Origin of the sequence: Rhizobium sp. YS-1r (genome assembly GCF_000757525.1) — a bacterium.
Classification (GTDB): Bacteria; Pseudomonadota; Alphaproteobacteria; order Rhizobiales; family Rhizobiaceae; genus Neorhizobium; species Neorhizobium petrolearium.
Window position 1 is genome coordinate 55,317 of sequence record NZ_JPYQ01000009.1, and the last position, 53,838, is coordinate 109,154.

Genomic DNA, 53,838 nt, shown 5'->3' on the forward strand with positions numbered 1-53,838 from the left:
TCATGGCGATATACATTTATCGGTCCTCACAATAAGTTTCATTTTCGGCTCAAGATATCTGCGGCCGGCGCTCTTGAAAAGCCGAAAAAACTTGCGTAGTCAACTCAAGTTATGTCGTCGAAGGCGTGGCGCCGGGTGGATTTTCGCAAGCCCGGGAATGGTACAATCAGGGTTGGCATTATGACATATTCTTCCGCCGTCTGCCGATTTTTCATGGTCGCATCTCTTGCAACGGGTCTTGCTGCCGGCCATGCCGCGGCGGCCGAAAAGGGCAATCCCGAGGCGAAGCGCATCGTTTCGGTCGGCGGCACGATCACGGAAATTCTCTACGCGCTTGGCGCCGAGGACCGCATCGTTGCGCGGGATTCCACCAGCTTCTATCCCGATGCTGCGAACAGCAAGCCGGATGTCGGTTACATGCGGGCGCTTTCGGCGGAAGGCGTTCTCGGTCAGAAGCCGGATCTGATCCTGATGGAAGAGGGGTCCGGCCCACCGCCCGTGCTTGAAATCCTGAAAGCCAGTGAAGTGCCGATGGTGGTGGTCCCGACGCCGCCCCAGGCCGACAAGATCGGTCAGAAAATCCGCGACGTGGGCGCCGCCGTAGGCCTTTCCGACAAGGCGGAGGCGCTGGCGGTCAAGACGGAAGCGCACCTCAAGAAGCTTGCCGAAGACGTTGCGAAGGTTCCCGGGCCGAGAAAGAAGGTGCTCTTCGTCCTGTCGCTCTCGAACGGCCGTGTGATGGCCGGCGGCGCAGACACGGAAGCCGGTGCGGTGATAGAAATGGCCGGCGGCATCAATGCCGCGCCGACGATCAACGGCTACAAGCCGCTCGCCGACGAGGCGGTGATCGCCGCCCAGCCGGACGTGATCCTTTCCATGTCGCGCGGCGATCACAAACTTACACCGGAACAGGTCTTCGCGGTTCCTTCCATGCAGACGACGCCGGCAGCCGCCAACAAGGCGCTCATCTCCATGGACGGCCTGCTGCTGCTCGGCTTCGGTCCGCGCACTCCGGAGGCCGCCCGCGCGCTTGCCGCGCAGATCTATCCGGGAGCGATCAACTGATGAAAGCGCTGGCGATGGCCTTTCGCCCGGCAAGCAGTGGCGACCGGACGCAGCAGGGTGTCCTGGTCCTCATCCTGCTTGCGGTGATCCTCTTCATCGCCTGCCTCATCTCGCTCGGCGTCGGTCCGACCGGCGTCGGCCTTCGCGATTTCTGGGCCTACGCGACCGGCAACGCTGCAAGCCTTTCGACGCAGGAGCGGGTAATCCTCGAGGCCGTGCGCCTGCCGCGCACGGCGCTCGGGCTGCTGGTGGGCGCGGGGCTCGCCGTTTCCGGCGCAATGATGCAGGGCCTCTTTCGCAATCCGCTCGCCGATCCCGGCATCGTCGGGGTGACGTCGGGCGCCGGGGTGGCGGCGGTCGCGGCGATCGTACTCGGCAATACAGTACTTGCGCCCGTCTCCATGCTGCTCGGCAACCAGTTCCTGCCGCTGATGGCGTTCTTCGGCGGCCTCTTCAACACCTGGATGCTCTATCTGATCGCCACCCGCGACGGCCGGACGTCGACCACTACGCTCATCCTTTCCGGCATCGCGATCGGCGCTCTTTCAGCGGCGATCATGGGCCTCATGATCGTCATGGCCGACGACCGGCAACTCCGTGACATCACCTTCTGGAGCCTCGGCTCGCTCGGTGGCGCCACCTTCGGTCGCGTGCTCTCGATCCTGCCGTTCATCGCCATCGTGCTCGCCATCATGCCCTTCGTGGCGCGAGGGCTCGACGCACTGATCCTGGGCGATGCTGCCGCCTTTCACATGGGCATCCCGGTGCAGAGGCTGAAGACGATTGTCATCGTGGCGGTGGCTGCCGCCTGCGGTTCGACGGTCGCGGTGGCGGGTTCCATCGGTTTCGTCGGCATCGTCGTGCCGCATCTCCTGCGTCTCGCCATGGGGCCGTCCCACCGTTTCCTGCTACCCGGTTCGGCCCTCGGAGGCGGGGCGCTGCTGCTCATCGCAGACAGCGTGGCGCGCACCGTCGCCGCGCCTGCGGAACTGCCGATCGGCGTCATCACGGCGCTCTTCGGTGCACCGGTCTTCCTCTTCCTGCTCATCGGGAAGAAGGGAGTGAGCATGCGGGACATGCCATGATTTCGGGCGAACACATCACCGTCGCCCGCTCGGGCCGCAAGCTTCTCGACAATGTCGGGATCGACCTCAGGCCTGGTCGGTTTACCGTGATCATCGGCCCGAATGGCGCCGGCAAATCGACGCTGATGAAGGCGGTATCCGGCGAGATGAAGCCGGATACGGGTTTCATCTCCTATTACGGAACGAGTATCGGTCTTTGCCAGCCGGCCGAGCTTGCCAAGCGTCGGGCCGTGCTGCCGCAGGCAACACAGCTTGCCTTCCCCTTCACGGCACTTGAAATCGCCCGCATGGGGGCGGTGGCGCAGGGAGCGCTGAACCCGACCGAGCAGGCGCGGCAGGCGCTCGCCAAAGTCGGATTGCGCGGTTTCGAAAGCCGGCCCTATCCGTCGCTCTCCGGCGGCGAACAGCAGCGGGTGCAGTTTGCCCGGGCGCTTGCCCAGGTACCACAGCCGATTGTCGATGGCATACCGCGGGCGCTCTTCCTTGATGAGCCGACTGCAAGCCTTGACCTCGGTCACCAGATTTCGGTGCTGGAGATCGCCCGCGATTTCGCGAGTGCCGGCGGAATCGTGCTCGCCATCCTGCACGACCTTAATCTCGCTGCGGAATTTGCCGATCAACTTGTGGTGCTGAATCACGGCAAGATCGTTGCGGAAGGCGCCTGTGCGGAGACCGTCAATGACGAAATCATCGCCAGCGTCTATGGGATTGCCGGCGCGGTCGGGCGGCTGCCGGCCGAACATATCCCATATGTGCTGCCGCAATCGCGGCATCGCTGACCTCAGGCACCGGGTCCCGGACGGGTGACGACGAAAATCGCCGGACCGATCATCAGGGCTGCGACCAAGGTCGCACGCCAGAAGGGCGGCGACGTCCCGAACCAGAAAATGGCATAGCTGAAGCTCATCATCACGACCGCGGCGATTTTCGCCTTCCGCGGGATCGCACCCTTTTCCCGCCAGTCCTTGAGCGGCGGGCCAAATTTCGGGTGTTCGAGCAGCCATGCTTCGAGCTTCGGCGAGGAGCGCGCAAAGCAGGCGACCGCAAGCAGCAGAAAGGGCGTCGTGGGCAGGACCGGCAGGAAAACGCCAATCACGCCGACAGCTACGAAGAACCAGCCGAGACTGAGAAGCAGGGGACGCATGAATGACCTACAATAAATCCTGAGCAGGATAGAGAAGTTTGAGGGCCGAGTCTCGACAAATTTGTGCAGTGCGATTGACCGCGCAGTCTGCCCTTCCCATTTGTTTCATGCCCGTTATAGTGCCCGCCGGTTTCAACAGCCTTCAGGAGACATGATGTCGAAGAAGAAAGTGCTCGTGGTCGGCGGAGCCGGCTATATCGGCTCCCACACGTGTCTGGTGCTGGCGGAGCGGGGCTACGAGCCCATCGTCTTCGACAATCTCTCCAATGGCCATGCGGAATTCGTCCGCTGGGGACCGCTGGAAGAGGGCGACATCCGCGATCGCCCGCGCCTCGACGAGGTTTTCGCAAAATATAAGCCGGATGCGGTTTTGCATTTCGCGGCGCTGATCGAGGTGGGGGAATCGGTCAAGAACCCGGTCGGTTTCTACGACAACAATGTCATCGGTGCGCTCACGCTGCTGTCGGCGGCGATGGATGCGGGCTTGAAGGCCTTCGTCTTCTCCTCGACCTGCGCCACCTATGGCCTGCCTGACCGGGTGCCGATGGATGAGACGCACAAGCAGGCGCCGATCAACCCTTACGGCCGCACCAAGTTCATCATCGAGCAGGCGCTCAAGGATTACGGCCAGTACAAGGACCTGAAGTCCGTCATGCTGCGTTATTTCAACGCCGCCGGCGCCGATTTCGAGGGCCGGATCGGCGAATGGCATACGCCGGAAACGCACGCCATCCCGCTGGCGATCGAGGCCGCACTCGGCCGCCGCCAGGGCTTCAAGGTGTTCGGTGACGATTACGACACCCGCGACGGCACCTGCGTGCGCGACTATATCCATGTGCTGGACCTTGCCGATGCGCATGTCCGCGCCGTCGACTATCTGCTCGCGGGCGGCGAGACGATGGAACTCAACCTCGGCACCGGCACGGGCACGACGGTGAAGGAACTGCTGGCGGCGATTTCCGAGGTGTCCGGGAAGCCCTTCCCGGTGGAATATGTCGGAAGGCGCGAGGGCGATTCCACCTCGCTCGTCGCCAATAACGACAAGGCGAAGGCTGTGCTCGGCTGGGAGCCGCAATATACGCTCGCAGACATCATCCGTTCCGCCTGGAATTGGCATTCGCGCAGCAATCACGTTCTGAAATAGGGAAGGCCGGTCATGGCAAAATTGGTCCACTCGATGATCCGGGTGCTGGACGAGGTGCGTTCGGTCGATTTCTATGAGAAGGCTTTCGGCCTCAAGATCGCCGAGCGGGTGCCGTTCGACGGATTTACACTGATCTACATGGCCAATCGGGAGACCGGGTTCGAGCTGGAACTGACGGTCAATGCCGGCCGGGAAGAGGCCTACGACCTCGGCAACGGTTATGGGCATCTCGCCGTCTCGGTCGAGGATATCGATCTGGAATACAGGCGCTTTGTCGATCTCGGGTTGCCGGTCGGCAAACTTGTGGACATGCAGCATAACGGCAAGCCGTTCGCGCGGTTCTTCTTCGTCACCGACCCCGATGGCTATAAGATCGAGGTCCTGCAGCGAGGCGGCCGGTTCCAATAGGAGAACAAGCGATGGCGGAGGGCGAGGTCAGGCTCGAGGAAAGCTGGAAACACGTGCTCGGGCCGGAATTCGAAAATCCTTACATGAGCGAACTGAGGCGTTTCCTCGTCGCCGAGAAGCAGGCGGGCAAGCGGATATTTCCCAAGGGCAGCGAATATTTCCGCGCCCTCGATCTCACCCCGCTCGAGCATGTGAAGGTCGTCATCCTCGGCCAGGACCCCTATCACGGCTACGGCCAGGCGCACGGGCTCTGCTTCAGCGTCAGGCCGGGCGTGCGCATCCCGCCCTCGCTCGTCAACATCTACAAGGAGATGGAAACCGATCTCGGTATCCGACCGGCCAATCACGGTTTCCTGGAGCATTGGGCAAGCCAGGGCGTGCTGCTCCTGAACAGCGTGCTGACGGTCGAGGAGGCGAGGGCGGCCTCGCACCAGGGGCGGGGATGGGAGCGCTTCACCGATGCCGTCATCCGCGCCGTCAACGAGGATTGCGACGGCGTCGTCTTCCTGCTCTGGGGCTCCTATGCCCAGAAGAAGGCGGCCTTCGTCGATACGAAAAAGCACCTTGTGCTCAAGGCCCCGCATCCTTCGCCGCTTTCGGCCCATAACGGGTTTTTCGGCTGCCGGCATTTTTCCAAGGCCAACGACTTCCTGATTTCGCGCGGCAAAGAACCGATCGACTGGCAATTGCCCGAGCGTGTAACTGTGAACAATTAACCGCTCGCAATCTTCGAAAAGTGAACAATGCGTTCGGATAGGGCAGTCTATCCAATCCGCACCCGATCGACCAAATAATGCCCCAGACAACGGCTCTCTGAGCCAGAAAGGGGTTTGAAATGCTCGACCAGATCAAGGGCCTCCACCACGTCACATCGATGGCTGCGAGCGCGGGCATCAACAACAGGTTCTTCACCGATACGCTTGGGCTCCGCCGGGTCAAGAAGACCGTCAATTTCGATGCGCCTGATGTCTACCATCTCTACTACGGCGACGAAGTGGGCACGCCCGGTTCGGTGATGACCTATTTCCCGTTCCCGCATATCGCCCGCGGCCGCCCCGGCACCGGCGAAGTGGGCACCACGCTCTTTTCTGTTCCGGAAGGTTCGTTCGGCTACTGGACCGACCGGCTGAGCAAAGCAGGCGTCGACAGTTTGAAGATCGACAGCGCCTTCGGCGAAAACCGCCTGCATTTCGCAGGCCCGGACGGCGATGGCTTCGCGCTCGTCGAAGTCAAGGACGATCCGCGTGCGCCCTGGACCGGTAACGGTGTCGGCGAAGACAATGCGATCCGCGGTTTCCATTCCGCTTCGCTGAGGCTTCGCGATGAGGGCGCCACCGGTGAACTGCTGAAATACATGGGCTACAGCCAGATCGATGCGAAGGACGGCGTTACGCGCTTCGGTATCCCTGGCGGCAACGGCGCCGACGTCATCGACATCGAAACCATGCCCAACATCGCCCATGCCCATCTCGGCGCCGGCTCGGTCCACCATATCGCCTTTGCGGTCGAAAACCGCGAGAAGCAGTTCGAAGTCCGCAAGGCGCTGATGGAAACCGGCTATCAGGTGACCCCGGTCATCGACCGCGATTACTTCTGGGCGATCTATTTCCGTACGCCGGGCGGCGTGCTGTTCGAAGTCGCCACAAACGAGCCCGGCTTCAACCGGGACGAGGATACGGCCCATCTCGGCGAAGCGCTGAAGCTGCCGAAACAGCATGCACATCTGAGAGAAACCCTCGAACAGCATCTCGAACCGATCGAGTAATCCGGCAAAGGCGGGCCGAAAAGCGCAAGGCGTTTTCGGCCCGCCGCCGGGATCAAGCAGATTTCAGGAGAATCCAATGAGTTACGACAGCTACGTGCACCGGGCAAAGGCCGGTGCGCCCGGATCGCCGATCCTGTTCGTCTTCCATGGCACCGGCGGCGACGAGAACCAGTTCTTCGATTTCGGCGGCAGGCTTTTGTCCGGCGCGACGGTGATCTCGCCGCGCGGCGACGTGTCCGAACACGGCGCGGCCCGCTTCTTCCGGCGCAAGGCGGAGGGGGTCTACGATTGCGACGACCTGGCGCGTGCAACCGAGCGGATGAGCGAGTTCGTGGCCGCCAACCGCGACCGCTACGAATCCTCGACCGTGCTCGGCCTCGGCTTCTCGAACGGTGCGAACATTCTCGCCAATATCATGATCGAGAAGCCCGGATTGTTCGAGGCCGGGGTCTTGATGCATCCGCTGATCCCGTTTTCGCCGAAGGACCGCAAGGCCGGTGAAGAAGCGCATGTGCTGATCACGGCCGGCGAGAACGACCCGATCTGCCCGGTGCCGCAAACGGTGGCGCTTGCCGACTATCTGAAGCGGCAGGGCGATACGGTGACGCTCGAATGGCATGGCGGCGGCCACGAAATCCGGCCGAACGAGATCGAAGCCATCAAGACGTTTTTCACGCCTTACGGGGCATAGGGTCTCAGGGGAAACTCCGGACTTGCGAGGGTTAGGGGCTTGGCCGATAGTGGCCATGCCGTTTCTCTGGCTGTCCGGAGGTCTTCCATGAGCAACCATCTGAAGTTCTTCATCGACGGGGCCTGGGTGAAGCCCGAAATCCCCGTCGCGCTCGATGTCATCGACCCTTCGACCGAAGAGGCCTATACGCAGATCGCGCTCGGTTCGACGGCGGATGTGGACAAGGCGGTCGCCGCCGCGAGAGCCGCGTTCGCCTCCTTTTCCCAATGGCCGAAGGGCGAACGGCTGGCGCTTCTGAAGCGCATCCTCGTGGAATATGAAAAGCGCTACGAAGACATAGCCCAGGCCGTCTCACGGGAGATGGGTGCGCCGCTCGGTTTTGCCCGCGAGGCGCAGGCAGCGGCCGGCAAGGGACATCTCGGCGCCACGATCGAGGCGCTGGAGAGATACGAATTCACCGAGAGGCGCGGCACGACGATGGTCGTCAAGGAGCCGATCGGCGTCTGTGCGCTGATCACGCCCTGGAACTGGCCGCTCAACCAGATCACCTGCAAGGTCGGACCTGCGATCGCAGCCGGCTGCACCTTGGTGCTCAAACCTTCCGAGATCGCGCCGATTTCCGGCGTCATCTTCGCCGAGGTGATGGAAGCCGCCGGCACGCCGAAGGGCGTCTTCAACCTCGTCAACGGCACGGGCCCGGACGTGGGACAGGTCATGGCCGGCCATCCGGATGTGGACATGGTCTCCTTCACCGGCTCGACCCGCGCCGGCATCATCGTCGCCAAGACCGCCGCCGATACGGTGAAGCGCGTCGCGCAGGAACTCGGCGGCAAATCGCCCAATATCATCCTGCCGGATGCGGATTTCGAAAAAGCTGTGGCGGAGGGCGTGACGGCCTGTTTCGGCAATTCCGGCCAGTCCTGCGATGCGCCGACCCGCATGCTCGTGCCGGCGACGCGCCATGACGAGGCGCTTGAGATTGCCAAGACGGCTGCGGAGAAGCTCAAGACCGGGGATCCGCGCGCCGACGGCACCGATCTCGGCCCGGTCGTCAGCCAGACGCAGTTCGACAAGATCCAGAGGCTGATCGAGGCCGGCATTTCCGAGGGCGCGACGCTCGTCACCGGCGGACCGGGCCGGCCAGACGGACTCAATCGCGGCTATTACGTGCGGCCGACCGTGTTCGGCCATGTCACCAACGACATGACCATTGCCCGCGAAGAGATCTTCGGGCCAGTGCTTTCCGTTCTTTCCTACGAGACGGAAGAGCAGGCGGTCGAGATCGCCAACGATACGCCCTACGGGCTTGCCGCCTATATTCAGGGTGAACTCGGACATGCCCGCAAGGTGGCGTCGCGCCTGCGGGCCGGTTCCGTCTACATCAATTATCCGGAATGGGACCTTTTCGCACCCTTCGGCGGTTACAAGCAGTCCGGCAACGGTCGCGAATATGCAGACTGGGGCATCCACGACTTCCTCGAAATCAAGGGGATCGTCGGCTACGGGGATTGAGCGGGCCGTTGTCAGATATGCGGCTCGGAAAAGGCGGTGCAGGCGCCGACATCCTTCCAGACCGGCTGCCTGCCGGCTTTCTTCGCCTTGCGGTCCGCGAACATGAGATAGAGATCGAGCTGGCGGTCGCGGATGCCCGGAATGAGGCTGGTGGGCGAGAAGGGCAGCGGCGTAAAGGGATTGGCGCGATGATAGGCGTGCAGTTCCACTCGGGTCGTATGCCTGTCGCTGACGGCACGCGAATGGAAGGCATAGGTATCGGCCACCACCAGCGTGTTGGCAGGTACCGCCACCTTCTGCGGCGCGAAGTCGCCAAGCTCCGACAGTTCCGCGGGCGTGATACGGAACGATCCGTCCGCATGGTGGGAGCGTTTGTCCGAATTGGCCAGCAGGCTTTGCCGGTATTCCCATTCCAGCCGCTTTTCGGTCAGCTTGTGGCTACCGGGCACGAATACGAATGGTCCGTCGTCCGGACCGACGTCCTGCAGAAACAGCCAGGCCTTGGATGTTGAATGGAACGTGTCCGCGTGCAGGGCGGTCTGCGGGTCCGCCTGCTTGACCGCCGGTTCGGCAATGACGGTCTGGATGAAATAGACCGGATCCCCTCCGGCGCCTCCCACATAACGAATGAGGCCGGCGATCGACGGATCATGGCTGAAGCGCGCCATTTCCGGCATCTTCGCCAGAAGCTGTGGATTGATGGGGATCATCCGCGTCACCGCCTGTCCCTGCCGCATCTCGCGTGCGGGCAGCGGCTCGTTCTGGAGAAAATCACGGATGCGCTGGAAGACGTCTGCGGGGAGGGCGTTCTCGCGGATGATGAAGCCGTCCTGATCGAAGGCTGCTCTTTCTTCGGCGCTCACTGATATGCCGAGCACTTTGCGACGGTAACTCGCCATGCGGGCGGCGAGGCGAACGCGCTCGCGGTGCAGGCCGAGTTCATTGAGGCGAGGATGTCCGAGCAGCGGATTCTTGCGAAAGGATTTCTCGCTCCCGAAAATGCCGAGGGCAAAAGCCGGATAACGCCACCATTGGGCGACAGCGCGCGACATGGATCTCCCCTCCTTTGTCCCTGCATAATCCCTGATGAAGGATAATCAGAAAGAGGGGCGAGGCAAGAGGCCCGGAAATCGCGTGCCCTCTTCAACGGCACCTCTGCAATGTTGCCGGCGTGGCGTAACACCACCGATGCCTTGAATCCGGTGGAGAGAATCGATTTGCTGGTTTACCGTCCGATGCATCCAGCACGAACCGAAGAGCTTGCCCCATGAATCGTGTTTTCAATCCTCCTTCCGTGCGCAAACCGTTCGGTGCTTACAATCATGGACTTCTGGTACCGCCGGGCGCGAGCCTGCTGGTGACTTCCGGCCAACTCGGCATTTCGCCTGACGAGAAAATACCGCCGGACGTGACCAGGCAGGCGGAGCTTTGCTTCCAGGCGATCGGCGCGATCCTGGAAGAGGCGGGCATGACCTATGCGGATGTCATCCGCATTTCCGGCTTTGTGACGAGCCGCGAGGACTTTCCGGCCTATATGGCGGTGCGCGACCGCTACACGCTCGACCCGAAGCCGGTGTCGACGCTCATCATCGTCAGCGGCTTCACCCGGGCGGAATTCCTGGTCGAAGTGGAAGTGACGGCCGCCAAGGTGTTTTGAGCGCCGTCAAAATTCGACAACAGATATAATCCTTGCCTGCCGTCGCGGGGGAACTTGCGGCATATCGGGAGGAAGCCGGAAGGTTCGCAATTTGGCACTTGTTGAAATATCGGGAAATACCGCATTTATTTCAGCGAGGTGCTCCTTCGAGATCTGTGATCTTTCGCAGGCGCCTTTCTCGTCCCAGAGACGTCTTGCAATGCCACTGCTCACGGCAGAGGTCACCGCTTCTCCGGCAAGGTCGTTCCTTGCCACCTTCCTTTCATCGATGAGGGCATGGATGGCCTCCCCGACGATCCTGGCTGACTCGTCGAAGTCGACATCGCTTAGGTCTTGAAAGCGGGCATCCGGGGCTTCGTCCACGAGACAATGCCTCGCCACGAAAAGCCAGTCGTGAATCATGTAGGCCGGCGCATAACCCCAAGGTGAAAGTCCCTTGAACATCTGGGCGATCTTCGGGATGGAGCCGCCGTCAGTGTACATGACGCCCGGCTTTATGACGCCCGCCGTGTGGCTGCCCGAAGGCCGCGTGAAGGTGAGCTCATTTCCGGGAGCCGGAACAAAGACGAACTTGCCGTCTCCGCTGGAATTGCCTTCGCCGACCCACATGACAAAGAGCTTGCCGCTGAAGGAGCCGGGTTTCAGATCACGATAGTAAATCGTTCCGCAGCCGGCCAAAACAAGTAAAGCAATAAACGTCGTATAAATGCCTTTCCGCATCTATCTGCCCCCATCCGCCGCGGATATTGCCTCAATTTTATTTGGTCTGCAACCGTGGATGATGGGTGATTTCTTTTCTCTTTATTGTTGTGTCTGCTTCAGATCATGTCACGCACGGATCTGCGACGTGACCCTTTCTTGCGGATTACGACTCATCGTTGGCGGTTAGGAAGACGCTCAGTACCCGCAGCTTCTGAGCTGGGCTTCGTATCGTTCCGCCATGCTGGCGGATTTCCGTGCCGCCTGCCGCGTGCCGGAGGAGAACTGGCCGCGCGAATAACCCGCCTGGCCGGAATAATAGGCAAGGTAGAGATTATAGCTGTCGGAGAGCGGAATGCCATTCTTGACGTGGCTCTGATTGTGATACCAGCCGACGAAATGGACGGCGTCGCCGAAATCGCTGCGGCTTGCCCTCCAGCGGCCCGTCTCCTTCTTGTACTGGAGCCAGGTGCCGTCGAGCGCCTGCGCATAGCCGTAGGCAGAAGAAACGCGTCCCCACGGGATGATACCGAGGACATATTTGCGCGGCGGCTTGGCATAGGGCCGGAAGCCGGATTCGACGTAGATCGTCGCCATCAGGGTCGGCACCGGCACGCCGAATTCCCGTTCCGCCGCCTTGGCCTGGCGCGACCAGTTGTTGAAGAGGCCGTCCTTCTGCTCGAAGATCGCGCAGGCATTCGTGACCCGGCTCGGCGCGGAGGCGCAGGCGGTCAGTGTGAGGGCCATGAGGGCGATGAAAAACGCAATACGCATCGCTTAATCTCTCAAGTTCGAGAGATTAATAACCGGTAAAATTTAAGGAAAAGTTTAGTGGCCGATATGGTCTCCAGATTCTTCATGCGCCGCCAGCGAATTGCGGACGATGACGCCAAGCGCAGTCGTTGCGGCAATGCCTTCCAAGCCGAGCCCGATTGCCGGCGCGACGAGGCCAAGCAGACCGAAGATGAGGAGCGCATAACGAGAGAAGCCGTTACAGGCAAAGCGGTCGCGCACAAACCAGAGGCTTGCGGAATAGATGGCGACGGGGATCGCCACCGCATAGTCACCGACGAGAAGCGGCACTTCCGAATGATGGGTGATGATGTCGACCAGCGCGGCAAAGCCTGCCCCGACGGCCGCCCCGGACGCGAAAATGAAGAAATGGCCGTAACCCCATAACAACGACCGGCTGAGCTTGCGGGAGCCGAGATGTTCCTGGCGGGCGAAATAGGCCCACCAGAGCGCGAAGACAATGACGAGTGCCGAAAGCGCCGTGTGCACCAGCATGATGTCGAAATGGCCAGCCACCTGCCTGAGCGCCATGGAGCCGGAGAGCAACGTTTCTCCCAGCACGATGATGTTCAAAAGGCCGTAACGCTCGATGATATGATGGCGATGCCAGGGCGTGTTGGCGCTGAGAGGCTCCGCAATCGCGGGGACGGCGATTTCGAGAATGGCGCCGATCACGAACATGGCATAGGCCGTGCCGGTGGAGACCGGCTGCACGGCAAGGAAGGCGACCCAATAGAGTTGGGCGATGAAGATGCCGGCCGCATAGGCAAGCGCGGTGCGGCGGCGGTTGGGATCGTGATAGGCGGCGCGAAGCCAGAGGACGATCATGGCAATGCGCATGATCACATAACCGAAGATCACCATGGTAAAATCCGGCTCTTCCGTGAAGAGTGCCGGAATGCCGGCGGCCATCGTCAGCGAGCCGCCCATGATAACCATGGTCAAGAGCCGGTAGACGACGTCGTCATTGTCGTAGGCCGAGGCGAACCAGGTGAAATTCATCCAGGCCCACCAGATGGCGAAGAAGGCCATGGCGAAGGTGATGACGCCCTGGGCGGCGTGGTTTTCCGCAATCGCATGGTGCAGGCCGGCGGCGGCAGAGGCAATCGCGATCACCGATACGAGGTCGAACAGCAATTCGAGCGAGGTCGCGACGCGGTGATGTTCGTCCGGATCGCGGGAGTGAAGGGGGCGGAGAAAACCGGCGATCGGTGAGGCTTGGTTCGTCATCGTTCGCATGTCCTTGAATCAACAGTCGAGATGACGAATAGCGCAAAAAAGCGTTCTCAAGTAAAGACCGACTCCATCGAGCAGCGGAGGGAATATGCCGGAGGTTCTTGACACCGATCGACTGGTCTTGCGGAAGCTCAAGCGAGCCGACGTGCCTATCCTGCATCGCATCTTCGGCGATGCCGAGAGCATGCGGTATTATCCGCGCTCCAAGACCCTGGAGGAGACATTTGCCTGGTTCGAAAAGCTTGCCTTTCAAAGCTATGCGGAAAATGATTTCGGCCTTTGGGGAATCGTCGAGAAGGCGAGCGGCGAACTGATCGGCGACTGCGGGATTACGCTGCAGAAAACGCCATCAGGCTTGGAGCCGGAGATTGGCTATCATCTGCGGCGCGAATGGTTGGGGCGTGGTTATGCCATCGAGGCCGCCTCCGCCTGCCGGGACTACGGCCTCACCAAACTGAGATTCCGGCGAGTTGTCTCGATCGTCAGTCCGGAGAATGTTCCCTCCCTGCATGTGGCGGCCAGAATTCACCATCGGTGGGAGACCTATCGGACCGTGACGTCTGCGGGTGCTGACGCGGATCGGTTTCTTTTCATTTCCGAAAACGTCGACGGGCCGGAAATGACAGATGCCGGAGCCCGAATTACCGCGGTCGAGGCTGAGGCCTTGCGTTTGCGGCGCGGTGCCCAATGCTGAAGGCAAGGAAAAATCTTGTTTCGCACAGACTGATGTCGGCGAAGTGAGGGCTGCGGCGTCCTTGGGTGGAAGGCGCGGATGCGCTTTGAAACGCAAAGCCCGAGGAGAGAGCCAATGACGGCCAAAATCATCGTTTCGCAGTACATCTCGCTTGATGGCGTGATTGAAGACCCGGTCGGGATGGAGAATTCCGGTCTCGGCGACTGGACCGGGCCCTTCACGCGCGGACCGGACGGCGACAAATTCAAGCGTGCGGAGCTGTTCTCCGCTTCCGCCGTGCTGCTTGGGCGCATGACCTATGACAGCTTCGCCGCCGTCTGGCCGCTGGTGAAGGACGAGGAAGGCTTTGCCGACCGGATGAACAGCATGCCGAAATTCGTCGCCTCGAACAGCCTTTCCGAAGCGGGCTGGAACAATACGATGGTGCTCTCCGGCGATGTCGTCGCGAAAGTCCGGGAGCTCAGGGAAAAGCTCGACGGCAACATCCTGATCTACGGCAGCGCAGGTCTGGTGCATTCGCTGATGCCGGCCGGGCTGATCGACCGGTATAACCTGATGGTCTATCCGACCGTACTCGGGCGCGGCACGCGGCTCTTTCCGGCGGGATATTCCGTGGCCCAGATGAAGCTCATCGATGTGCTCTCGTTCAACGACGGCATCGTCCATCTGCGCTACGAGGCGTGAAGCTCAAAATCGCTCCATCTCGCGTTTCACCCGGGCGAGGAAGGCTGCGCGGGTTTCGGGCGTGCAGTTGTTCATGTCGTAATGGGCGAGAAATTTGACCGCCCGGGCCGGGTTGGTCTGGACACGCAGCACGCGCCTGGCGAGCTTCCTCGGCGGATCGCCGGCAAGGAAGGCACGCCAGCGGGTGGCGCCATAGGTCAGCACGACGGCCACCTTGCGGATGTTGTCGAGCTTGCGGATCAGCTTTCCACCTTCCATCTCGAAGGTCACGCCCGGCAGCCAGACGCGGTCGAAATAGCCTTTGAGCATCGCCGGCCAGCCGAAATTCCAGACGGGCGTGACGATCACCAGCCCCTCCGCCTTCTGGAGCCGGTCGACATAAGGTCTCACGAGTTCCAGATTGTCGGGATAGGTGTGATAAATCATCCGGTCATGGCGGGACATGACCGGATCGAAGCCTTCCGCGTAGAGATTGCAGTCGTCTACCTCATGCCCGGCTTTCCGCAAGCTCTCGCGCGCCTGCTCATACAGCGCAGAGCCATAGCTCGATTCGACCGGATGCGAGTGGAGAAGCAAAACGCGCATCAGCCGCCTGCCGCTGCAAGTCCGGGGAAGAGGTAGTTCTTGCCGGCCGAGAAATCGAAGTCCGGATTATCCCAGGCGATCATCTTGCCGGGGTTCAACAGGCCTTTCGGGTCCGTTTCCTTCTTGAAGGCAAGTTGCACCACGTCCGTCTGTTTCATGCCGCCTTCCTCCAGCGTGTAGCGGTGCGGATTGAAGATCGGGCAGCCGTTGTCGCGGTGGATCTGCATGATCTCCTCCAGCCGCTCCCGGGTCGTGTAGCGCACCAGCGGCAGGCCGGAGCACTGCATCCGTCCATCGAATCTGATGAATTCCAGATGGCCCGGCACTTCGTCGCCAAAAATCTTCACCATTTTCTCGACCTTGGCAACATGGTCAGGCCCCGGATACTGGACCTGCAGATAGGTGAAGTTCGGATCGACCTTCAAGGCGCGCAATGTCGTGTGGTTCCAGGCAAGTTCATAGGCATGCGGGATGCCCTTCATGCTCTCGACCTTGTCGGAACGGAAGAGGATTTCGCCCTTCTGGCGCTCGGTGAAGGCGGTGAAGGCATCGATGGAATGCGGCGCCACCATCAGCACGCAGACCGATTGGCCGCGATGGCGGATGAAGGGCTTGTGACGGGGGAAGTAGTCATAAGGGATCGGTGCTGCGATCGGCGCGATCTCCTTCACCAGGATACCGTTCTTGTGGGCGATCGCATCGCCGAAGCGTACCGCATCCATGAAGTCGTCATAGCCGACCAGCACGTCCACCCAGTCATAGGCCGGAGCAAGCGGCATCTCGACCTCGACGATGATGCCGTTGGTCCCGTAGGCGTGCGTGACCTTCTGCAGGTCCCAGGCGGTGAGGTCCAGCACGCGCGGTTCTGCTTCCATGGTGACGACGCGCAGGCGCAGGATATTACCGAGGTCGCGCAGGCCGCCCCAATGGATCGAGCCGACGCCTCCGGAGCCGCCGGCGACGAAGCCGCCGATCGTCGCCGTCTGGGCGGTGGAGGGATGGAAGCGCAGTTCCTGGCCGGAATGCGCTCTCGTCTGGCGGTCAAGTTCGGCGATCACGACGCCCGGCTCGGCGATGACGCGGCCCGGATGGATTTCCTTGATCCTGTTCATGTTGATGAGGTTCAGGACGATGCCACCGGAAAGCGGCATGGCCTGGCCGTAATTGCCGGTGCCGGCGCCGCGCGGTGTGACCGGCACGCCATGGGCATAGGCGACCTTCAGGGTGCGGATCACCTCGTCTTCGGTCTTCGGCGAGACCACGAGGTCGGCGGTGACGTTTTCGAGCTCTTCCTTCAGGATCGGTGAATACCAGTAGAAATCGCGGCTCTTCTGGCGCACCAGCGCCGGATTGTCCTCCACCGCGATGCCTTCGAGCTCCTGTTTGATCTTGGCGTAATCGGCCATGCCTCAGCCTTTCATGATGATCGGGTCAAGGTCACGATAATCCGGCAGGCGACGGTCGATGCCCATGCCATTCCGCATCACGATGCGGTCGGCCTGCGGACGGGAAAGGAATTCACTCCAGCGCCTGGCGCTGAAGAGGATGAGATCGGCGGGACCGCCCTCGGCGATGACGCCGATATCGGGCCGGCCGAGAATTTCAGCAGGCGTCGAGGTGACGACGCGGGCCGAGGTGTCGAGCGGGTGGTCGAGATGCAGGATGCGGACGGCCTCCCGGAAGACTTCCACCGGGTCCATGTCGCCATAGGCATAGAAGGGATCGCGGGTATTGTCGGAGGAGACGGCGGTCTTGACGCCCGCGGCAACCAGTTCGTGAAACAGGGTCACACCACGCCAGCGAGGGGTGCGGCCGTCGTAGCGATCCTGCAGATACATGTTGCACATCGGGAGCGACACGACGGAAATCCCGGCCTCCGCGACCTTGTCGATCACGCGCTTTGCCGTCTCGTCGTCCTGCCTCGCCAGCGAGCAGCAATGGCCGACGGTGACCGCGCCCGCGAAGCGGTTGCGTTTCTTGGCGTCGGCGATCGCTTCCAGCGTGAGGACCTGCCGGTCTTCTGTTTCATCCACATGCAGATCGATATCGAGGCCGTGGTCGGACGCGGCGCGAAACAGCTTATCGAGGATATTTTCGAAATCGGGAAGAATGCGGGTGGCGCCGCCGAGCAGCCCGCCATGCTGTTTCGTCGTTTTGACGATGCCGTCGAACACGGCTTCATCCGGAACGCATTCGAGTGGCAGGAGGGCGACGGCCTGCAGCGCGATCCTGTCCTTCCACTCCTCGCGCAGTTCCGCAAACAGCGGAAAGGAAATATCCGGCTGCGGCGGGATGGAGTCGAGATGGGTGCGGATCAGGTTCGTGCCGTGCGCATAGGCGCTTTTCAACGAAAATTCAAAGCGGGCGCGGATGTCGTCCGCCGTCCAGTTGGCGATGCGGTCCTCTCGGACATTCTCGAGCGCGCCCATGAACGTGCCGTCGGGGTTCGGGCGGCGATCCCAGAAATGACCCTTGTCGAGATGGGTATGCATGTCGACGAAACAGGGCCAGACCATGCTGCTGCGCAGATCTGCCTTGACGAGATCGGCAGGCGCGGTGCCGGCGGGCAGGATCTTTTCGATCCTGCCTTGAGAGACGATCAGATCCGCCGAGATCAGGCCCTCTCTTGCAGGTGCGGCAAAACCTTTCACGAGAACGCCGGGTAAGGTCGCGTCGACGAGCGCGAAACGGCGGGCGTCTGGAAGCTGCATGAAGCCGGCAGTCATCAGTTCTCTCTCTTCAGGCTGCTTTCATGCCAGCGGTGCAGACCGAGCCAGGCGATGAAGGAGGTGATCATGAAGATCACCACGCCGAGCAGGGAAAGCAGGATCAGCGCCGCAAAGAGCCGCGGGATGTTAAGGCGATACTGGGATTCGAGCAGACGGAAGGCAAGGCCGGAACCCGCGCCGGCCGAACCCGCGGCGAATTCAGCCACGACGGCGGCGATCAGCGCCAGGCCGCCGCCGATCCTCAAACCTGTCATGAAATAGGGGAGCGAGGAGGGGAGTTTGAGATAAAGCAGCGTCTGCCAGCGCGACGCGCCATAAAGATCGAAGAGGTTGAGCAGGTTATGGTCGACACTCTTCAGGCCCTGAACCATGTTGGACAGGATCGGGAAGAAGGCGACGAGGAAGGCGCAGATCAGCAGTGCAACCTGTGTCGTCGGCGCATAGATCAAAATCAGCGGCGCGATCGCCACGATCGGCGTCACCTGCAGGATGACGGTGATCGGATAGAAGGCCGTTTCGATCCATTTCGACTGCACCAGGAAGATGGCAATGCCGACGCCGCCGATCAACGCAAGCGCCAGCGCCTGCATGGTGATCTGAGTCGTGACCCAAAGGGCCGGCCAGAGCGTGCCCCAATCGTTGTAGAGCGAACTGGCGACCGCCAGCGGCCCCGGCAGGATATATTGCGGGATGCTGTTGACGGTGATGATGAACTGCCAGAGCAGGATCAGCGCGATCACCACGCCGACCGGGATCAGCGTGCGCAGGAGCGTATCGCGATGACCGCCGAAAAAGCCGGGCTTCGGGGGCGCAAGGGGCGGATTGCTTTCAAGACTGGTCGTCGCCATCAGTGTTCCTCCCCGCCTATCGCTTCCAGGAGCATGTTGGAGACCTTTTCGCAGGCCTGGCGGTATTCTTCCGAAGTTCGATAGTGCGCGTCGCGACCGAGGCTCGTGACCAGCGGGAAATCCGCATGCACCCGGCCGGGCCGCGCCTTCATCACCACGATGCGGTTCGAAAGATAGGCGGATTCGAAGACGGAATGGGTGACGAAGATCACCGTGATCCCCGTTTCGCGCCAGAGCCTCAGCACGTCGTCATTGAGTTTCTGGCGGGTGATCTCGTCAAGCGCTGCGAAGGGCTCATCCATCAGCAGGAGCTTCGGCTTGGTCACCAGCGCGCGGGCGATGGAAACGCGCATCTTCATGCCGCCGGACAACTCGCGCGGATAGGCGCCGGCGAAGTCCTTGAGGCCAACGGTTTCGAGCGTCTCCATGATCTCGTCACGGGCGGCGGATTTTGAAACGCCGCGCAGTTTCAAGGGCAGGTAGACATTGCCGAACACCGTCTGCCACGGCATCAGGGTCGGCTCCTGGAAGACGAAGGAGATGTCGCCCTCCGGCAATCCCTTGGAATTGATGCGCGAGCTCGGCCAGTCGATCGTACCCGTCGTCGTGTCGCCCAGGCCGGCGATGATCCGGAGTGCCGTCGACTTGCCGCAGCCGGAGGGGCCAAGCAGGCTGACGAACTCGCCGGGTTCGACCGTCAGCGACATGTCGGAGAGTGCGAGCGTGCCGCTGGAGAACATTTTCGAAACGCTGCGCATCACGACCAGCGGGCGTCTGCGGGCGTCTCCGGGGGCTGGGATCAGCGGTGCTTGGGACGTGGTCATTACGGGCCTTGCGACAGTAAATGCGAAGAGATTGCCCCTCAGCCGGCATGCCGGCTTCCTTCACCCTCGGACGCTGCTTATGGCAGGTTCCCTCTCCCGGATGCGGGGAGAGGGTCGGGGTGAGGGGCGAAAGGGGCCAGCCACTTTTACTTCTTGAGCGCCATTCCGACGCCCTTGCAGACGAACTTGGTCGAATAGGCCTTCTTGTAGTCGAGGTCGGCCGGTTCGACACCGATCGCCACCATCGAGTCGAAGAACTTCTTGTAACGCTCGTCCGTGATACAGCCGATGCCCTTTTCCATGGCGGCGCCGGATTCGACGATGCCGTATTCCTTCATCTTGGCGATCGAATAGGCGATCTGGCCATCCGTCATTTCCGGATTGTCCTTCTTGATCAGATCGTTGGCCGCCTTGTTGTCGCCGTAGAGGTAGTTGTACCAGCCCTCGATCGAGGCGTCGACGAAGCGTTGCACCACGGCGGGCTTCTTGTCGATCATCTGCTGCGTGGTGGTGATCATGGTCGAATAGGAGCCGTAGCCGGCATCGGCGATCAGGAAGACCTTCGGCGCCCAGCCGGCCTGTTTTTCGATCTCATAGGGCTCGGACGTCAGATAGCCCTGCTGCGCGGACTTCTTGTCGGCGATGAAAGGGGCGGGGTTGAAGGTATAGGGCTTGTACTGGTCGTCGCGGAAACCCTGGAAGTTCTTCTTCATCCACTCGAAATAGGTGACGTAGCCCTCCTTGCCCATGAAGATCGTGTCCATCTTCGCAAGATCGGCGAAGGTCTCGACACCGGCATCCGGATGGGCAAGCAGAACCTGCGGGTCCTTCTGAAAGATCGAGGCGACGCTGATAAGCGGGATGCCCTGCTTGACGGCATCCATATCGCCAAGCGGTCCGCCCATATAGAAATCGACCTTGCCGGCGATCAGAAGCGCACGATTGGCGGCGTTCGGGCCACCCTGGACGATGGTCACCTTCAGTCCATGCTTCTCATAGGTGCCATCGGCGACGGCCTGGTAGAAGCCGCCGTGCTCGGCCTGGGCGAGCCAGTTGGTGCCGTAGGAGACTTCATCGAGAGCACTCGCAGGCGTTACTGCAAGTGCCGCCGCGAAGAGGCCGGCAGCGGCCAGAATACCCTTTATTGTCAGTATATTGGACATATCGCTTCGTTCCCCTGTTAAGCCTTTCGGCATCGTGAGAGCATTCCATTCACAGCATTTGTACGGTTGCGTTGCTCTTTGAAAAGCATCAAAATTCGTCCACATTGATGCCTTTCAGGCATCGGTCGAGTTTTGATCTGCCAAATTGTGCGGCATGATCAAAAAAGAAGCAATGAGGGCCGGAGATAAAATGCTGCACTCGCGAAAACTTCTTTATATCGACGAGATCGCCCGCTGCGGCTCGATCCGCAAGGCGGCGGCCCGGCTGAACGTCGCTTCCTCGGCGGTCAACCGGCAGATCCTTGCGCTCGAAGAGGAATTGGGCGCGCCGATCTTCGAGCGGATGCCGCGCGGGCTGAAGCTGACGGCGGCCGGCGAGCTCTGCATCGAACATATTCGCGAGGTGCTGAAGACCTACGAGCGGATGGAGACACGCATCCGAGGGTTGAAGATGCCGCAAGCCGGCAAGGTGACTTTGGTCTCGACCGTCGGGCTTGCGGCCGGACCGCTGCCGGAAATCATAGCCCAATTTGTCGCGCAGCACCCACGCGTGCGTATCCATTTGAGGAACGACGGACCTTCCAACACTCTCCAGCCGGTAATTTCAGGGGAGGTGGATTTCGGCCTCGGTTTCAACATCCCGGCGACACCCGGCATCCGGACGCTCGCCAATTTCGATATCCCGATCGGCGCCGTGATGCCTCCGGGGCACCGGCTGGCCGGCGAGGAGGGGTCTGTCGATCTCGCCGAGGTCGTACAGGAACCGCTGGTACTCGCCCAGCCGGGCACCAGCTTGCGCAACGTCATCAATCTGGCGCTCTCGCCGCTGTCCACACCGGTCGAGCCGGTGGTCGAGACCAATGCATCGGAAATGCTGAAGAAGCTTGTCAAGGCCGGTACGGGGTTGACGCTGCTCAACCCGCTCGACGTATTGCCGGAATGCCGGCGCGGCGAACTCGTCTTCCGGCCGCTTGCCAATCCGCACGCGCGCCACCAGCCGATGAAGCTTTTCGCCCGCTCGCGCGCCACGCTCGACACGGCGACGAGCCTGTTCGTGGAATTCCTGCTGTCGGAGCTTATCGCGATCGTGAGCGAGCTGGAGGCCAAGGGGCATGTGCCGATGCAGGCAGTTGCGCGGGATGCTCAGCGCGAATAGAGGTTGTCGAGCGAATAGGCCTCGAAATCACGCAGCATTTCAATGAAGCCCGCCACCTGGTGGCGGCAGATAAGCGCCCCCTTTTCGGCCGTCCCCTTCGAAGCATCACCCACGACACCATTCGGGTTCAGGTCATGCGCAAGCCAGGCGAGCGCGTGCGGTGGGGTGGGCTGAATATATTTCGACTGCGTCTTCATCCATTCCGCCTTGGAGACGAAGTTCTCCGCCTTCTCCATTCTCACCAGATCGGGACGGAAATGGAGCATCAGCGAAGTTTCCACTTCACCGCCATGGATGCCGAATTTCTGTTCGTGCTCGCTGATCAGGCCCTCCGGATGGCCGAAGCGGCCCCATTGCGTACCGATCACAGCCATCTGATGACGAACGCGCAACTCGCGGCCGACGATGCTCATGATGTCGACATTGCCGCCATGCGAATTGACGATGACGAGCTTTCTCACGCCTGTTTCCGCTACCTTGGCACCGATCGCGGTCCACAGCGGGATGAGGATTTCCGGGCCGAGGGAAAGCGTGCCGGGGCCGTAGACGTGCTCGTTCGCCTTGCCGATCTCCTGGGTCGGCAGCACGAGGATGTCGAGATCCTCCGGACGCTGCGCGTTGAGTTCGGCGAGCATGCCGTTGGCGATCACCACGTCGGTTGCGACCGGAAGGTGGGGCCCGTGCTGCTCCGTCGAAGCGATCGGCAGCACGGCGATTGTCTTTTCGGGCGAAAGATCAGCGAAATCGAGCGTGTTGAGTTCATTCCAGTAAAATGGCTTGCCCATGCTGTTCCTGCCTTTCATCCATGTTTGCGACAGGGTTAGGAGATCGAGTACGTCTCGAAAAGCATCAATTTCCGCCCGGCATGCTGCCTTTTTGCGTACGCATCGGACCATCGCCTGTCTCAAGGCGGGAAAAAAGCGGATTTCAATAAAATTGCATCTATCTGCTTAAGCGCCCCGAAAACCATCCCTGCGTATGGTTGTGCCATCAAGAGACAAGGCGGCCGGAGAGCCGTCCGATGGAAACAGGGTGCAGCGTTATGATCAAGAAGCTCATTATTTCCGCGGTCGTCCTGACGGCCCTCATCTACGGCAAGGAAGCCAATGCCGCCGGCGCCGGCGGTTTCGCCCGGTCGCTTTCGTCTATCATGGCGGCGCAGATCCATACGTCGGAAGTCCCGGCCATCGAGCGTCATGAGGATGCCGATGACGCCGTGCTGATCCTGACCTTCGCCAAGCGACGCGAACTGCTGCGGGTCAACTCGGCCGTCAACGGTACGATATCCGATCTGGACGACTATTTCGACGATATCGCCGGCGGCCTCTCGCTCGATTTCGGCGTTAACGGTTGCCTGGATTGCGCCGACCTGAAGCGAGACCATCTGATCTCGCTCGGCTGGTCTGCCAAGGCGATGCGGATTGCCTATGCGGTGAGCGAGGAAGGCCGCGTCGAGCGTGTCCTGGTGCTGGCAACAGACCGCGGCGATGTGATCCTTGGCAATGACAGCCCGGTCATCGACATGTCGAGCCAGGCGCCGCGCCTGATTCGCGAGCGCGCGCCGGCCCTCACGCGGGCCTATTACGACATCTGATTCTTCAAGCGGTTCTTCCCGCTCCAACCCGCTTTCTCAGACGGAGGCGGGTTTTCCCCATTCGGCGATGGCGATGCCGCTGAGCGCCAGCGCCAGCGCGACGATATGGAAGATCTGCAGGTCCTCGCCGATGATGGCGACTGAGAGCAGCGTGCCGAAGACGGGCACGAGATTGATGAACAGACCCGCCCGGTTGGCGCCGATCTTTCCGACGCCGACGATGTAGAGGACCTGCGCGATGAGCGAGGCGAAAACGGCGGTATAAAGCGCAACGATCCAGCCCGTCGTATCCGGCCAGATCATCCGGCCGCTCGAATATTCCCAAGCCGCCAGCGGTATGCTGAAGAGCATCGCGACGAGGGCCGGCACAGCCATCAGGGTTCGCCAGTTGACCATCGGCCGCCATCTGAGTGCGACCGTATAGATGGCATAACCGACGATCGCGATCATCATGATCGCATCGCCGATGTTCACGGTCAGCGTCCGGAGCGTTTCGAAATCCCCGTGGACGGCGGTAATGAGGCCGCCGATGAATGTCAGCGTGAAGCCGAATACCTGTGCCCAGGAGACCTTCATCCGGAACAGGGCGAAATTCATCACGAAGATCAACATCGGGATGAGCACCTGCTCGACGGTCACGTTGATCGCGGTCGTGTAATTGACGGCCGTGTAGAGCGCGGCGTTGAAGACGACATAACCCATGACGCCGAGGAAGATGAGAATCGGCAGGTTCTTCCTGACGACCGGCCAGTCCTTCCTGAGCTGCGGCGCGGAGATCGCGAAGATGATGACGGTGGCAATGAGCCAGCGCCAGAAGGTCAGCATCATCGGGCTCACATGGCCGACGGCGAGTTTGCCTGCGACCGCGTTGCCGCCCCAGCACAGGGTTGCTATGACGAGGGCAAGATAGGCTTTTTTATGCAAAACACGTCTCCGGCGCCGGCGGGATCGCGGCGATTTGAAGGGGCGAGGCGGGAAATAGCGCGGGCCTCGCGCTTTTGTCACGTAAAAACCACGGCGGAGTCACAAACAGGTCGCTTTCCTCCGGCCAAGGCATTATAGATGCGCCCGTTTGCAATGCCTGGACGGTTTGCCGTAACAAGCAGTGCAGGAAATCGAAGTGGCGTATCGACCGTTCGTCAATCAATATTGACTTATGGACGATGCGCGTATGGTTGCGTGGGCTTTGCCCAGATCATAGGAAGCAAAGAATGACGAATGTAGTCGTGGTGGGTTCGCAATGGGGCGACGAAGGCAAGGGCAAGATTGTCGATTGGCTTTCCGAGCGCGCCGATATCGTCGTGCGCTTCCAGGGCGGTCATAACGCCGGCCATACGCTCGTCATCGATGGTGTCAGCTACAAGCTTTCCCTCCTGCCGTCCGGCATCGTGCGGGGCAAGCTCAGCGTCATCGGCAACGGCGTCGTGGTCGATCCCCATCACTTCGTGGCCGAGATAGAGAAGCTGCGCGGTGAGGGCGTGGCGGTGACGCCCGACGTGCTGCGCATTGCCGACAATGCGACGCTGATTCTGTCTTTGCACCGCGAACTCGACGCCATGCGCGAGGATGCCGCTTCCAACAGCGGTACCAAAATCGGCACGACCCGTCGCGGCATCGGCCCGGCCTATGAGGACAAGGTCGGCCGCCGCGCCATCCGCGTCATGGACCTTGCGGACATGGAAACGCTGCCGGGCAAGGTCGATCGCATCCTCACACACCACAACGCGCTTCGTCGTGGCCTCGGCGAAAAGGAAGTTTCCCACGCTGCGATCATGGAAGAACTGACCTCAGTCGCCGAACGCGTGCTGCCGTACCGCGAGACGGTCTGGGAACTGCTTGACAGGGAACGTCGCAAGGGCGCGCGCATCCTTTTCGAAGGTGCGCAGGGCTCGCTGCTCGACATCGACCACGGCACATACCCCTTCGTCACGTCCTCCAATACGGTGGCCGGCCAGGCGGCTGCCGGTTCGGGCATGGGACCGGGTTCGCTCGGCTATATCCTCGGCATCACCAAGGCCTATACGACCCGGGTGGGCGAAGGGCCGTTCCCGACCGAACTCAAGGACGAAATCGGCCAGTTCCTTGGCGAACGGGGACATGAATTCGGTACTGTGACGGGCCGCAAGCGCCGTTGCGGCTGGTTCGATGCGGCTCTCGTGCGCCAGTCGGTCGCCACCAATGGAATCACCGGTATTGCGCTGACCAAGCTCGACGTGCTCGACGGTCTCGACGAGCTGAAGATCTGCGTCGGCTACAAGCTGGATGGCGTCGAAATCGACCATCTTCCGGCGAGCCAGGGTGCCCAGGCGCGTGCCGAGCCTGTCTATGTCACGCTGGAAGGCTGGAAGGAATCGACGGTCGGTGCCCGCAAATGGGCCGATTTGCCGGCCCAGGCGATCAAATATGTCCGCCAGGTCGAGGAACTGATCGGTGCTCCGGTCGCGCTCCTGTCCACCAGCCCCGAGCGGGAGGACACCATACTTGTGACCGACCCATTTGAAGATTAAAGTCAAATATTGGTTACCATTCGGCCGGCTTTCGGTCCGGCGATCATGAGAAAGTGCTGATGGCTGATTTTGTTGCGGTGATCCGCCGCGCCGTTGACGGACTGGCGAACAATACGCCGGAGATGCGTGCGAAGGTGTATGATAAGGCTCGTGGTGCCGTTCAGCGGCAGCTCGAGAACATGAAGCCGCGCCCGCCGGAAGACATGCTGCTTCGGCAGATGGAGAAGCTCGAAGCCGCGATCACGGAAGTCGAGAGCGAACATACCGAAGCGCTTGAACCTGTCGACGATGCTGCTGCCGCGCCGCCGGTCACGGAAGAGGCGCCAGTCGAACAATACGGCGAAGAGCCGGGGACCGAAAGGGCCGCAGGGGAACCGGCGGAAGAGCTCGAAGAGCAGGCCAGTCAGCCGGTCGCCGAACATTACGAGGAAGAGCAGCCGGCAGAGGCTTCAGAGCAAGCGCCCGAAGCCTACCAGGCCCAGCCCGAGCCGGTTGAGGTCGAGCCGGCACCAGTTCAACAGGACGAGAGCCTTGAGGAGCCGTCGCCGGCCGGCATTCAGGCGGAGCGTGCAACCGAGGATGCGCCTGTCGGGGAGCCGCCTGCTTTTGGTGAAGAGGAGGCCGTCGCTTCCGCATCCGCCGAAGAAGAGCCGGCAGTCCCGAAATACGGCGATTGGCGTGATGACATACCGCCGGAAGAGCCCGTCTCGGCGCCTCCGGCCTACGACCATTCGGAGCCGGAGCAGCCGGAGCCCGTTCAGGCCTCGGGTACTGAGACGCCCGGGTCCGTCGTGGGGCAGCCGGAGCCGGTCGAGGATTGGGGCTGGCAGGAGACGTCGGCTCCTGCCCTGAGCCACGGGGCCCATGTCGCTGCCGTTTGGAACGACGTGCCGGAACTCGTTCCGACCGGCCCCGTCGAGCCGATCGACCGGGGGGTAACGGCTGAAGCGGTCGATGCGCATTTCCATCCGCAAACCCATGCTGCTGCGGATACGGTTCGGATGCCTTCGGTTTCCGATCTTCCGGATATTCCACCGCCGCGATCGGAAACAGGCTCGACGGCAAGTGCCGATCCCTTTGCCGACTATCTTGATCAGAAGCCCAAGGCGGATGTGAAATCAGCCGAAAGTGATCCTTGGGGCGATCTTGAGGAACTCATCGGCTACAACAAGGACGCATCCTCCTCGGCCGCTTCGCCGCAGAGCGCGCTGCATACGGAAGCCGATGCGGATGACCTCATGCCTGCGCCGGCCCGGCCCTACCGGGTCACGCCCGTCCGCAAGCGCAATTATGCCGGCATCATTCTCGCCATCATCGGATTGGCTCTGGTCGGCGCCGGTGGCTATGCAATCTGGCTCAATCGTGATTCGCTGAACGACATGGTCGATGGCTTGATCCAGTCGAGCTTGCCGGGCAGCCAGACGGCAGAGCAGACGCCGACACCGGCGCCTGTCGATTCCACACCAAGCGAGACACCTGCAACGCCGGCACCGGCTCCACAGAACAACGCGGAGAATCCGCCGGCTCCCACAACGCCGGCGCCGGCAGACGGCTCTTCTGCCGGGACGAAATTCACGCAGCGCCTTATGCCGGATGGCAGCGAGGTGGACGACGGGCCAGGCGATGTCGGCAGTCTGGCGCAGAACGCCGAAGGCCAGTCGGTGGCCCAGCTCAACTCGCCACCCGCAACGCCGGAGCCTGCTGCAACCCCACCGGCACCGAACGCTCCCGCACCAGCCGGGTCTCCTCCCGCTGAATCCGCTCCGAATGCCGCTGCACCGTCTGCCAACGCGCCATCGGCAAATCCGGCGGACGTTCCGGCACTGTCGGGCGAGAAGATATTCCTCTACGAGGAGCGAATCGGCCAGACGGCACCGACGGCAATCGACGGCGCGGTCTCGTGGTCGCTGCAGCGCGAAGCCGGGGCGAACGGCCAGCAGGAGCCGGTCATTCAGGGACGCGTTACGGTGCCGGGAAGGGGACTTAGCGCCCTTGTTACCTTGAAGCGCAACACGGATTCGTCCCTGCCGGCGAGCCACCTGATCGAAATCGTCTTTGCCGTACCGCCTGACTTCGAAGGCGGCGCGATCGACAGCGTGCAGCGCATTGCCATGAAGCAGACCGAACAGGACCGCGGCAACGCCCTGATAGCGGTGCCGGCCAAGATCACCGACGACTTCCATATGATCGCGCTCAACGATTTCCCCGATGCGCGCGCGACCAATCTGGAGCTCCTGCGCAGCCGCAACTGGATGGACATTCCGGTCGCCTACCGCAATGGACGTCGGGCCCTGTTCACCCTTCAGAAAGGGCAGGAGGGCGAGCGCGTCTTCAACGAAGCGATCAACGAATGGAACGCGCTGGGCACGGCGACGAGCGGACAATAATTCTGCCGACAGCCAATGAATATCAGGAAGGCCCGGCGGTTGTGACGCCGGGCCTTCCTATTTCAAAATCGAAAATTTCCAGCGCAGGATGCTGAAAAGCCTGGGCAGGCTACAACCTTGTTTGGTACCGGTGTTCGCAAGGTTTCTTCGAGCCGACCTATTAAAAAAGAAAAGGGCCGCCGAAGCAGCCCCTTTTGCACGTTCGCTTTATATGGATCAGGCGTCGACGACGCGGAGCGCATTTGCCTGGGCAAGCGCTTCCTTTTGTACGGCTTCCTGCACTTTTTCGAAGGCACGAACCTCGATCTGGCGCACGCGTTCGCGGCTGATGTCGAATTCCGCCGAAAGCTCTTCCAGCGTTACCGGTTCCTCGGAGAGGCGGCGGGCTTCGAAGATGCGGCGTTCGCGGTCGTTCAGGACGCCCATGGCCTTTGCCAGCATCCGGCGGCGCGTATCGAGTTCGTCCTGCTCGATCAGCACGTCCTCCTGGCTGTCATGCTCGTCCACCAGCCAATCCTGCCATTGGCCGGATTCGCCCTCCGTGGCGCGGATCGGCGCGTTCAGCGACGCGTCACCCGAAAGGCGGCGGTTCATCGAAACCACTTCCTCTTCGGAGACTTTGAGCTTGGTGGCGATTTCCTTGACCTGGTCCGGCTTCAGATCGCCCTCATCGATCGCCTGGATCCGGCCCTTCAGCCGGCGCAGGTTGAAGAAGAGGCGCTTCTGGTTGGCGGTGGTGCCCATCTTCACGAGCGACCAGGAGCGCAGGATATATTCCTGGATCGAGGCCTTGATCCACCACATGGCATAGGTCGCAAGCCGGAAGCCGCGATCCGGATCGAACTTCTTGACGGCCTGCATGAGACCGACATTGCCCTCGGATACGACTTCGCCGATCGGCAGACCATAACCGCGATAGCCCATGGCAATCTTCGCAACGAGACGCAGGTGGCTCGTCACCAGCTTGTGGGCCGCATTACGGTCGCCATGTTCGGCATAGCGCTTCGCAAGCATGTATTCCTGCTGGGGTTCCAGCATGGGGAACTTGCGGATTTCATCGAGATAACGGTTGAGGCCGGCTTCGCCGGCGGTAATGGAAGGCAAAGTATTACGGGCCATAAAGCACCCCTTTCCGATCGTTGTCGGCTCCCTCTCAAGATTTAGCGATGCAAGCTGAAGGCGAACCGAATGGCGCGGGTCATTTCCGACCCCGCACCAACCCAGCTAACAAATAAGTGCGGCAGAACCGTGATTCAAGTGATCACGGAAGCGTTATATCATTACATGTTGGTAATGATTCCGCTGTCTGTTCTCACCGGTAAACGCGCTCCGAAAAGACGCTCATACCTGACCGTACCATCAATTCATACAGGATTCTCCGGCCCAGCGGATTGTGCAATCTTGCTACTTTTGAACCCAGGAACTGCGTTTCCAAGTGTTCGAACGCGAGCAGGTCCGGAGCTTTTTTGATCACGTTACAATAGAACTCATAAAACTGGCTGCGACAGACATAGGTTCTGTACTTCGTCATGCAGAAGGCCGAAAATGTACCCTCTCGCTGCCGCAGGAAATCCGCCAGCCCCACTGTCACCTCCGGCCAGGCTGGATTGAACGTGTCATCGAAGGCGATGATCCCATGGTCGGCAAGACTGTCGGCTGCAAGTCTGCTGTCGGCGGTGACATGATGGAGCATGGGGCCGCCATCGATGCTGAAGAAACGAGCGTACCCGATCTTCCCGACAATCTCGTCCGCCTGAACTCGCGCGCTGTCCCTCCTGATGACCAGGTCTTCATCGATGGGCAGACCGAGACGCCGGCCATTGTCGATGAAGCGGCTGTATTGCGTCTCCGCTCCGCCCGGCGCCTGCTCGATGTCGAAGAGATCGATCGCCAGTATCCTGCCTCTCTTCCCGCTTATCTTCCTGAAGAGAAAATAGGTACGTCCGTAATAGACGCCGATTTCCGCAATGCCTCCGTTCAGCCCTCTTTCGGTCTGTGCCTTCAAAAGGGACAGAAAGACCAGCGCGTCGGGAGGATCGATATATCCCTCGACCGTCTGCAGATCGCGAAAGATGAACTTTCGGATGGTCGAATTCATCCCTTTGGCGCCTTTTCCTCCCAATATCCGCCGATCGGTGGAAATAAAACGCTCTATGTTGAAGTTTATTTCGAAATTTTCGCTTTTATGCGCTGTATTTCCAAATAACATGATAGCAATATAAAAAATAAAGTGAAAGTGTGTCTGTGTTTCATCTGGATAGGCGAAGTCGATGCCAGCAAAGACAGGCTGATAGCCCCCCCCTTTTTCTTCTCCATTTTGCCCCATCTCAGCGGCAATTCCGTTCCAGCGCATGGGAGGCGCTGCGACGGTAACGACTGTATTCGCCGCTATGGGCCTGGCTGCGTGAGAGGCCGACATCCTTCAATTGGTCGTCGCTCAGTTCCAGCAACGCCAGGCGGTTGCGTCGCTGGCGCAGTTTCCTGCCGATCAGGTCGATCAGGCGTCCGACCATCGATCGCCTGGCTGGCGGTTCCGCCATAGCCTCCTCGTCGGCCGGGAAGGGGGCATCGACGGCCGGCGGCAGTTTTATGGCAAAGTCGCATTGTTCCGAGGCGCGGTCGAAGACCGCCCGGTTCTCATTCCTCATTGTTCGTCTCCTGAAAGGACGCTGGCTGATTGCAGCCGCGATCGGGAGGCGGGCGGTCGGTGCCCGCCTCCTTGCGTTATTTGTCGGCGGTCTGAACCGCCCGGGTCGCAGCTTCCGCTTCCCGGAGCGCCACCGCGCATTCCTCGCAGCAGACCTCGACCGTCCTGCCGCCGATTTTCACCGCGATCCGCGTCGCATCGAGCTCGCAGTCACAGGCCGCACAGGTATTCTCCTTCATGGCATTATCTCCCGGTATTGAGTTTACGGGATAAGAAAAACACCTGACGGGATTTTCCGCTGTCAGAATCTTTAGCGATTTTCGAAGGCTCCTTGTTCTTGCGCAATTCCGGACGGAAAACCGCGGCACACTTTCCCGGAATTGCTCTACCTCAGGCCAGCGAAGCGCTGGAATTCTGCCGGCGTACGGCCATAGGCCTGCCGGAAGGCGGAAGAGAAATGGCTATGGCTCGAAAAGCCGAGTTCGAGACCAAGCTGGGTCAGATCGTCGTAGCTGCCGAGCAGGTCCAGCGCACGGGCGAGCCTGAGGCGAAGCTGGTAGCGGTAGAGCGGCGTGCCTTCCACCTGCTGGAAGACTTGCGTGAGGTAGACGGGTGAGACGCCAGCCTCCCTGGCGATGTCGGCAAGTGTCCAGCGGCGCGCGAGATCGGAGGAAAGTGCAAGCTTTGCCCGGTCTACCAGCTTCTGGCGTCCGGCGCTGGCAGTTGCCGCGCGCGCCGTGCGTTCGCCGACTGCCCTGCGCACCAGCGTCATGGCGAGCGTCTCCCCCTCCAGCGTTTCGGCCGTGCCGCGCATCAGGCTATGGCGTAGCAGGGCAACGAGCGCCTGTGCACGGGCATCGATCCGAAGCCGCTGCTTGTTGAAGATGAAGCGCGAGCCCCTGGAGTTGCGATGCGCTTTCGGCACCAGTTCCTCCAGCATTGGTTCGGGTACATCCATACTGAGGCAGGAATCGCCGCCTTCGACCGGATGGCTGATCTGATAGGCCTGATCGCAGTTGAAGAAGAGCACCTGATTGGCTTCCGCCACCGTGTCATCGCGGCCGACATGGCGGATGAAGACGCCGCGATAGGGAAAGACGAGGCTGGTCGCATGCGAGCATTCCTCACCGCTCCGGTGACGGCAGTCGCCGTTGCACACGACATCGCGGACCTTGATCAAGTCCGTATCAAGAAGTTTCGTAACCGCAAACTGGCTCATCGGTGCCTCTGACTATCGCCGGCCAATATAGACTTTGCCGGGCGTTGCAACCACCCGAATCATGCCCTTCGGCTCAGTGCAGGCGACTTGATGCATCAGGGCGGATTTTCTTCCGTTTCATAATGGAAGAGGTCGTGCGAATCCCGCCACATCTTGCGCAGGGCGGCGCTTTGCCCCTGGAACCGTAGGTCAAGCGGTTCACATTCCTCGATACGGTCGTGGCGGAAGTGGCGAAAATCCTGGCGCAGTTCGCAGAACCCGGCCAGCAGGATGCCGTCGATATAATAGATGATGGCGAGGGGGCAGACGATGCGTTGCGTCAAGTTGCCGACACCGTCGCGATAACGGAGCTCAAGCTTGCGTTCCTCGCGGATGGCTCGGCGCAGCAGCCGCAAGTCGAATGCCGGATCCGGGATAGCATGCCACGAAGAAACGAAGAGATGCGTCTGAGCGGTTGACGGCTCGGAGGACGGCAGGACTTCGCTGATCTTCGCCATTGCGGTTGCGCCCGCTTCCTCAAGGCTATGGTCCCCCGTCCGTGCAATCAGCGACAGGCCGACGGTGATCGCCTCCATCTCCTCCGGTGTGAACATCAGGGGAGGGAGGTCGAAGCCGCGACGCATCACATAGCCGATACCCGCCGCGCCTTCGATCGGCACGCGCGTCGCCTGCAAGGCGGCGATGTCCCGGTAGACCGTGCGTTTCGTCACCTCCAGCCGGGCGGCTATCGCCTCTGCCGTCAGCGGCGAGCGGGACGTGCGCAGCATCTGGATGATCTCGAACATGCGGCCCGATCGCGCCATTGCGGCACTCCTTCGAAATTCCGGCCAATTGAACATTGCTGACAGACTGTTGTCAGCACCGATCTGATAGTTCTCGCTCCGATTTAGCAGCTTCAGGCAGCCCCATGAAATTTTCGCCATATATAACCGGTCTGATCGTCGTTCTCTTTTCCACCGTCATCCTCAGCACGGCGGGTCTGATGACGCGGCTGGTCTCGCTGGACAGCGCGACGATCCTCGTCTGGCGCGGCATCGCCGGCGGTACAGCGTTGTTCCTCTTGCTTTTCATCATCGCGCCGCAGCGTGGCTTTCACGCGCTCCCTCATCTGGGCCGACCCGGGCTGGCGATCTGCATCGCCTCCGGCGTCGGCATGGTGCTGTTCATCACAGCGCTGCAGGAGACAAGTGTCGCGCATGTCTCGATCATCTTCGCGACATGCCCCTTCGTATCCGCGGGCCTTGGCTTTGCATTGCTGGGCGAGCAGCCGGGGCGGAGTGCGCTGGTGGCGAGCCTTGCCGCGATGGCCGGGGTGATCGTCATGGTCGGGGCGGGGGAGGCCGGCGGCCTCCTCGGCGATCTTCTGGCCTTCGGAATGACGGTTTGCGTGGCGCTGATGACGGTGCTGATGCGGCGCTACCCGGATCAGCCGGTTCTTATCACGGCGGGGCTTGCCGCTCTCCTCAGCGCCCTTCTCTCCCTGCCGTTTTCGGCACCCCTTGCCGCCTCGCTGCAGGATATCGCGATCGTCTCGCTTTTCGGCATCCTTGGTTTTGCGCTCGGCATCGGTCTTCTCCTATACGGTGCCCGGCTGCTGCCGCCGGTTGAGACGGCATTGATCGGGGCGCTCGATGCGCCGCTCGCGCCCTTCTGGGTCTGGCTCTTCCTTGGAGAGAGGCTGGATGAAGCGACGCTGCTTGGCGGAAGCGTGGTGATGGCAGCGGTCCTTCTCCACGTGCTTCTTGACCTGCGGCGGCGGGAGGCGATGCCCGGGGCGGCCTAGCGGAGGGCGTCGATCAGCTCTTCCATATCTTCCGGCATGGGGGCTTCGAATTCCATCACCTCGCCCGTGCGCGGGTGTTCGAAAACCAGCAGATAGGCATGCAGCGCCTGGCGCGGAAAGCGGTTGACGACGCTCTTCGCCGGTTCCGGCAAAAGATTGGCTTTCGTCCTGAAGCCCGCCGAATAATCCGGATCGCCGATCAATGGATTGCCGATATGGGCCATGTGGACGCGAATCTGGTGCGTGCGGCCGGTTTCCAGCCGGCATTCGATCAGCGAGGCAAGAGCGGTGGCATCCGGCTTCTCGTGAAAGCGCTCGATCACCTCGTAATGAGTGACGGCTTCGCGCGCATCCTCACTGTCCTCGCGCTTCACGGCACGCTTGGTGCGGTCGGCGCCGGAGCGGCCGAGCGGTGCGTCGATCGTGCCCCGGAACTGTTTGGGCCGACCCCAGACGACTGCCTGGTAGGCGCGCTCCAGCGGCCCCGACCGGCCATGATCGGCGAACTGCTCGGCAAGATGTCTGTGAGCGATGTCGTTCTTGGCGACGACCATGACACCGCTCGTATCCTTGTCGAGGCGGTGGACGATGCCGGGGCGCCTGACGCCACCGATGCCGGAAAGGCTCGTTCCGCAATGGTGGATCAGCGCGTTGACCAGCGTACCGGTCCAATTGCCGGCGCCGGGGTGGACGACGAGGCCGGCGGGCTTGGCAATGACGATCAGGTCGTCGTCCTCGTAGAGCACGTCGAGCGGGATGTTCTCGCCCTTGGGTTCCGGATCTTCCGGCTCCGGAAGCTCGATTTCCACCTTGTCGCCGACTGCGATCTTCTTCTTCGGCTCGGTGGCCGGCTTGCCGTTCAGGAGGACCGCGCCCTGCTCGATCAGGCTCTTGATGCGGCTCCGCGAAAATTCGCCCTCCAGCGCGGACGTCAGCCAGGCATCCAGCCGCCCTTCGGCCTCCTCTCCGGCGGTGAGGACTTTCCTCTGGCGCTCTATCTCGTTAAAGGGATCGTTCATTCAATCATTCCGATAGCAATCCAGACAAGGACGCCCCCATGCCCCAACCCGATGTCGAGGAACAGGAAGAGCCGCTTGATCCGGCGATGGAGAGAATCCGCCGGAAGATGGTGCTCCTGCAGCTCGTTTCGGGCGGGATCTTGTTCGTCTGCTTTATGGCTGTCCTCGCGGCGGTTGTCTACAAGGTCTCGCAGCGACCCGATGCGCCGGTGCAGTCCGCCTCGACGGGCAGCTTCTCAGTGCCGGCCGGACAACCGCTTGCTGCAACCGCCGAACTGCCAGCCGGCTTTTCGGTCCAGTCGGTATCCCTCTCCGGCAGCCAGATCCTGTTTTATGGTCTGCTTGACGGCGACCGGAAGGCCTTGGTCTTTGATCTTGCCGCCGGCCGCATCGTCGCCGACGTGACGGTGGCGATCCCGCAATAATGGAACCGATCCGCATCCATGATGCAGATGACTCGCGGATCGCCGAATTCCGGTCGATCCGCGAGCGCGACCTGACGGGGCGGGAAGGGCGGTTCATCGCCGAGGGCACGGTGGTGCTGAGAATGCTCGCCGCTGCGCACCGGGCGGGCGGGGATTTTTGCGCGGAGAAAATCCTGCTGCTTGAAAACCGTGTGACCGGGCTTACCGATATCCTTGCCGATTTTCCGGAGGATGTGCCGGTTTATGTCGCCACCGGTGCCGTGCTCGATCGGATCGCCGGCTTCCACCTGCATCGCGGCGTGCTGGCGCTCGGACGGCGCAAGCCGGAGAGGGCCGTCACCAAACTGATTGCCGACCTACCGCAAAAGGCGCTGGTGGTTGTCGCGTTCGGCATTTCCAATCACGACAACATCGGCTCGATCTTCCGTAATGCCGCCGCCTTCGGCGCGGATGCCGTGTTGCTCGATCAGAGCTGTTGTGACCCGCTTTACCGTAAGGCACTGCGAGTCTCGGTGGGCGCAGTGCTGTCGGTGCCCTATGCGAAAAGCGGAACGGCATTCGAAATTCTCGCGGTGCTGACGGAGAAAGACTTTACCATATGGGGCCTTTCACCGAGAGGTCGCGTGGAAATCCGTAACGTGCCGGCCTCCGATCGCATGGCGCTGATCACCGGTACGGAGGGCGAGGGGCTGCCGCAGGACGTCCTGTCGCGCATCCAGACGGCACGGATCGCCCAGGCGCCCGGACTCGACAGCCTGAACGCGGCGACCGCGACGGGAATTGCGCTTTACGAAATCGCCATGGCGCAGCGCCGGCTTTAGGTGCCGATAAGGATGGGATGACCATCCTCGAAGGAGGCGTGTCAGGTCGTGCCTTCCTGGATGGCAGCGAGCGCTCGCTTGGATTTGGCGGCCAGGCTCTCCCGCTTGCCACTTCCCGACTTTCCGGACAGGATCTTATGAATCGGGGAAGAGGGACCTTCAACGGCGGCCGTCAGTGCAACCATATTCGCGGCGATCGAGGCGAGTTCCTGGCGGATCGCTTCATCGTTGCCGCCGGCGTCCTTCTGCAGGCGCTCCGATAACGCGGTGGCGCGATTGCGGGTCTCCTCCGCTATTTCCGCGATCTGCGTATTGTCGCCGGCTTCTTCGGAAATCCGGGCTTGCCGCGGTGTTGACGTATGGGGCAGGTTGCGCACGGTGACGTCCTCCGGGGCTATCTTCTTTCTCGGCGCCGCCGCCTTCATGCCCGGTCGTGCGGTTGTCGAATCGCGAAGGGCGCGGCTTGCCTCCCGAGCCTCGGCGTTGGCCGCCTTGAGCTTTTCCCTGAGCCGGCCGATCTCGGCCAAGCGGCGCTCCAGCGCATGTTCCTTATCAGCACGGTCGGCGATTTCTCGTGCCAGCTTGTCTTCGAGCCTCTGGCCCCGGTGTTCTTCCTGGGCCAGTCGGGTTTCGGCGTCCTTTGCACGGGCGGTCTGCAGTCGCAAGTCGTTGCGCAGCGTGTCGCGTTCATCGCGGAGTGCCGTGATGCGGAATTTCAGATTCTCCACCTCCGTATCGCGGGTGGAAAGATCGATGCGGAAATTGTCGGCTTCGGTTGTCAACCGAAGCTGGCGCTGCTGCAGATTCTCGATCTCCCGGTCCCTGGCTGCAGCGGTTTCCTCTGCAGCTTCAACCGCAGCCTTCAATTGCTGAACATAGCTATTTTCCTGACGCAACCGCGAGCGCGCCTCGACCGCCTCAACATCCATGTTTTCGACCTGCGAACGCAGATCGGCAACCTCGCTTTGCAGGCGCTTGGCCTCTTCTACGAGGGCATCGTTCCTGAGCTGCAGCGCTAGGGTCTTCTCCCGCTCCTGAACCAGTTCCTGCTTGGTCCGGGCATTCTCGGCCGCATAGGTTGCGCGCGCCATGTCGCGCTGGGCGCGCACCTCCTGCGGGCTGATCGGCAGCGTCGCCTTGATGCGGTTTTCCGTATAACGCACGATGCGCCCGTGGATTGCCGGCGCGACCAGCATGGCGATAAGAGCGGCGCTCAGGAACCCCAAGCCGAACAGAAGAACAAATTCGATCACGACAATGCCGTTTCGCGAGCTGGATGGTACTGCGCGCTTTGTTTAAGCACGAGCACATGCGGCCGGCAAGCGCCGATAAAGGGGCCGCTCGGCTGATTGCCTTGATGACGTTCATGGAAGATCCCTCCGGGGGCCGGAGGGGCAATGCTCACTCTCAGAACGGGTTCCAGGTCGGCGCGCGGGTGAGCTTCAGATATCCGACATTGATGCCGAGGCGGGCGCCGATGCCGGTGCGGATCGGCACCAGGATCACGTTGTTGTTCCGCAGCACGGTCATGCCGACACCGGCAACCACGAAAGCCGAGCCGGAAACTCCGCCGAAGCGCGCATAAAGAGCGTCAACGGAAGGAAGGTCATAGACCAGCATCATGGCGCGCGTGCCCTGTCCGCCGTAATCGATGCCGAGCGACGGCCCCTGCCAGAAGACCGGATGTTGACCGGCATTCTTGGTGTAGAGTTCGCCTTCGCCGTAGGTGAGGCCGGCGATGAAGGCACCCGAACCCTCTTGCCCAAGAATGTATCCGTTCGGCAGGCCGTATTTCTGGAAGGCATTCTCAACGACCTTCGCCAGCCCGCCGCTGGCGGAGCCGAAGAAACCGTGGCCGGCGTCGACGATCTCCTGGGCCGAATACTGATTGGAGCCCTGCTGGGCAGAGACGGGGCCGGCGCAGAATAGCGCGGCTGCAATCACGGCAAACACCATCGAGGCGAACCGGGCGAGGGCTGTAGATGTGCGGATGCGCATTGTCAGATCCATTATTGTATCGTCCAGAGCCTGCCTCATGCATCATGCTTAAGGCTTGGCTATTTTGCGGCGATGGTCTTAACAATCGGTTTACCAAATATGGTGTCATTATGGCCTAAGAACATTGCACCATCTCTGCGCAATCTTGACGTGGCAGAAGGAGATCGGGCAATTCGCACAATCAGGAGACCTGCATGCCGAAGAATCCGAATCTCACCCTTAGTGGGCCAGATCTTGCGGCACTTCTGTGTAGCCGCGTGTGCCATGACGTGATCTCTCCGGTCGGCGCGATCAACAACGGTCTCGAACTGCTTGACGAGGGTGCGGCCGACGCCGACGCGCTCGATCTTATCCGCACATCGGCTCTCAACGCTTCAGTGCGTCTCAGATTCGCACGTCTTGCCTTCGGAGCTTCCGGCTCTGTCGGTGCTTCGATCGATACGGGCGAGGCCGAAAAGGCCGCAAAGGATTATGCCGCGGCCGAAAAGAAGACCGAGGTTACCTGGAGCGGTCCGCGCGCGATTATCGCGAAGAACCGCGTCAAGCTGCTTCTCAACCTCTTCCTGGTCGCCTATGCGGGTATTCCGCGCGGCGGTTCGGTCGATGTCACGCTGGAGAATCCGGAATACGACGCGAGATTCACCATAACGGTGAAGGGCCGGATGATGCGCGTGCCGGCGAAATTTGTCGAGATCGCCACCGGCACCCTGGAAGAGCCGATCGATGCTCATTCGATCCAGCCCTATTACACGGTGCTGCTTGCGGAAGAATGCGGCATGGATCTGAAATATGTGGTCTCGGAAGACAAGATCGCCTTCATCGCCGAAGCTATGGCTGCCTGAGACGATTCGGCACGGGTTGCGCCTTTAGGTAACCATTCATTAGTGTCGTACCCCTAATGATAGATATCTGGCCCTGAAGGGGCGGATTAGCATCAAGGGGAGCAAGATGCAGCGTTTGATGATTGCCGATGAGTCGGACATCGTCCGCAAGGTCGGCAAACGCATTCTTTCCGAATTGGGCTTTCTCGTCGCCGAGGCCGGCAGCATGCGCGAAGCCATCACGGGCTGCCATGCGGAACTTCCCAACTTCCTGATCGTCGATGCAGCGCTCGAAGGCGCGCTCGACCTCATTGCTGCCGTTCGCGCCATGCCGAACGGCAAGAGCGTGCGCATCTTCTACTGCGTCATCGAGGCGGATCTGAGAAAAATGATGGTCGGCAAACGCGCCGGCGCCGACGATTTCCTGCTGAAACCCTTCGATCGCAAGATCCTGACCTCTGTCTTTTCGGGTCTGGCCCAGGCGGCGTAACTGCCAGACTGACCCTGATCCGACCTGGCCGATTGACTGCGGTTTTCGCTTCCTCCTTTGCGCGATCAAACAAAACGCCCGCCAGAAGGGTCTGGCGGGCGTTTCGAAATAGGATATTTTTTCGGGAGATCAGGCGATTTCGGCGTAGTCGTTGCCATCCGGCTCGCGCAGCACATAGCCGCGGCCCCAGACGGTTTCGATGTAATTGGCGCCGCCCGCTGCGTTGGCGAGCTTCTTGCGCAGCTTGCAGATGAAGACGTCAATGATCTTCAATTCCGGCTCGTCCATGCCGCCATAGAGATGGTTGAGGAACATTTCCTTGGTGAGCGTGGTGCCCTTGCGGAGCGAAAGCAGCTCCAGCATCTGGTACTCCTTGCCCGTCAGGTGGACACGCTGGCCGCCGACTTCGACGGTCTTGGCGTCAAGGTTCACGATCAGCTCGCCGGTGATGATGATCGACTGGGCATGGCCCTTCGAGCGGCGGACGATCGCGTGAATGCGGGCGACCAGTTCGTCCTTGTGGAACGGCTTGGTCATGTAATCGTCGGCGCCGAAACCTAGGCCGCGGACCTTGTCTTCGATGCCAGCCATGCCGGACAGAATGAGGATCGGGGTCTTGACCTTGGACAGCCGCAGGGTGCGGAGCACTTCGTAGCCCGACATGTCGGGGAGGTTCAGGTCAAGGAGAATGATGTCGTAGTCATAGAGCTTGCCGAGATCGACGCCCTCTTCACCGAGGTCGGTGGTATATACATTGAAGCTTTCCGATTTCAGCATCAGCTCGATGCTCTGGGCAGTCGCGCTGTCATCTTCGATGAGTAGAACCCGCATATTTTTCCCCTTTACCGCCGCGTAAGGTACCTTTTCGCCCCCTTACTCGCTACGGATCCAGACTGTGCCTGATTTGGAAGCTGCCACCAAATGGTTAACAAATTATGATTCCCTCTGGCAAGGTACATCAATTCGTTAAGTAAAATTAGTAGCCGCCTGATTTTCTTAGGGATTGGCCATCACCAAGATTGAATCGACGGATGAGGAAATTCCGCCAAGTGATTCATTCGACTCGCACATTGTCGAAGCCAATTTAGGCCTTGGTATTTACCGACCCTTAAACGATCGGGATTATCATTAATGATGCCTGTAAACGAAAAGTTAACGCGGCGGCGAATTTATTAACGCCGCGCATATTTTTTGATCCGGAGTGTAACAAGCCGGATAAACGGGCCTGGGTCTCGCTATCCACGGAGTATTGCGTATGAAGTCGCGTGACAGCCTAGTTCGCCTGAAGGGATTTCAGGTTAATGAGAAGCGCCGCCAACTGCAGCAATTGCAGATGATGATGGCCGAATTCGAGCGGATGGCCAAGGAGCTCGAACATCAGATCATTCTCGAAGAGAAGAAGACCGGTATTGCCGATCCGAATCACTTCGCCTATCCGACCTTCGCGAAGGCCGCCCGGCAGCGGGCAGACAACCTTCAGGTTTCGATTCGCGAGTTGAAGGTTCAGCAGGAAAGTGCGGAACTGGCGCTCGAGGAAGCGGAGGCGGAACTCGCCAAGGCTTCGGCGCTCGAAGAGCGTGATGGTGGAATGCGCGCCCGAGCCTAAGAAGGTCGGGCGGCATAGTACGGAATATTTCAAATGCGGGGCGGCGCTTTGGCGCCTGCGCCCGATTTCCGTTTTAGCGCGTTTGCCAACGTCTACGCGCGCGAACTTCCCCTTACTGGAGAATATCCTGCCAATCCGGATGGCGCTCCACCTGGCTCTTGAAGAAAGGGCAAAGGGGGATGATCTTCCAGCCGCCCTTGCGGGCGTCCTCTACCGCATGTAGCGCCAATGCCTGGCCGACGCCCTTGCCGCGCAGCCCGTCCGGCACGCCGGTGTGGTCGATGATGATGAGCCGAGGGGACGCCCGCGAATAGGTCATTTCCGCGTAGTAGCCGTCAATCTCTGCGACATAGCGCCCGCCGGATTGTGTTTCTTCACGCCTGATATTCATGATCATCCCGCTTTCTCCTGGTACGGGATGATGTAATACGGGACAACAGGCCGGAGAGAAATAGCCAGGCAGGATCTCGATGGGTTACCGCACTGTCAACCGGAGGAAAACGATGAGCTTGGTGCGGCCGCTTCTTCTTCTGCTTGCCGCAATTTTCCTGGCGCTGGGGCTTATCCTGCCGATCATCCGTCTCGAGAGGCTTTATTTCTTTACTGAAACGCCGTCACTGGTCGAACTCGTTGCGTCGCTCTTTCAGACGGGAGATACGGGGCTGGCGCTGTTGGTGGGGTTGTTTTCGATCATCTTTCCGATCTTCAAGCTGACCGGACTTGCGATACAGCTTTCAGGCCGGGTTGACGAGGTAGGGCTTTTCCGCCGCGCGATGCCGCATCTCTCGAAGTGGTCGATGATGGATGTGATGCTTGTGGCAATCGTGGTCTTCGCGGCGAAAACCAGTGGACTGGCAGTCGCGGTCTCTCAGCCGGGGCTATGGTTTTATGCCGCATCGACTGTGATTGCCGGACTTTTGCCGTCGCTCACCCGGATCGGTCGGGATGTTGACGGCGGCACAAAGTGAAAGTGCCGTTGCGTCTCCTGCAGCGGCACCTTGTTCTATACGAGCGGTTTACCGTGAATTCGTGCTTGGGCTAACGCAATTCCCGGGGGAAAACCAAGTCCGGCTTTCCGGAATTGTCCCTAGTGGCGATATTGCTGAATGCGCGTGGTGCGAAGACCGGCCAAGCCATGGTCGTTGATGGAGGACTGCCAGGACAGGAATTCCTCGACGGTGAGGGTGTAACGCTCGCAGGCTTCTTCCAAGCTCAACAGGCCACCACGAACTGCGGCAACTACCTCTGCCTTTCTCCGGATAACCCAGCGGCGCGTATTGGCCGGCGGAAGATCGGCGATCGTCAAAGGGCTGCCATCGGGACCGATGACATATTTTACTCGGGGACGTATCATTTCGGTCATTGGACTCTCTACACAACACAAGACCACTTCCGTGAGCCTAGCTCTGCAGTTTTAACATTTGACTAAACAGGTTGCGGCATTTGTTCAAAGCTTGCTGATAACCCACCTTGCGTACTCTCCGGCAGCGCGCAGAACGCGTTCCTCTCTGAGGGTGGAAGACGCCGAACGCGTGCCCATTCAAGCCTGCAGCCGGAAAAACTTGGAATTAGAAGACTTTACCGCCCCTATGTTCGACGAGAACCGTGCCGAACATGGTGCGCGGATCGAGCAGGATCGAGAAATTGTCGATGTAGTGGAGGTCGCAGGCGATGCGGGCGCGCGCCTTGCCGGGGCGATCCGTGGGACCGCGAAGACTGCGTATGTGTGCCAAACCGGGCATGCCAGGCTTTACCGAATGGCGGCGATGATAATCCGCAACCAGATCTTCATGAGGAATGCAGGGGGCCAGCATGCCGATCGCATTGGCATTGGAGCCCGACCAGCGGCATGTCGCCGTTCAGGACATTCAGGAACTGCGGAAGCTCGTCGATATTGGTTCTGCGGATGACGAAGCCGACGCCGACGCGGGTAATGCGCGGATCGCCCTTGGTCGTCTGGGCCACCCTGTCGTATCACCAAGACCGGTGCGCATGGAGCGAGACTTGTGGACTCGGATCTTGCAACTGTCCTTGCCCCAGCAGACCAGCGTGAGGAGCGCGGGTCCGGGACAGCCGAGCCGGATCAGAAGGGCAGCCACCAATTATCCGCGGCGAGAGCCATGATCAAGACTGTCAGTGAGACGCCGATGTTGAGCGACCGTTTGACGACAGTCGGTATGCTTGCGTCAATGCGCTGTTTGCAGGATAGAGGGCATTTCAGGTTGGAAGTCGTCTCGGCCATGGTGCGCTCCGTTCTCGATCGGTGCCGGGTCTCGAGCCTGCGGAAAAGGCGAGGAGGCGAACGCAGCCAAACCTTTGATAGCGTTGGAGCGGAGCGCAGAAAATATGCCCAGCGGGGGAACGCCCTTACCCTGATATGCAACGGCAGCCGCCCTGATTTTCCTTTATCGCAATCAGGGCCTTGGATGTCCTGATTGCGCTTGTCCTTTCTCTCGCATATGCGAATGTGTGGCCGCAATGAACGGGACAGGTGCATGCGCTATTCGGCATATTCCATCTTGAAGCAGGCGCTTTCGGGCAACCGGCTATGGAAGCCGGCCTGGCGCGAGCCGCAACCGAAGCCGCATTACGACGTGATCATCGTCGGCGGCGGCGGTCACGGGCTTTCGACCGCCTATTACCTCGCCAAGGAGTTCGGCATCACCAATGTGGCCGTGCTGGAGAAGGGCTATCTCGGTTCCGGCAATGTCGGCCGCAACACCACGATCATCCGTTCCAATTACCTGCTCGAAGGCAATAACCCTTTCTATGAGTTTTCTCTAAAGCTCTGGGAGGGGTTGGAACAAGACTTCAATTATAACGCGATGGTCTCGCAACGTGGCATCGTCAACCTTTTCCATTCCGATGGACAGCGCGACGAATATGCCCGCCGCGGCAACGGCATGCGCATGCACGGGGTCGATGCGGAACTGCTGGATCGCGACCAGGTCCGCAAGATGATGCCCTATCTCAACTTCGATCATGCCCGGTTCCCGATCATGGGCGGGCTCTATCAGAAGCGCGGCGGCACCGTCAGGCACGATGCGGTTGCCTGGGGCTATGCGCGTGGCGCCGATGCCCTGGGCGTCGACGTCATCCAGCATTGCGAGGTCATCGGCATCCACCGTGAGAACGGTCGCGTAACCGGTGTCGAAACGACCAAGGGCTTCATCGGTTGCGGAAAGCTGGCGCTCGCTGCTGCGGGCAATACGACGACGGTCGCGCGCATGGCCGATCTCGAACTGCCGATCGAGACGCATGTGCTGCAGGCATTTGTCTCGGAAGGGCTTAAGCCGGTGATCGATCACGTCATCACCTATGGCGCCGGGCACTTCTATATATCGCAATCGGACAAGGGCGGACTGGTCTTTGGTGCCGAAATCGATTTCTATTCCTCTTATGCCCAGCGCGGCAATCTGCAGACCGTCGAGCACACGATGGAAGAGGGCGTGTCGCTGATCCCCGGCCTTTCCCGCGCAAAGGTCTTGCGAAGCTGGGGCGGTGTGATGGACATGTCGATGGACGGTTCGCCGATCATCGACCGCACGCCGATCGACAACCTCTATCTGAACTGCGGCTGGTGTTACGGCGGCTTCAAGGCGACGCCCGCTTCCGGTTTCTGCTTCGCCCACCTGATCGCGAAGAACGAGACGCACCATGTCTCGCGCTTCATGCGCCTCGACCGGTTCGAGCGCGGCTATACGATCGACGAGGCGGGCAAGGGGCCGCAGCCGAACCTTCACTGAGACATCCCCATCGAGAAAACCCAATGGCAAGCCTGATTACCTGTCCGCATTGCGGTACGAGACCGAAGGAAGAGTTTTCCATCCGGGGCGCTGCCGCGCCGAAGCGCCCATCTGCGACGGCGAAGGACGAGGAGTGGCACCGATACGTATATATCCGCGACAATCCCAGGGGACGTTACCAGGAATACTGGCACCATGTGGCCGGCTGTCGTCGTTTCCTGGTGGTCGATCGCGACAACCTCACCCATGAGGTCTTCGGCGTGAGCGATGCCTACGATTTCGAACGGGCGAGGACAGCCCGATGACATCCCATCGGCTTGCTTCCGGCGGTATGGTCAATCGCGGCCAGTTACTCAATTTCACCTTCGATGGCCGGACCTTCAGGGGATTCGAGGGGGATACGCTTGCGTCGGCGCTGCTTGCCAACGACCAGATGCTGATGGCCCGCAGCTTCAAGTATCACCGGCCGCGCGGAGCGGTGACGGCGGGGTCTGCCGAGCCGAACGCGTTGATGACGATCGGTAGCAGTGCCCGCCGCGAACCGAATGCCCGCGCGACGGTGGTCGAGCTTTATGACGGACTCGTGGCCGCGAGCCAGAACCGCTGGCCGTCGCTGAAGCACGATTTCGGGGCGATCAACAATCTGCTCTCGCCCTTTCTCGGGGCCGGCTTTTACTACAAGACCTTCATGTGGCCGGCGCTTTTCTGGGAAAGGCTTTACGAGCCGCTGATCCGACACGCAGCCGGTCTCGGCAAGGTCGCCATGCAGGCTGACCCCGATCGTTATGAGAAATCCTGGGCGCATTGCGACCTGCTCGTCATCGGCGCCGGGCCGACCGGGCTGATGGCAGCGCTTGCCGCCGGCCGGGCCGGAGCGCGCGTCATCCTGGCGGATGAAGGCTTCAGGCTTGGCGGATCCTTGCTCGGCGAAAGCGCTTCCGTCGGCGGGATGACCGCGACGGACTTCGCCGGTACGGTGATCGAGGAACTTGCCGCGCTGCCGAACGTGACGCTGATGGCGCGCACGACCGTGTTCGGCTGGTATGACGACATGGTGTTCGGGGCGGTCGAGAGGGTGCAGAAGCATGTCGCTCCGCCGTCGCCGGACCTTGCCGTCGAGAGGCTCTGGCGCATCGTCGCCAAGCGCGCGATCCTCGCCTCCGGCGCGGAGGAACGGCCGCTCGTGTTCGGCGGTAATGACAAGCCCGGCGTGATGACTGCGGCGGCGGCGCGGACCTATCTCAATCGCTACGGCGTTGCCGTTGGGAGCAGGGTCGCCGTCTTCACCAACGGCGGCTCCGGTTATCGCACGGCAGCCGATCTCGTTGCCAGGGGCGTGGACGTCACGGCGATCATCGATGCGCGGCCGCAGTCCACCGATCCGGTGCCGCAGGGCGTTCGCGTGGTCCGCAACGGCTCGGTCGTCGCCACCAAGGGCCGGCATCGCATCGATGGACTGATCGCCGAACGCTCCGGGTTTGAAGAGATGATCGCCTGTGATGCGCTCGCCATGTCTGGCGGCTGGTCGCCAGTCATTCACCTGATGTGCCAGCGCGGGGCAAAGCCCGTATGGTCGGACGAGAAACAGGCATTCCTTGCTCCGGATATCGGAAAAGCTTTCGTCGCGGCCGGCTCCGCTGCCGGATTCGACCGGATTTCCGACTGTCTGAAGGACGGGGCGAACAAGGCGAGCGCGCTTCTCCGCGATCTCGGCTTTGCGGCTTACGACGCTGATATTCCCGACGTCGAAGGCGAATACGATCCATCCTTCGCGCCGCTCTGGTATGTGCCGGGGGCGAAGGACAAGGCCTTCGTCGATTTCCAGAACGACGTGCATGTGGGCGATCTCGGGCTCGCGCAGCGCGAAGGTTTCCGCCATATCGAACACACCAAGCGCTACACGACGGCGGGCATGGCGACCGACCAGGGCAAGCTCGGCAATGTCAACGCAGCGGGGATCATTGCCGGCATGCGCGGCGTCTCGCCCGCCGAGATCGGCACCACCACCTTCCGGCCGTTCTACACGCCCGTTTCCTTCGGCGCGCTGGCCGGCACGGTGCGGGCCGAACATGCCGCGCCGGTCCGCACCTCGCCGTTGCAGAACTGGGCCAGGAAGAACGGCGCCGCTTTCGTGGAATCCGGACTCTGGTACCGCTCCGCCTGGTTTTCCAGAGAGGGAGAGAAAAGCTGGCGCGAAAGCGTAGACCGCGAGGTTCTGAACGTCCGCGCCAATGTCGGGCTCTGCGACGTCTCAACTCTCGGCAAGATCGAGATCTTTGGGAGAGGCGCGGCCGAACTCCTTGATCGCGTCTATTCCAACAGCTTCCTGAAACTGCCGGTCGGCAAGGCGCGCTACGGCCTGATGCTGCGGGAGGACGGCATCGTCTTCGACGACGGTACGACGAGCCGGCTTGCCGAAAATCATTACGTCATGACCACCACGACGGCTTATGCGGCCGAGGTGCTTGCCCATCTGGAATTTGCCGCACAGACCTTCAGGCCCGAACTCGACGTGCGTTTCGTTTCCTCGACGGATCAGTGGGCGCAGATGTCGCTTGCAGGTCCCAAAAGTCGAACCGTCATGAGCCGGATCGTTCAGGACGATATTTCCGATGACGCCTTTCCGTTCCTGGCGGCTCGTGAGGTGGTACTACGGGGCGGGCTGAAGGCGCGGCTCTTCCGCCTCTCCTTTTCAGGCGAACTCGCCTACGAGCTTGCGGTGCCGGCGGGTTATGGCGAGGCTGTCGCCGATGCAATCATGGAGGCGGGAGGGGACGAGGGCATCTGCGCTTACGGCGTCGAGGCCTTGAACGTGCTCCGCGTCGAGAAGGGGCATGTCACCCATAGTGAGCTCGAAGGCCGCACGACCGCAGATGATGTCGGGCTCGGCCGCATGATGGCGATGCAGAAGCCCGATTTCATCGGCAAGCGCCTTTCGATGCGATTTGGGCTCACCGCCGCCGACCGGCTGCAGCTTGTCGGTTTGAAGGCCGTCGAGGCGGACAAGGAGATCAAGGCCGGGGCGCATCTGCTGAAGGACCAGGCAAAACCATCGCTTGCCAACGACCAGGGATTCGTCTCCTCCGCCTGTTTCTCGCCGTCGCTCGGCCATTACATCGCGCTCGCCATGCTGAAATCCGGCCGCGAGCGTTTCGGCGAGCGGATCCTAGTCTGGGACGGTTTGCGCGGCTCGGAGGTGATGGCGGAAGTCTGTTCGCCGGTCTTCGTCGATCCCGATAACTTGAAACTCCATCTCTGAGGGCGGCCGATGTCGATCAATCTTCTCCACCGGCACGTGCTCGAGGATCATATTTCCGGTTTCGAGACCGATCCCAACCCGAACCATCTGTCAGTCGTCCGGCGGCCGGTGATCTTCTCCGTACTTGCCCATGCCGGGCGCGAGGTAGCTGTGGCGGAAGCCCTGAAGGCAGCGAGCGATCTTGCGCCGCGTTTCTGCGGTCCGTCGGAATGGCTGGCCGTATCACAGACCGTGGGAGCAGAGACGATTGCGGGCCTGCTGTCGAATATTGCGGGTGCGTCCTTTGTCGACCAGAGCGACGGAAAGGTGCTCATGGCTGTCTCCGGACCGAGTGTCAGAAAAATTCTGGCGAAATGCCTGGCCGTCGACCTGCATCCCGATGTCTTCGGGGAAGGCCATTCCGCCAATATGCTGTGCTGCCATGTTGCGGCGAATGTCGCCCGCACCGGTTCCGATACATTCGAGATCATCGTGCCGCGCTCGTTCGCCGGTTCGGTTTTCGACGAACTGATGGAGATGGGGCGCGAGCACGCGCTGACGCGGGGCTTTTCCGACTAGCAATGGCGCGATCGGGATATTCGCTATGTCGGAAACGACAAATCCTGCTTCGCAGAACAGTCTATTGAGCCGATCCGAGAGCAACTAACCTGGCTGGAAATCGCCTTCCTGAACGGAGACAGTTTCCATGAAAAGTCATGCCCGGGTTGTCGTCATCGGCGGTGGTGTTGTCGGATGTTCGGTCCTTTATCACCTTACCAAGTTCGGTTGGAGCGACGTTGTTCTGGTCGAACGCTCCGAACTCACGTCCGGCTCCACCTGGCATGCAGCGGGCGGCATGCACACGATCAACGGCGATCCGAACGTCGCCAGGCTGCAGAAATACACGGTTGAACTCTATAAAGAGATTGAAGCCTATTCAGGCCAGGATATCGGGCTGCACATGACTTCCGGGCTGATGCTCGCAGCGACACCCGAACGCTTCGACTGGTTGAAATCGATTCTCGCCAAAGGCAAGTACAGCGGCATGGAGGCACACCTGCTTTCCGCCAGGGAAGCGCATGAGATGATGCCGCTCCTAGACCCGGACCAGTTCGTCGGTGCGGTCTTCGATCCGAACGAAGGCCATCTCGACCCCTACGGCACGACGCATGCCTACGCCAAATCGGCGAGGAAGAACGGGGCGGAAATCTATCTCCATACCAAGGTCGAGGAGGTGGTGCAGCTTCCCGACGGCGCGTGGCGGGTGATCACCGACAAGGGCGAGATCCGCGCCGAGCATGTGGTGAACGCGGCCGGCCTCTGGGCGCGCGAAGTGGGACGCATGGTCGGCCTCGAACTGCCGGTGCTTGCCATGGAGCACATGTATCTCCTCACGGAGGACATGCCGGAGGTCATCGAGTTCAACCGGACGACCGGCAGGGAGCTCATGCATTGCGTCGATTTCGACGGCGAAATCTACATCCGCCAGGAACGCAACGGCATGCTGATGGGCACCTATGAAAAGGCCTGCCGGCCCTGGTCGCCGATCGAGACGCCGTGGGATTTCGGCCATGAGCTTCTGCCCGAGGACCTGGAGCGCATCACCGGCGAGCTGGAGATTGGCTTCCGGCATTTCCCCGCCTTCAACAATGCCGGCATTCGGAAAATCATCAATGGGCCTTTCACGTTCTCGCCGGATGGCAATCCGCTGGTCGGGCCGGTGCGCGGCATGACGAATTTCTGGTCGGCCTGCGCGGTTATGGCAGGCTTCAGCCAGGGCGGCGGCGTGGGGCTTGCACTCGCCAACTGGATCATCAATGGCGATCCCGGCTTTGATGTTTTTGCCATGGATGTTTGCCGCTACGGCGATTATTCGACGCTCGCCTATACCAATGCCAAGGTGCGCGAGAATTACTCCCGCCGTTTCTCGATCCGCTACCCGAACGAGGAACTGCCGGCGGCGCGACCGCTATTGACGACTCCGATCTACGACAGGCTGAAGGCTGCCGGCGCCGTTTTCGGCACGTCCTACGGGCTCGAGACACCGCTCTGGTTTGCGCCTCCGGGTCTGGAGGACAGGTTCTCTTGGCGCCGTTCTGCCGATTTCGAGACAGTCGGCCGCGAGGCGCGAGCGGTGCGGACAGGTGTGGGGCTGATGGAAACCTCCGGCTTTGCCAAATACGCGATCAGGGGTGAGGGGGCTCGCGATTGGCTCGATCAAATCCTTGCAGGAAAGATTCCGCCGACGGGGCGCATGACACTTACCCCCATGCTCAATGAGGCCGGCAAGCTGATCGGCGATTTCACCCTCGCCAATCTCGATGACGAAGAGTTTCTGCTGATTGGATCCGGCATCGCCGAAGACTATCACATGCGCTGGTTCGAGAGCCATCTGCCGGACGATGGCTCGGCGGAGGTTGGTGCCCTGAACCTCGGTCTCGTCGGTCTCTCCGTCGCCGGGCCGAAGGCGCGTGATGTGTTGCAGAAGCTCACGCATCTCGACCTTTCGGGTGCGGCCTTCCCCTTCATGGCAATCCGGGAGCTCGATCTCGGCATGGCGCCGGTGATCCTCGGTCGCGTCAGCTATGCCGGCGATCTCGGCTACGAAATCTGGATGAAGCCGGAATACCAGCGTTATCTCTTCGATCTCCTGATGGAGGCGGGGGCGGAATTTGGCATCACGCTTTTCGGACTGCGCGCGCTCAACGCGCTGCGATTGGAAAAGTCCTTTGGGAGCTGGGCTCGGGAGTACCGGCCGCTCTATGGACCGAGGGAAGCCGGCCTCGGCCGGTTCATCGCCTATGACAAGCCGGTGGACTTCATCGGCAAGACGGCGGCGCTCAAGGAAAAGGCCGAAGGTGGCGCGCTTCGTCTGGTGACCCTCACGGTGAAGGCGAAGGAAGCGGATGTGATCGGCGATGAACCGATCTATTTCGACGGCAAGGTGCGCGGATGGGTGACCTCCGGCGGTTATGCGCATGCTTCCGGCGTATCCGTCGCCATGGGCTACGTGCCGAGGGAGATTGCCGGAGAAATTCACGGCTGGCAGATCGAACTGCTCGGCGAGATCCTGCCGGCGACGCTGCAACCGCGACCGCTCTTCGATCAAGACGGAGCGCGGATGCGCTCGTGATCCCTACATCCTTAGTCTAAGGTTAATGGAGGGGCGATCTTAAATTTCATAAAGCAAACAGTTTGGCTAATTTTTTGACAAAGTATGCCGGTTTTTTGGAATTTCTGATCTTCGCGGAGCCAGATTGTTGAGAAGTGCCGGGTTTTTGCCCGCCTCTCGGCTTTTTGTCTTCACATTTCTTACGAAACCGTTATGGAATGCGCCTAAGAACTCAAGAACCCGCAAGGGGCGTAAATACAAGAGGTGCGGCCATTCCAGGATCGCACCCAGGGGAAAGTATATGGAGTATTTTATCCAGCAGCTCATCAATGGGCTGACTCTTGGGTCCATCTATGGCCTTGTGGCAATCGGCTATACGATGGTTTATGGCATCATCGGCATGATCAACTTCGCCCATGGTGACATTTTCATGCTCGGGGGCTTTGCTGCTCTCATCGTCTTCCTGATCCTCACGTCCTTCTTCGCCGGCATTCCGGTGGCGCTGCTTCTGCTCGTCATGCTGATCGTCGGCATGCTGATGACGGGCCTGTGGAACTGGACGATCGAGCGTGTCGCCTATCGGCCGTTGCGCGGCTCGTTCCGGCTGGCGCCGCTGATCACCGCGATCGGCATGTCGATTACGCTGTCGAACTTCATCCAGGTGACACAGGGGCCGCGCAACAAGCCGATCCCGCAGCTCGTCACCGACGTCTACCATATCGGCGCGATCACCATTTCGCTGAAGCAGCTGATTATCGTGGCTGTCACGTCGGCTCTGCTCTTCGCCTTCTGGTACATCGTCAACAAGACGCCGCTCGGCCGCGCCCAGCGCGCCACCGAGCAGGATCGCAAGATGGCCGCTCTTCTCGGCGTCGACGTCGACCGGACGATTTCGGTCACGTTCGTGATGGGTGCCGCACTCGCTGCTGTCGCCGGCTCCATGTACCTGATGTATTACGGCGTCTCGAATTTCAACGACGGCTTCATCCCGGGCGTCAAGGCGTTCACCGCGGCCGTCCTCGGCGGCATCGGTTCACTGCCCGGCGCCGTCCTCGGAGGTCTGATGATCGGCCTCATCGAATCCCTCTGGTCGGCCTATTTCACGATCGCCTACAAGGACGTCGCGACTTTCGTGATCCTCGCCTTCGTGCTGATCTTCAAGCCCACGGGCATTCTCGGTCGGCCGGAAGTGGAGAAGGTCTGACATGGCTGCCCCATCTGAAAACACTTCGTCCGGCCTGATGGTGAAGGCCGTCAGGGAAGGCATCTTCGCGGGCATCATCGCCCTTGGCATGTTCATTCTCTATGTCGGCATAGAGACCTACCAGGACATCGACAATCGGCTCGTCTGGCGTACCCGCTGGGGATTGCTTGCGATCTTCGTGGCGGTCGCCGCGATCGGCCGCTTTCTCATGGTCGGCGTCATCAAGCCGCATTTGGATCGCCGCAAGCTCGCCAAGGCAAAGAGCGGCATCCTCGAAATCTCCGAGGAAAAGAGCTTCTTCCACAGGCACTTCCTCAAGATCGCGCTGATTGCGCTCCTGCTCTATCCGATGGCCTCGGTCTGGCTTTTCGGTACCCAGGGGTCGTTGAAATATGTCGACAACTTCGGCATCCAGATCCTCATCTACGTGATGCTTGCCTGGGGTCTCAACATTGTTGTGGGGCTCGCCGGCCTGCTCGATCTCGGCTATGTCGCCTTCTACGCCGTCGGCGCCTATTCCTATGCGCTTCTGTCGGCGCATCTCGGCCTGTCTTTTTGGGTGTTGTTGCCGCTTGCCGGCATCCTGGCTGCCCTCTGGGGCGTCATCCTCGGCTTCCCAGTGCTGCGGCTGAGGGGCGACTATCTGGCGATCGTCACGCTCGCCTTCGGAGAGATCATCCGCCTCGTGCTCATCAACTGGACGGATGTCACCAGGGGCACATTCGGCATTTCCGGCATCAAGAAGGCGTCGATCTTCGGTATCTGGTCGTTCGATGTGGGGTCGCCGAACTACTTCCCCAAGGCCTTCGGTCTCGCCACCTCGTCCGCCTATTACAAGATCTTCCTCTTCTACGTGATCCTGGCACTTTGCCTGCTCACAGCCTATGTGACCATCCGTCTGCGCCGCATGCCGATCGGCCGCGCCTGGGAGGCGCTGCGCGAGGACGAGATCGCCTGCCGTTCCCTCGGTATCAATACGGTGACGACCAAGCTTACAGCCTTTGCGACTGGCGCGATGTTCGGCGGTTTCGCCGGCTCGTTCTTCGCCACCCGGCAGGGCTTCGTCTCTCCGGAAAGCTTCGTCTTCCTGGAATCGGCTGTCATCCTGGCGATTGTCGTGCTTGGCGGTATGGGTTCGCTCACCGGTATCGCGATTGCGGCCGTGGTGATGGTCGGCGGCACCGAACTCTTGCGCGAGATGGCATTCCTGAAGCTCGTCTTCGGTCCGGATTTCACGCCTGAACTCTACCGCATGCTGCTCTTCGGGCTTGCGATGGTCATCGTCATGCTCTTCAAGCCGCGCGGTTTCGTCGGCACCAGAGAGCCGACGGCCTTCCTCA

At 60.8% G+C, this 53,838-nt stretch carries 59 protein-coding genes (2 of these 59 running past the window's edge); 30 read left to right on the forward strand and 29 right to left on the reverse strand.

Features of this window, described 5'->3' with window-relative positions; translation table 11 throughout:
• On the reverse strand, positions 1-16 hold the beginning of the coding sequence (locus JL39_RS09560) for an antibiotic biosynthesis monooxygenase (protein WP_037149100.1). It extends 329 nt beyond the left edge of the window; only the first 16 of its 345 coding nucleotides appear in the window; its start codon is at positions 14-16; the stop codon falls past the left edge of the window.
• Positions 17-213: 197 nt separating this feature from the next.
• Between JL39_RS09560 and JL39_RS09565 the strand changes: the two genes are divergently transcribed.
• Genes JL39_RS09565 through JL39_RS09575 form a run of 3 tightly spaced genes read left to right on the forward strand, consistent with a single transcriptional unit; the run spans position 214 to position 2,929 of the window.
• Entirely contained in the window at positions 214-1,065 is an 852-nt protein-coding gene (locus JL39_RS09565; protein ID WP_244446859.1) for an ABC transporter substrate-binding protein, read from the forward strand.
• Positions 1,065-2,150 (forward strand): iron ABC transporter permease, encoded by a 1,086-nt coding sequence (locus JL39_RS09570; RefSeq protein WP_052182786.1) that lies wholly within the window; start codon positions 1,065-1,067, stop codon positions 2,148-2,150. The genes JL39_RS09565 and JL39_RS09570 overlap by 1 nt, the downstream gene beginning before the upstream one ends.
• On the forward strand, positions 2,147-2,929 hold the full coding sequence (locus JL39_RS09575) for a heme ABC transporter ATP-binding protein (RefSeq protein WP_037149102.1): 783 nt from the start codon (positions 2,147-2,149) through the stop codon (positions 2,927-2,929). Before JL39_RS09570 ends, JL39_RS09575 begins: the two co-directional genes overlap by 4 nt.
• A gap of 2 nt (positions 2,930-2,931) precedes the next feature.
• Here the strand turns inward: JL39_RS09575 and JL39_RS09580 are convergent, their stop codons facing one another.
• Positions 2,932-3,294: a YbaN family protein gene (locus tag JL39_RS09580; protein WP_037149104.1), complete on the reverse strand. Its 363-nt coding sequence runs from the start codon at positions 3,292-3,294 to the stop codon at positions 2,932-2,934.
• A 154-nt stretch (positions 3,295-3,448) separates the two neighbouring features.
• Here JL39_RS09580 and galE point away from each other — a divergent pair, with 154 nt between their 5' ends.
• From galE to JL39_RS09610, 6 genes are all read left to right on the forward strand, one after another.
• Positions 3,449-4,438: a UDP-glucose 4-epimerase GalE gene (gene galE / locus JL39_RS09585; protein ID WP_037149107.1), complete on the forward strand. Its 990-nt coding sequence runs from the start codon at positions 3,449-3,451 to the stop codon at positions 4,436-4,438.
• A 12-nt stretch (positions 4,439-4,450) separates the two neighbouring features.
• Complete coding sequence (locus JL39_RS09590) at positions 4,451-4,846, forward strand: VOC family protein (RefSeq protein WP_037149109.1); 396 nt, start codon at positions 4,451-4,453, stop codon at positions 4,844-4,846.
• A gap of 11 nt (positions 4,847-4,857) precedes the next feature.
• Positions 4,858-5,562, forward strand: coding sequence for a uracil-DNA glycosylase (gene ung / locus JL39_RS09595; protein WP_037149111.1), 705 nt, complete (start codon positions 4,858-4,860; stop codon positions 5,560-5,562).
• Between the two features lie 119 nt (positions 5,563-5,681).
• The gene (locus JL39_RS09600) at positions 5,682-6,611 is read left to right on the forward strand and encodes a VOC family protein (RefSeq protein WP_037149114.1); all 930 of its coding nucleotides are present in this window, start codon (positions 5,682-5,684) and stop codon (positions 6,609-6,611) included.
• 76 nt (positions 6,612-6,687) lie between these two features.
• A complete protein-coding gene (locus JL39_RS09605) occupies positions 6,688-7,302 on the forward strand; it encodes an alpha/beta hydrolase (RefSeq protein ID WP_037149116.1) in 615 nt (204 codons plus the stop codon).
• 87 nt (positions 7,303-7,389) lie between these two features.
• Positions 7,390-8,814, forward strand: a complete 1,425-nt coding sequence (locus JL39_RS09610) for an aldehyde dehydrogenase family protein (RefSeq protein WP_037149119.1) — start codon at positions 7,390-7,392, stop codon at positions 8,812-8,814.
• Positions 8,815-8,825: 11 nt separating this feature from the next.
• Here the strand turns inward: JL39_RS09610 and JL39_RS09615 are convergent, their stop codons facing one another.
• Positions 8,826-9,866: a phytanoyl-CoA dioxygenase family protein gene (locus JL39_RS09615; protein ID WP_037149122.1), complete on the reverse strand. Its 1,041-nt coding sequence runs from the start codon at positions 9,864-9,866 to the stop codon at positions 8,826-8,828.
• 215 nt (positions 9,867-10,081) lie between these two features.
• Here JL39_RS09615 and JL39_RS09620 point away from each other — a divergent pair, with 215 nt between their 5' ends.
• Positions 10,082-10,471, forward strand: coding sequence for a RidA family protein (locus JL39_RS09620; RefSeq protein WP_037149124.1), 390 nt, complete (start codon positions 10,082-10,084; stop codon positions 10,469-10,471).
• A gap of 6 nt (positions 10,472-10,477) precedes the next feature.
• On the opposite strand, the gene JL39_RS09625 is transcribed toward JL39_RS09620, so the two are convergent.
• The 3 genes from JL39_RS09625 to JL39_RS09635 all read right to left on the reverse strand — a co-directional run bounded on the left by JL39_RS09625 (position 10,478) and on the right by JL39_RS09635 (position 13,192).
• Entirely contained in the window at positions 10,478-11,191 is a 714-nt protein-coding gene (locus tag JL39_RS09625) for a hypothetical protein (protein ID WP_052182787.1), read from the reverse strand.
• Positions 11,192-11,368: 177 nt separating this feature from the next.
• Entirely contained in the window at positions 11,369-11,917 is a 549-nt protein-coding gene (locus tag JL39_RS09630) for a transglycosylase SLT domain-containing protein (protein WP_227705187.1), read from the reverse strand.
• A gap of 81 nt (positions 11,918-11,998) precedes the next feature.
• Complete coding sequence (locus JL39_RS09635; RefSeq protein ID WP_052182788.1) at positions 11,999-13,192, reverse strand: low temperature requirement protein A; 1,194 nt, start codon at positions 13,190-13,192, stop codon at positions 11,999-12,001.
• 94 nt (positions 13,193-13,286) lie between these two features.
• Here JL39_RS09635 and JL39_RS09640 point away from each other — a divergent pair, with 94 nt between their 5' ends.
• Together JL39_RS09640 and JL39_RS09645 are read left to right on the forward strand one after the other, a co-directional pair.
• Positions 13,287-13,892: a GNAT family N-acetyltransferase gene (locus JL39_RS09640; protein WP_081952775.1), complete on the forward strand. Its 606-nt coding sequence runs from the start codon at positions 13,287-13,289 to the stop codon at positions 13,890-13,892.
• A 114-nt stretch (positions 13,893-14,006) separates the two neighbouring features.
• A complete protein-coding gene (locus tag JL39_RS09645) occupies positions 14,007-14,576 on the forward strand; it encodes a dihydrofolate reductase family protein (RefSeq protein WP_037149129.1) in 570 nt (189 codons plus the stop codon).
• 3 nt (positions 14,577-14,579) lie between these two features.
• Here the strand turns inward: JL39_RS09645 and JL39_RS09650 are convergent, their stop codons facing one another.
• The 6 genes from JL39_RS09650 to JL39_RS09675 all read right to left on the reverse strand — a co-directional run bounded on the left by JL39_RS09650 (position 14,580) and on the right by JL39_RS09675 (position 20,725).
• Complete coding sequence (locus JL39_RS09650; RefSeq protein ID WP_037149131.1) at positions 14,580-15,161, reverse strand: NAD(P)H-dependent oxidoreductase; 582 nt, start codon at positions 15,159-15,161, stop codon at positions 14,580-14,582.
• Positions 15,161-16,567 (reverse strand): FAD-binding oxidoreductase, encoded by a 1,407-nt coding sequence (locus tag JL39_RS09655; protein WP_037149134.1) that lies wholly within the window; start codon positions 16,565-16,567, stop codon positions 15,161-15,163. Before JL39_RS09655 ends, JL39_RS09650 begins: the two co-directional genes overlap by 1 nt.
• 3 nt (positions 16,568-16,570) lie before the next feature.
• On the reverse strand, positions 16,571-17,887 hold the full coding sequence (locus JL39_RS09660; protein WP_037149137.1) for a cytosine deaminase: 1,317 nt from the start codon (positions 17,885-17,887) through the stop codon (positions 16,571-16,573).
• Complete coding sequence (locus tag JL39_RS09665) at positions 17,887-18,738, reverse strand: ABC transporter permease (protein WP_037149139.1); 852 nt, start codon at positions 18,736-18,738, stop codon at positions 17,887-17,889. Before JL39_RS09665 ends, JL39_RS09660 begins: the two co-directional genes overlap by 1 nt.
• Positions 18,738-19,562, reverse strand: a complete 825-nt coding sequence (locus JL39_RS09670) for an ABC transporter ATP-binding protein (protein ID WP_037149142.1) — start codon at positions 19,560-19,562, stop codon at positions 18,738-18,740. The genes JL39_RS09665 and JL39_RS09670 overlap by 1 nt, the downstream gene beginning before the upstream one ends.
• A 146-nt stretch (positions 19,563-19,708) precedes the next feature.
• A complete protein-coding gene (locus JL39_RS09675) occupies positions 19,709-20,725 on the reverse strand; it encodes an ABC transporter substrate-binding protein (RefSeq protein ID WP_037149145.1) in 1,017 nt (338 codons plus the stop codon).
• Between the two features lie 190 nt (positions 20,726-20,915).
• Between JL39_RS09675 and JL39_RS09680 the strand changes: the two genes are divergently transcribed.
• A complete protein-coding gene (locus JL39_RS09680; protein WP_037149148.1) occupies positions 20,916-21,881 on the forward strand; it encodes a LysR family transcriptional regulator in 966 nt (321 codons plus the stop codon).
• Here JL39_RS09680 and JL39_RS09685 read toward each other — a convergent pair.
• Positions 21,869-22,666 (reverse strand): creatininase family protein, encoded by a 798-nt coding sequence (locus JL39_RS09685; protein ID WP_037149151.1) that lies wholly within the window; start codon positions 22,664-22,666, stop codon positions 21,869-21,871. The two genes, JL39_RS09680 and JL39_RS09685, sit on opposite strands and share 13 nt — an antisense overlap.
• Before the next feature lie 257 nt (positions 22,667-22,923).
• On the opposite strand from JL39_RS09685, the gene JL39_RS30490 reads away from it, so the two are divergent.
• Positions 22,924-23,475 (forward strand): transglutaminase-like cysteine peptidase, encoded by a 552-nt coding sequence (locus JL39_RS30490; protein ID WP_052182789.1) that lies wholly within the window; start codon positions 22,924-22,926, stop codon positions 23,473-23,475.
• A 36-nt stretch (positions 23,476-23,511) separates the two neighbouring features.
• On the opposite strand, the gene JL39_RS09695 is transcribed toward JL39_RS30490, so the two are convergent.
• Positions 23,512-24,399: a DMT family transporter gene (locus tag JL39_RS09695; protein ID WP_037149154.1), complete on the reverse strand. Its 888-nt coding sequence runs from the start codon at positions 24,397-24,399 to the stop codon at positions 23,512-23,514.
• Between the two features lie 287 nt (positions 24,400-24,686).
• Between JL39_RS09695 and JL39_RS09700 the strand changes: the two genes are divergently transcribed.
• Together JL39_RS09700 and JL39_RS09705 are read left to right on the forward strand one after the other, a co-directional pair.
• Positions 24,687-25,982 carry an adenylosuccinate synthase gene (locus JL39_RS09700; protein WP_037149157.1) on the forward strand — a complete coding sequence of 432 codons (1,296 nt, stop codon included), beginning with the start codon at positions 24,687-24,689 and terminating at the stop codon, positions 25,980-25,982.
• A gap of 59 nt (positions 25,983-26,041) precedes the next feature.
• A complete protein-coding gene (locus tag JL39_RS09705; protein WP_037149160.1) occupies positions 26,042-28,369 on the forward strand; it encodes a hypothetical protein in 2,328 nt (775 codons plus the stop codon).
• Between the two features lie 216 nt (positions 28,370-28,585).
• Here JL39_RS09705 and rpoH read toward each other — a convergent pair whose 3' ends face one another.
• The 6 genes from rpoH to JL39_RS09730 form a co-directional block, all read right to left on the reverse strand.
• Entirely contained in the window at positions 28,586-29,488 is a 903-nt protein-coding gene (gene rpoH / locus JL39_RS09710) for an RNA polymerase sigma factor RpoH (RefSeq protein WP_037149163.1), read from the reverse strand.
• A gap of 193 nt (positions 29,489-29,681) precedes the next feature.
• Positions 29,682-30,467 (reverse strand): class I SAM-dependent methyltransferase, encoded by a 786-nt coding sequence (locus JL39_RS09715; RefSeq protein WP_037149166.1) that lies wholly within the window; start codon positions 30,465-30,467, stop codon positions 29,682-29,684.
• Positions 30,468-30,696: 229 nt separating this feature from the next.
• Positions 30,697-30,909 (reverse strand): DUF1127 domain-containing protein, encoded by a 213-nt coding sequence (locus JL39_RS09720; protein ID WP_052182811.1) that lies wholly within the window; start codon positions 30,907-30,909, stop codon positions 30,697-30,699.
• Positions 30,910-31,093: 184 nt separating this feature from the next.
• Positions 31,094-31,255, reverse strand: a complete 162-nt coding sequence (locus JL39_RS32110; protein ID WP_200883934.1) for a hypothetical protein — start codon at positions 31,253-31,255, stop codon at positions 31,094-31,096.
• Positions 31,256-31,401: 146 nt separating this feature from the next.
• Positions 31,402-32,235: an AraC family transcriptional regulator gene (locus JL39_RS09725; RefSeq protein ID WP_037149171.1), complete on the reverse strand. Its 834-nt coding sequence runs from the start codon at positions 32,233-32,235 to the stop codon at positions 31,402-31,404.
• A 95-nt stretch (positions 32,236-32,330) separates the two neighbouring features.
• Positions 32,331-33,038: a YafY family protein gene (locus JL39_RS09730; RefSeq protein ID WP_037149651.1), complete on the reverse strand. Its 708-nt coding sequence runs from the start codon at positions 33,036-33,038 to the stop codon at positions 32,331-32,333.
• Positions 33,039-33,142: 104 nt separating this feature from the next.
• Between JL39_RS09730 and JL39_RS09735 the strand changes: the two genes are divergently transcribed.
• Complete coding sequence (locus JL39_RS09735) at positions 33,143-34,018, forward strand: DMT family transporter (RefSeq protein WP_037149174.1); 876 nt, start codon at positions 33,143-33,145, stop codon at positions 34,016-34,018.
• Here JL39_RS09735 and JL39_RS09740 read toward each other — a convergent pair.
• On the reverse strand, positions 34,015-35,037 hold the full coding sequence (locus JL39_RS09740) for an RluA family pseudouridine synthase (protein ID WP_037149176.1): 1,023 nt from the start codon (positions 35,035-35,037) through the stop codon (positions 34,015-34,017). The two genes, JL39_RS09735 and JL39_RS09740, sit on opposite strands and share 4 nt — an antisense overlap.
• A gap of 38 nt (positions 35,038-35,075) precedes the next feature.
• Between JL39_RS09740 and JL39_RS09745 the strand changes: the two genes are divergently transcribed.
• A complete protein-coding gene (locus JL39_RS09745; protein WP_037149179.1) occupies positions 35,076-35,462 on the forward strand; it encodes a hypothetical protein in 387 nt (128 codons plus the stop codon).
• Positions 35,462-36,283, forward strand: coding sequence for an RNA methyltransferase (locus JL39_RS09750; protein WP_037149182.1), 822 nt, complete (start codon positions 35,462-35,464; stop codon positions 36,281-36,283). Before JL39_RS09745 ends, JL39_RS09750 begins: the two co-directional genes overlap by 1 nt.
• Before the next feature lie 41 nt (positions 36,284-36,324).
• On the opposite strand, the gene JL39_RS09755 is transcribed toward JL39_RS09750, so the two are convergent.
• The gene (locus tag JL39_RS09755) at positions 36,325-37,536 is read right to left on the reverse strand and encodes a hypothetical protein (protein ID WP_037149185.1); all 1,212 of its coding nucleotides are present in this window, start codon (positions 37,534-37,536) and stop codon (positions 36,325-36,327) included.
• 154 nt (positions 37,537-37,690) lie between these two features.
• A complete protein-coding gene (locus tag JL39_RS09760; protein WP_037149654.1) occupies positions 37,691-38,281 on the reverse strand; it encodes an EipA family protein in 591 nt (196 codons plus the stop codon).
• A 194-nt stretch (positions 38,282-38,475) separates the two neighbouring features.
• On the opposite strand from JL39_RS09760, the gene JL39_RS09765 reads away from it, so the two are divergent.
• Both JL39_RS09765 and JL39_RS09770 read left to right on the forward strand, forming a co-directional pair.
• Complete coding sequence (locus JL39_RS09765; RefSeq protein ID WP_037149188.1) at positions 38,476-39,123, forward strand: histidine phosphotransferase family protein; 648 nt, start codon at positions 38,476-38,478, stop codon at positions 39,121-39,123.
• Positions 39,124-39,229: 106 nt separating this feature from the next.
• Complete coding sequence (locus JL39_RS09770; RefSeq protein WP_037149191.1) at positions 39,230-39,592, forward strand: response regulator; 363 nt, start codon at positions 39,230-39,232, stop codon at positions 39,590-39,592.
• Between the two features lie 129 nt (positions 39,593-39,721).
• Here JL39_RS09770 and ctrA read toward each other — a convergent pair whose 3' ends face one another.
• A complete protein-coding gene (gene ctrA / locus JL39_RS09775; RefSeq protein WP_037149192.1) occupies positions 39,722-40,423 on the reverse strand; it encodes a cell cycle two-component system response regulator CtrA in 702 nt (233 codons plus the stop codon).
• A 424-nt stretch (positions 40,424-40,847) separates the two neighbouring features.
• On the opposite strand from ctrA, the gene JL39_RS09780 reads away from it, so the two are divergent.
• On the forward strand, positions 40,848-41,198 hold the full coding sequence (locus tag JL39_RS09780) for a hypothetical protein (RefSeq protein WP_037149194.1): 351 nt from the start codon (positions 40,848-40,850) through the stop codon (positions 41,196-41,198).
• 112 nt (positions 41,199-41,310) lie between these two features.
• Here JL39_RS09780 and JL39_RS09785 read toward each other — a convergent pair whose 3' ends face one another.
• Complete coding sequence (locus tag JL39_RS09785; protein ID WP_037149657.1) at positions 41,311-41,589, reverse strand: GNAT family N-acetyltransferase; 279 nt, start codon at positions 41,587-41,589, stop codon at positions 41,311-41,313.
• A 112-nt stretch (positions 41,590-41,701) separates the two neighbouring features.
• On the opposite strand from JL39_RS09785, the gene JL39_RS09790 reads away from it, so the two are divergent.
• The gene (locus tag JL39_RS09790) at positions 41,702-42,166 is read left to right on the forward strand and encodes a paraquat-inducible protein A (protein WP_081952779.1); all 465 of its coding nucleotides are present in this window, start codon (positions 41,702-41,704) and stop codon (positions 42,164-42,166) included.
• A 119-nt stretch (positions 42,167-42,285) separates the two neighbouring features.
• On the opposite strand, the gene JL39_RS09795 is transcribed toward JL39_RS09790, so the two are convergent.
• From JL39_RS09795 to JL39_RS32295, 4 genes are all read right to left on the reverse strand, one after another.
• Positions 42,286-42,561 carry a DUF1153 domain-containing protein gene (locus JL39_RS09795; protein ID WP_018327815.1) on the reverse strand — a complete coding sequence of 92 codons (276 nt, stop codon included), beginning with the start codon at positions 42,559-42,561 and terminating at the stop codon, positions 42,286-42,288.
• 205 nt (positions 42,562-42,766) lie between these two features.
• Positions 42,767-42,940, reverse strand: coding sequence for a hypothetical protein (locus JL39_RS32780; protein ID WP_210165747.1), 174 nt, complete (start codon positions 42,938-42,940; stop codon positions 42,767-42,769).
• 46 nt (positions 42,941-42,986) lie between these two features.
• Entirely contained in the window at positions 42,987-43,163 is a 177-nt protein-coding gene (locus tag JL39_RS32785) for a sugar transferase (protein WP_210165748.1), read from the reverse strand.
• Positions 43,164-43,281: 118 nt separating this feature from the next.
• Entirely contained in the window at positions 43,282-43,440 is a 159-nt protein-coding gene (locus JL39_RS32295) for a hypothetical protein (protein ID WP_210165749.1), read from the reverse strand.
• A 253-nt stretch (positions 43,441-43,693) separates the two neighbouring features.
• Between JL39_RS32295 and JL39_RS09805 the strand changes: the two genes are divergently transcribed.
• The 7 genes from JL39_RS09805 to livM form a co-directional block, all read left to right on the forward strand.
• Positions 43,694-44,944, forward strand: a complete 1,251-nt coding sequence (locus JL39_RS09805) for a sarcosine oxidase subunit beta family protein (protein WP_037149199.1) — start codon at positions 43,694-43,696, stop codon at positions 44,942-44,944.
• A gap of 23 nt (positions 44,945-44,967) precedes the next feature.
• Positions 44,968-45,249, forward strand: a complete 282-nt coding sequence (locus JL39_RS09810; protein WP_037149203.1) for a sarcosine oxidase subunit delta — start codon at positions 44,968-44,970, stop codon at positions 45,247-45,249.
• Positions 45,246-48,203 carry a sarcosine oxidase subunit alpha family protein gene (locus tag JL39_RS09815; protein WP_037149205.1) on the forward strand — a complete coding sequence of 986 codons (2,958 nt, stop codon included), beginning with the start codon at positions 45,246-45,248 and terminating at the stop codon, positions 48,201-48,203. The genes JL39_RS09810 and JL39_RS09815 overlap by 4 nt, the downstream gene beginning before the upstream one ends.
• A 9-nt stretch (positions 48,204-48,212) precedes the next feature.
• Positions 48,213-48,761 carry a sarcosine oxidase subunit gamma family protein gene (locus JL39_RS09820; protein WP_037149208.1) on the forward strand — a complete coding sequence of 183 codons (549 nt, stop codon included), beginning with the start codon at positions 48,213-48,215 and terminating at the stop codon, positions 48,759-48,761.
• Positions 48,762-48,888: 127 nt separating this feature from the next.
• Positions 48,889-51,315, forward strand: a complete 2,427-nt coding sequence (locus JL39_RS09825; protein WP_037149211.1) for an FAD-dependent oxidoreductase — start codon at positions 48,889-48,891, stop codon at positions 51,313-51,315.
• Between the two features lie 280 nt (positions 51,316-51,595).
• Entirely contained in the window at positions 51,596-52,498 is a 903-nt protein-coding gene (locus JL39_RS09830; protein ID WP_037149214.1) for a branched-chain amino acid ABC transporter permease, read from the forward strand.
• A gap of 1 nt (position 52,499) precedes the next feature.
• Positions 52,500-53,838, forward strand: the 5' portion of a protein-coding gene (gene livM, locus JL39_RS09835) for a high-affinity branched-chain amino acid ABC transporter permease LivM (protein WP_037149216.1). It continues 50 nt past the right edge of the window; only the first 1,339 of its 1,389 coding nucleotides appear in the window; it begins with the start codon at positions 52,500-52,502; its stop codon lies beyond the right edge, outside the window.

What these genes read in the sequence shown, in the direction of transcription:
- JL39_RS09565 (WP_244446859.1), top strand. Translation starts at nt 214, where the DNA reads ATGGTCGCATCTCTTGCAACGGGTCTTGCTGCCGGCCATGCCGCGGCG.
- JL39_RS09570 (WP_052182786.1), top strand. Translation starts at nt 1,065, where the DNA reads ATGAAAGCGCTGGCGATGGCCTTTCGCCCGGCAAGCAGTGGCGACCGG.
- JL39_RS09575 (WP_037149102.1), top strand. Translation starts at nt 2,147, where the DNA reads ATGATTTCGGGCGAACACATCACCGTCGCCCGCTCGGGCCGCAAGCTT.
- JL39_RS09580 (WP_037149104.1), bottom strand. Translation starts at nt 3,294, where the DNA reads ATGCGTCCCCTGCTTCTCAGTCTCGGCTGGTTCTTCGTAGCTGTCGGC.
- galE (WP_037149107.1), top strand. Translation starts at nt 3,449, where the DNA reads ATGTCGAAGAAGAAAGTGCTCGTGGTCGGCGGAGCCGGCTATATCGGC.
- JL39_RS09590 (WP_037149109.1), top strand. Translation starts at nt 4,451, where the DNA reads ATGGCAAAATTGGTCCACTCGATGATCCGGGTGCTGGACGAGGTGCGT.
- ung (WP_037149111.1), top strand. Translation starts at nt 4,858, where the DNA reads ATGGCGGAGGGCGAGGTCAGGCTCGAGGAAAGCTGGAAACACGTGCTC.
- JL39_RS09600 (WP_037149114.1), top strand. Translation starts at nt 5,682, where the DNA reads ATGCTCGACCAGATCAAGGGCCTCCACCACGTCACATCGATGGCTGCG.
- JL39_RS09605 (WP_037149116.1), top strand. Translation starts at nt 6,688, where the DNA reads ATGAGTTACGACAGCTACGTGCACCGGGCAAAGGCCGGTGCGCCCGGA.
- JL39_RS09610 (WP_037149119.1), top strand. Translation starts at nt 7,390, where the DNA reads ATGAGCAACCATCTGAAGTTCTTCATCGACGGGGCCTGGGTGAAGCCC.
- JL39_RS09615 (WP_037149122.1), bottom strand. Translation starts at nt 9,866, where the DNA reads ATGTCGCGCGCTGTCGCCCAATGGTGGCGTTATCCGGCTTTTGCCCTC.
- JL39_RS09620 (WP_037149124.1), top strand. Translation starts at nt 10,082, where the DNA reads ATGAATCGTGTTTTCAATCCTCCTTCCGTGCGCAAACCGTTCGGTGCT.
- JL39_RS09625 (WP_052182787.1), bottom strand. Translation starts at nt 11,191, where the DNA reads ATGCGGAAAGGCATTTATACGACGTTTATTGCTTTACTTGTTTTGGCC.
- JL39_RS09630 (WP_227705187.1), bottom strand. Translation starts at nt 11,917, where the DNA reads ATGGCCCTCACACTGACCGCCTGCGCCTCCGCGCCGAGCCGGGTCACG.
- JL39_RS09635 (WP_052182788.1), bottom strand. Translation starts at nt 13,192, where the DNA reads ATGACGAACCAAGCCTCACCGATCGCCGGTTTTCTCCGCCCCCTTCAC.
- JL39_RS09640 (WP_081952775.1), top strand. Translation starts at nt 13,287, where the DNA reads ATGCCGGAGGTTCTTGACACCGATCGACTGGTCTTGCGGAAGCTCAAG.
- JL39_RS09645 (WP_037149129.1), top strand. Translation starts at nt 14,007, where the DNA reads ATGACGGCCAAAATCATCGTTTCGCAGTACATCTCGCTTGATGGCGTG.
- JL39_RS09650 (WP_037149131.1), bottom strand. Translation starts at nt 15,161, where the DNA reads ATGCGCGTTTTGCTTCTCCACTCGCATCCGGTCGAATCGAGCTATGGC.
- JL39_RS09655 (WP_037149134.1), bottom strand. Translation starts at nt 16,567, where the DNA reads ATGGCCGATTACGCCAAGATCAAACAGGAGCTCGAAGGCATCGCGGTG.
- JL39_RS09660 (WP_037149137.1), bottom strand. Translation starts at nt 17,887, where the DNA reads ATGACTGCCGGCTTCATGCAGCTTCCAGACGCCCGCCGTTTCGCGCTC.
- JL39_RS09665 (WP_037149139.1), bottom strand. Translation starts at nt 18,738, where the DNA reads ATGGCGACGACCAGTCTTGAAAGCAATCCGCCCCTTGCGCCCCCGAAG.
- JL39_RS09670 (WP_037149142.1), bottom strand. Translation starts at nt 19,562, where the DNA reads ATGACCACGTCCCAAGCACCGCTGATCCCAGCCCCCGGAGACGCCCGC.
- JL39_RS09675 (WP_037149145.1), bottom strand. Translation starts at nt 20,725, where the DNA reads ATGTCCAATATACTGACAATAAAGGGTATTCTGGCCGCTGCCGGCCTC.
- JL39_RS09680 (WP_037149148.1), top strand. Translation starts at nt 20,916, where the DNA reads ATGCTGCACTCGCGAAAACTTCTTTATATCGACGAGATCGCCCGCTGC.
- JL39_RS09685 (WP_037149151.1), bottom strand. Translation starts at nt 22,666, where the DNA reads ATGGGCAAGCCATTTTACTGGAATGAACTCAACACGCTCGATTTCGCT.
- JL39_RS30490 (WP_052182789.1), top strand. Translation starts at nt 22,924, where the DNA reads ATGATCAAGAAGCTCATTATTTCCGCGGTCGTCCTGACGGCCCTCATC.
- JL39_RS09700 (WP_037149157.1), top strand. Translation starts at nt 24,687, where the DNA reads ATGACGAATGTAGTCGTGGTGGGTTCGCAATGGGGCGACGAAGGCAAG.
- JL39_RS09705 (WP_037149160.1), top strand. Translation starts at nt 26,042, where the DNA reads ATGGCTGATTTTGTTGCGGTGATCCGCCGCGCCGTTGACGGACTGGCG.
- rpoH (WP_037149163.1), bottom strand. Translation starts at nt 29,488, where the DNA reads ATGGCCCGTAATACTTTGCCTTCCATTACCGCCGGCGAAGCCGGCCTC.
- JL39_RS09715 (WP_037149166.1), bottom strand. Translation starts at nt 30,467, where the DNA reads ATGAATTCGACCATCCGAAAGTTCATCTTTCGCGATCTGCAGACGGTC.
- JL39_RS09720 (WP_052182811.1), bottom strand. Translation starts at nt 30,909, where the DNA reads ATGGCGGAACCGCCAGCCAGGCGATCGATGGTCGGACGCCTGATCGAC.
- JL39_RS32110 (WP_200883934.1), bottom strand. Translation starts at nt 31,255, where the DNA reads ATGAAGGAGAATACCTGTGCGGCCTGTGACTGCGAGCTCGATGCGACG.
- JL39_RS09725 (WP_037149171.1), bottom strand. Translation starts at nt 32,235, where the DNA reads ATGAGCCAGTTTGCGGTTACGAAACTTCTTGATACGGACTTGATCAAG.
- JL39_RS09730 (WP_037149651.1), bottom strand. Translation starts at nt 33,038, where the DNA reads ATGGCGCGATCGGGCCGCATGTTCGAGATCATCCAGATGCTGCGCACG.
- JL39_RS09735 (WP_037149174.1), top strand. Translation starts at nt 33,143, where the DNA reads ATGAAATTTTCGCCATATATAACCGGTCTGATCGTCGTTCTCTTTTCC.
- JL39_RS09740 (WP_037149176.1), bottom strand. Translation starts at nt 35,037, where the DNA reads ATGAACGATCCCTTTAACGAGATAGAGCGCCAGAGGAAAGTCCTCACC.
- JL39_RS09745 (WP_037149179.1), top strand. Translation starts at nt 35,076, where the DNA reads ATGCCCCAACCCGATGTCGAGGAACAGGAAGAGCCGCTTGATCCGGCG.
- JL39_RS09750 (WP_037149182.1), top strand. Translation starts at nt 35,462, where the DNA reads ATGGAACCGATCCGCATCCATGATGCAGATGACTCGCGGATCGCCGAA.
- JL39_RS09760 (WP_037149654.1), bottom strand. Translation starts at nt 38,281, where the DNA reads ATGCGCATCCGCACATCTACAGCCCTCGCCCGGTTCGCCTCGATGGTG.
- JL39_RS09765 (WP_037149188.1), top strand. Translation starts at nt 38,476, where the DNA reads ATGCCGAAGAATCCGAATCTCACCCTTAGTGGGCCAGATCTTGCGGCA.
- JL39_RS09770 (WP_037149191.1), top strand. Translation starts at nt 39,230, where the DNA reads ATGCAGCGTTTGATGATTGCCGATGAGTCGGACATCGTCCGCAAGGTC.
- ctrA (WP_037149192.1), bottom strand. Translation starts at nt 40,423, where the DNA reads ATGCGGGTTCTACTCATCGAAGATGACAGCGCGACTGCCCAGAGCATC.
- JL39_RS09780 (WP_037149194.1), top strand. Translation starts at nt 40,848, where the DNA reads ATGAAGTCGCGTGACAGCCTAGTTCGCCTGAAGGGATTTCAGGTTAAT.
- JL39_RS09785 (WP_037149657.1), bottom strand. Translation starts at nt 41,589, where the DNA reads ATGAATATCAGGCGTGAAGAAACACAATCCGGCGGGCGCTATGTCGCA.
- JL39_RS09790 (WP_081952779.1), top strand. Translation starts at nt 41,702, where the DNA reads ATGAGCTTGGTGCGGCCGCTTCTTCTTCTGCTTGCCGCAATTTTCCTG.
- JL39_RS09795 (WP_018327815.1), bottom strand. Translation starts at nt 42,561, where the DNA reads ATGACCGAAATGATACGTCCCCGAGTAAAATATGTCATCGGTCCCGAT.
- JL39_RS32780 (WP_210165747.1), bottom strand. Translation starts at nt 42,940, where the DNA reads ATGCCCGGTTTGGCACACATACGCAGTCTTCGCGGTCCCACGGATCGC.
- JL39_RS32295 (WP_210165749.1), bottom strand. Translation starts at nt 43,440, where the DNA reads ATGGCCGAGACGACTTCCAACCTGAAATGCCCTCTATCCTGCAAACAG.
- JL39_RS09805 (WP_037149199.1), top strand. Translation starts at nt 43,694, where the DNA reads ATGCGCTATTCGGCATATTCCATCTTGAAGCAGGCGCTTTCGGGCAAC.
- JL39_RS09810 (WP_037149203.1), top strand. Translation starts at nt 44,968, where the DNA reads ATGGCAAGCCTGATTACCTGTCCGCATTGCGGTACGAGACCGAAGGAA.
- JL39_RS09815 (WP_037149205.1), top strand. Translation starts at nt 45,246, where the DNA reads ATGACATCCCATCGGCTTGCTTCCGGCGGTATGGTCAATCGCGGCCAG.
- JL39_RS09820 (WP_037149208.1), top strand. Translation starts at nt 48,213, where the DNA reads ATGTCGATCAATCTTCTCCACCGGCACGTGCTCGAGGATCATATTTCC.
- JL39_RS09825 (WP_037149211.1), top strand. Translation starts at nt 48,889, where the DNA reads ATGAAAAGTCATGCCCGGGTTGTCGTCATCGGCGGTGGTGTTGTCGGA.
- JL39_RS09830 (WP_037149214.1), top strand. Translation starts at nt 51,596, where the DNA reads ATGGAGTATTTTATCCAGCAGCTCATCAATGGGCTGACTCTTGGGTCC.